We start from the raw sequence: 49,857 nt of genomic DNA, 5'->3' as shown, positions 1-49,857 counted from the left end.
ATCGAAGCGATGAAGATGGAAACGGCCTTGCATGCGGAGAAGGACGGCACGATTGCCGAAGTTCTGGTGCGCGCCGGCGACCAGATCGATGCCAAGGACTTGCTGATCGTCTTTGGAGGCTGAGGGAGCAGTTCGAACAAACAGAAGTGGCGAGCCTTTGCCCGACCGTTTTTTTTTGAGGGCGCGAGGAAGATTCCTTCGGCCTCGGACTTGGTTCGCGACGTTCTTTTCTAGCCGACCCATCTCGCTAAGGGCATGGATCGATCTTCATACGATCAAATCCGACCCATGAAGTGTCGCTTGTTCATGCGGGCATTGACAAGGCTGTTGGCAGCACTTTCGGCTGGACAACTCGATATCGGCTGACCTGACCAATATCGTCGATAACGATCGACAATCTGGACTGCGCCCCTGAGGGTGGAGATATCGGCTTGGTGAATTGACCTGTGGCCCTCGGCATCGTGGATGGACGCCGACGGTTGTGGCATTTGTGACGAGTGCCTGGCGCCATGACGCAGTCGGCGTCCGAGCTGTCGTCTGCGTTTCTGGTTAAGTTCGAGAAGGCGCTTGCGGAGCTTCCCGAGGGCTACGTGCACGGAATTTTCCAGGGCCGCCGATGGAGTGCAACCGTCAGGCGCTCGGCCGATTGGAGGCGAGTGTGGCGGTATGGCGAAGAGCTGGGCGGAGCGGATGTCGTCAGTTTCAACCTCTATGTGCTCTCTGACGCGCGCACCATCCTGAGGCCCTGCGAAATGTCATCGTCGAAGGTTGTCGATTTCGTGCTTGGCTTTGAACGCACCTGAACTGGTGACCTGCTCATCGGCTCCGCGACCTCTCATGACCCGGATGTAGTGATTTCCGACAGGCGTGTCGTTGTAATCGCACCAGTCCTAGAATTGTACCATGCTGCCTCTCCTCAATTCGCGACATGCCGGTTTCAGCGGCTCGGCGCAAGGGTCTCATCGTTCGCCTCTCTGGCGGCGGTGCTTCTCCAACGACAGCTCGGCCGATTGTCCATCGCTGGAAACTCGCGGCTATCAGGACCTAGCTGCTGAGCTATTGCGCATATATTTGTGATCGCTCTAACTCAAGCTGAATACTTTTAAATGCTCAATACGGATATCTTTGCTCATTTTTATATGCTATTTTGTTCGAATCCGCGAGGCCCTCGGCATGACTACGCGCCAGCTCGCCATGCGCATGGGTGCCGCTCCGTCCCGCATACCGGCGATCGAGAAGGCTGAAGTTTCGGGAGCGACAACGATCAGGACGCTACGGGAAGCGGCCGCGGCAATGAATTGCACCTTTGTCTACGCTTTCGTGCCGATCAAGCCGCTTGACGATATCCTTCGCGAGCGCGCGGCCGAAAAGGTCGGTGAGGAGATGACGCGACTCGATCATACGATGCGTCTGGAAAACCAGGCGTTGATCAAGTCGGACCTGGAGGACGAACGTCGCCGGCTTATCGACGCTTTGCTTGCAGACGCTGGGCGACGCCTGTGGGAAGAGGATTGACTCTATGGAGGAGGACCCTCTTTTCCAGGACGACGATGAAGCAAATACGCCGCTAACCGTTGAGGAACGGGAGCAGCTCATTCCCTCCTACATCACCTTGCGGCACGAATTGAACGAGGCCGAGCAAGTTAACATCGGCGAAGGCTTGCGATGGGCGACGTCGCGAAAAAGGGACCTGCTCGACCAGGAATTCCTCAGTGAGTTGCACCGCCGCATGTTTGGGGACGTTTGGCATTGGGCTGGCCAGTACCGGACAACACCTAGAAACATCGGCGTCGATGCCTATCGCATTGCAATGGATGTCAGGCAGGTGGCTGACGACGTGCGCTATTGGGTCGAACACGAGACCTTTCCACCCGACGAGATCGCTGTCCGGTTCAGCCACAGGCTGGTGGCAATCCATCCCTTCCCAAACGGAAACGGCCGATTTTCTCGCCTGGCGGGCGATCTGCTCGGGCGCCAGCTTGGACGACCGCCATTTAGCTGGGGCCGGGCAAATCTGGTCGATGCGGGCAAGACCCGAGCCCGTTATGTTGCTGCACTTCGGGCGGCCGATAACCACGATATCGGACCCTTGCTGGAGTTCGCGCGCTCATGAGTGTTTCGAAAATGGTAGGTGAGCTTCTCAAACTGGAAGCGAGAAAGGACTGACATGAAGACATTCACGCAGTCGCAGTTGCAGTTGCAGGCCATTGCGGATGCGGAGCGCTCCATCCCCCGAGTGAGGGATGGCGACGAAATCATGCATATCAAAAGCGGCCCGCAGCTGGGCTGCGGACCGATCTTCGGACAAGTCCTCAGAGCACGCGAACGTTGCGCGCGCTCCATTGCAATGAGGGCCGGACAAGCCCTTGTTCAAATCGTTGGCCACGCCCCAACGATCAAGCGGAGTGACTTGCCGGGCCTAGGCTTGCCGGATCCCGGCCGTTGGCCGCCGCGATGCTGATCCTCCGAAACGAGGCTCTTAACCGGTCAAGCCACGCGCGAACTGGCTCTGGCCGCGAGGCTGCCGGCGCCTGGTGCGTTCTTTTTTGCTGGCCTCTCGAGGACAGCATTCCGGCGATGTCACGGCCGATGATATCTCGGACCTACAAGGAACAAAAGTTGGCGACGCCGGTCTGTCCCGTCATTCATGACGGATCATACGGGCCTGTGATTTCCGGGTCGTCGTAATATCGAAGCTTCTTGGCCCAGGCCGGCCGCTGCCCCTGTCTCAGCAGGATCATCCTGCCTTCCGGTACGCGCATGATCTCATCCGCGTTGATGAGGTCACTAGGCGAGATGTGTTCGGACGACGAGTTCTTGCCTTCGCTCCATGGCCGGGTGATGTAATTGACATCCGTCTTGCCGACCCTGCGCGCGATCAGCTCGGCCGTCTCGATATCGTTGACGCCGAAAACCTGTAGCACGCCAGGTGGCTGACCGTATTCATCTGGTCCAAAATCTCAGGGCGGCGATCAAGGAGAACTTCGGAAGCTCGCGTCAGGTGCTTTGCGACTGCGCATTTTTTCGATCACTTCGCTTCTCGAGAAAATCGAACTTCTAGGCTTCGAAGTAACTGCTAAAAAGCAGCCTCATAGATCGCCAGCGCGTTAGCTTCGGTAACATCTCGAGGGTTGTTCACGAGCAAACGGGTCTGCTTCATCGCCTCGCGCGCAAGCATAGGTAAGGCATGTCTTGGAATGCCCACCTCCCGCAGTGTCCGTGGAATGTTCAGCTCTCTGCCAAGCTGATCGAGCGCATCGATGAAGGCAGTCGCCCGCGTTTCGAAGGGCAGTTGCGCCAAATCAGGGAAAGCGTAAGCCGCAATTTCAGCGTACGCATTTGCCGCCCGCGGAAGATTGAAACGAAGCACATGCGTTAGTACCAATGCGTTGGAGAGCCCGTGAGGTACGTGAAAATGCCCGCCGATTGGATAGGCTAGCGCATGCACGGCAGCGACCGGCGAGTTAGCAAAGGCTTGTCCTGCAAGCAGCGAACCGAGAAGCATCGCGCCGCGTGCCACAGTATTATGACCATTGAATACAGCTTCGCGAATGTGGGCACCAAGCAATTGCAGTGCCTGTTTGGACAGGCCGCTGGAGATCGGATTGTTCGTGGGGGAAGCAGACGCATAGGATTCGATGGCATGCACCATAGCGTCGATGCCAGTCGCCGCGGTCACCGTCGGCGGCAGGCCAAGTGTCAGTTCGGCGTCGAGAATCGCAATGTCCGGAAGCAGGAGTGGGGAGACAACTCCCTTCTTTTCAGCTCCGTTGGTCGTTATGATCGCGATCGGCGTAACTTCGGAACCGGTGCCGGCTGTGGTCGGCACAAGAACCAGCGGCATGCGCGGTCCCTTCGCAACGTTTACCCCGAATACCTCGTTGAGCGATTGGCCGGTCTTGGCGACCAGTGACGCCACCTTGGCCACGTCCATCGGCGAGCCCCCTCCGATGGCAATCACGCCGGTTGCCCCCCACGCCGTGATGAAGGCCGCGAGATCCTGGACGTTGCATTCTGGTGGGTCGACAGCGATGTCATCGAAAATAGCGACCTCAATTCCAGCTTTCGCGAACGATGCCAGCGCGGGATCGATGAGGCCAAGGCGGCGCAGCCCCCTGTCAGTCACGAGCACGACACGTGGACCAAGCGTCAGTCCGACAATCTCGGCGATGCGCGCATTGGCGCCCGCCTCAAAAACAATTGATTTGGCGGTATTGAAGACAAAGTTTTTCATGATGGTCATTCCATTCGTGTAGACTTGGTCACTGACCGTCAGCGCGAACACACAAATCCCTTGACGTTTCGTGTCTCGAGCATTGGCACGATCTTCTCCAATGCAATCGTTTGGAAATGCGCGCTGCAGCGGTGAGCGCCGAAGGCAGCTTCATCGACGTATTCTTCGAGAATCGCGAAATGATCGGTGTTCTCCGGCGACCGATAAAACGCGTAGGCGATGTTCCCACTCTCGGCTCGGCTGGCCATCGCCAATTCGTGAAGTCTGGCCTCCACAGCATCGCCACAACCGGGTTTGGAGTGATAGTACGCGATTACCTGATAAAAAGTCTTGGGCATGTCCTACCTTTGGCGACCATGAGGTGGCATCTTCGAACGCTTGAAATTCCAGATCGCCTTGTTACTTGAAGAGACGGCGACCGCACCGCGCGATAGAGCGGTCTCGACGTCGGCCTCGTTACAGACGAAGCCGGATGCTACGATCGGCGGCAGCTTCCGCTTCTCATCCATCCCTAGGTAGTCGAGCATCGGCGAGGGCATCAGCTGCACCAAGTTGGGGGCGCTTTGCGCAATCGCTTTAACACTACGAGGCCAGGTGGAGCGGTCTGTCACAAAGACCTTTTGCATGGTGAGAAGGCCGCATTGCGCAGCCTTCTGGATTGTTGGGACGCGGGTCGAAAGCAAAATCGAAATGCCTATGTCGGCAAGGAATTCGATGGCTCCTTTGTCCTGTGACAGGCCCTCGCAACTGTCGATGTTCAGAACGATCAGCTTGTTGCTTTTCTTAAGCGCACTCAGCACCTCCGCAACATGTCGCAAAGCGATGTTGGCGACGATGCCTACCTCCGCCTTGCTGTCCAGAAAAGCCTGAACATTATCGACACCATATAGCGTTGCCATGACTGGCGCCCGCAAAAGCCGCTCGCCAATCGTCCTGTCCAATGTCATTCCGTTAATTCCCGTCTCTTGGCATGTCGAGCGAAAGTCCGAGCTTGCCGGGGTTGAGCAGATTGTCCGGATCGAGTGCCTGCTTCACGGTCTCCAGTAGCGGAAATGCTGATCCCAATGCGTCCTTCATATAGGGCGCTCGCAGCATCCCAACGCCGTGATGATGGCTCAATGCCGCACCATATTTGATGAGTACAGCGTTGGCAGCATCCCATGCAGCTCGATACCACTCGGCTCGTTTTTCCACATCCACGTCGCCGCGCAGCGAAAAGTAGAGGCAGGCACCATCGACATAGGCATGCGACTGGTGCGCCGAACCAGCAAGTGTGCCCGGGACTGCGTTAATGGCGGCAACAACCTCGTCGTAGATTGCGGGAAGATCTCGCCAGCAGCCGGTCATTTCCAGCGTATCTGCAACAAAGCCTCGGCTGCGCTTGAAGCCCTCGGCGCTCTTGCCGGTGAGATAACGCGTATCGAGCCACTTCTCGAAGATAGTATCGCCATCGAGCTTGTCACCGAGTTCGGCGCACACTTTTTCGCTGATCGCCATCACGGCATCGACCATTTCCTTCGCGCCTTCATCGGCAATCAGCAGCACGTTGCTTTCCGGCAAACCGAACTGCACACCGCTTTCCAGCTCGTCATAAAGACGCAACGCTGCCGGATTGGCGCCGCCCTGCATGATACGGCGGCAGGCTTCCAGACCGATGGCAAAGCTCTTGAAGCCAAATGCGATGGCGCGGGCATAGTCCGGCAGGCGATGCAGTTTCAGGCGCGCCCTTACGATGATGCCGAGCGTGCCTTCCGAACCGATGAAGAGCTGCTGCAGATCCGGCCCGACGGCCGCGCGGGCATAGTTTCCGACGGTCACCAGCGAACCGTCGGCCAGCACGACTTCCATGCCGTAGACCATGTCTTCAATCTTGCCGTAGCGAGTGGAAAGCTGGCCCGCGCCGCGGCAGGCGATCCAGCCTCCGACAGTGCTGATACCGAACGAGGACGGCCAATGTCCCATGGTCATGCCGTAGTCGCGCTGGATGGTTTCCTCAAAAATATCGCCGAACATGCCAGCTTCAACTTCAACGATCTGGCTATCGGGATCGAAGCTTACAAGGCGATTGAGTGCGCAGACATCGAGCACGATGCCGCCGCGCAGAGGCAGGGCCGCGCCCGTGACGTTGGAGCGCCCGGCAGAAACCGTGACAGGCACCTTGGCTTCATGCGCAAGGTGCATGACAGCCTGCACCTGCTCAACCGTCGAAACACGGACGAACACGCCATCAACCGTCGCGGGCTTTCCACTCGTTTCCGCGATCATCGTACGGGCCCACCAGTCCCGAGTGTTCACGACGAGATCATCCCGCTCGGTCATAACCTCGTCTGCAATCTCGCGCAGTTTCTTCACGAGAGCAGCTTCGACTGAAACGGCATTCTGAGCCAGATCGGCCTTGGTGCCAATTTCGGTGATGTTACCGGCATAGTGCGGTTGGGTCGGGGCACCGACGACATAATTTCCGCGATTGTAACCGCGCTTGATGGCTTCCTTGCTGATCATGTTCAGTTCGCTCCTGTGAGAATGGACTTTTCTTTTTCGGTCGCGGCAATATAGGCGGCGACCTGTTGGTCGATTTCGGCCTGGGGAAGACCAAGTTCCTCCCCCAGCAAGGCGCCCACCTTCGCGGCCGCGCGGGCCGAGGCATCGCGCGCCATCAGACGGGCACGCATACGGCGCGAAAGCACGTCGTCGATTGTCCGGGCAAGCTCGTGCCGCGCGGCGTAGACGACTTCGCCGCCGGTATAGGGCAAGCCATTCACAACCGGCTTGGCCAGTTCCGGGCGCGCCGCGATCAGATCGCTCACAAAGCGCGCTTCCGTGCCGTAACGCTCGCCCAGATGCGCCTCCATACCGCCAGACGCCACGATTGCTTGCGCGTCATAGCCGGCAGCGCCCAACAGAAATGCCTTCTTCGTGGTACAGCGGCGGCGGTCGCCGAGAACTCTCGCGGCGGCGTCCACCGTCTGTTCGGCCATATGGCGAGAGGTCGTCAGCTTGCCGCCCACGATCGTGACGAGGCCGTCAGGCGCAACATGCACGGAATGGTCGCGTTTGACGTCCATGGTGCTGCCACCTGATGAAGCGGCCACCAGCGGGCGGCACCCGGCAATGCTGCCGACGACATCTTCCGGCGTCAGGTCAATATTGAGCGCGCTGCAGGCGCCTTCGATCAGGAAATCGAGTTCGCGACGCGTGCAATGCACGTCGTCAAGATCTCCCTGGTAATCCTCGTCGGTCGTTCCGAGATAGGAGACATTGCCCCAGCGCGTGATTGTCGCACGGCGGCTGCGACCCGGCACCGGCACCGTTACAGTGCAGTCATTGCGAATCTTCAACCAAGGGATCGCCACGTGAACGCCTTTGGCTGGGCGCACATGCAACGGCTTTTCGCCGTCCTTGCCAAGCCCCATCCAGTCTCGTAGCCACACCCCCGTCGCCATGATGACGGTCTTGGCGTGCACCCTAATTTCCTTGCCCTCAACGGTGTGAACGATTGCACCGTCGACCCGCCCCGAACTGCGGGTAATCTCGGCGACCTTCGAGTGGTTGAGAACCGTAGCTCCATGGAAGCCGGCAGAGCGGGCAAGCGCCAGCGTCAAGCGTGCATCATCAACGCGGGCATCGAAGTACATGAGCCCACCGCGCAGATATTCGTCCTTGAAAGTCGGGCAATGCGCCAGCACTTCGGCGGCGGTCAGCTTCTGGTGCAGAATGCCTTCGCGCCAGCCTCCAGCCAGGTCATATGTCCAGAGTAACCCTTCAAACGCCTTGGCGAAGCGCGCATCGAACACGCCATCCCGTTCAAGAATAGGGAACAGAAAAGGCAAGCGCTGAACCAGATGGCCTGCATTACGCCTGAGGCGCTGGCGTTCAAGCAGAGAATGGCGCACGAGCCCAAGATTACCCTGTTCGATATAGCGCAAGCCGCCATGCACCATCTTGGATGATTTTGACGATGTACCTGATGCAAAATCATCTTTCTCGATCAGCGCGACACGAAAGCCGCGCAGACTTGCATCGAAGGCACAGTAGGCACCGGTCACGCCGCCGCCTACGATCAGAATATCGTAGGTTTCAGCGGCAAGACGGTCTTCCTGTTCCGACCGGTTCAACCTTAGTGGTTCGGTGCGGATCATCCGGGCGCGTTCCTTGTCCGCGCGCCGGGAGCGCAGATTCAGCATTTCAACTCCTGTTGGAGCGCATTCCGAAAAGTGTGATCGTTCCTCGGAAAAATGCGCGTTAAAAAAACTAGCGGTAGTGACCGGATTGAACGCGTGCGACTTCCTCATCCGTAAGGGAATGCCATCGGGCTCGACGGTCCTGTCTTTCCGCTTCGCTGGCCTTGGGGATGAAAAGATTGCCTTCGGGTAGCGTGGCGCGAGCCTCCGCAAGGTCGCTCCAGAGCAATCCCTCGCTGCCAGCCAGAAACGCGGTGCCACGTAGGCTGGCACGATCCTGATCCGCCATGCGCCGCACCGGAACCCCGCTCAGATCAGCCTGTAGCTGCAGCAGCGCATCACTCGAGGAAAGCCCTCCGCCAGCCACTACTTCCCGAACCGGAACGCCTGCTACCTCCGAGCTCGCCTCAGCACAGGAAACAACCGAATGTGCAATGCCCTCCAGAATGGCATGCGCGAGATGCGCCCGGCTGTGGGCCAAAGAAAGCCCGGTCAGCGATGCTCTGCCATCCGGCACGATGTTCGGCTGGCGCAATCCCGTCAGCGTCGGCATAAAGAAGAGACCATCGGAAGACGAAACCGTCGAAGCCAGTTCGCTAACCTCTTTGGCATTCTCGAACCAGCGCATTTCATTGCAAAGCCAGTTGAGCGCCGATCCGGTCGTGGCGGCATAGGTCTCGACCGCGAAATGCGAGAGATTGTCGCTCCGCCAGGCCGTCATGGTGAACGTCGCCTCATAGAGGCCGGGATTTTTGGGCGTCTGCTTTCCGATCACAAGATCGACGAAACTGCCCGTACCGTGCACGCACATGGCCAGACCGGCATCGTGGCAGCCAAGACCGACAAGTCCGCCCAACTGGTCGCCGCACGACGCCTTGATCGGCACGCGAATACCCAGGACTTCCTTTCTCGTGTAGCCGAAATCATCGGCGTCCTGCTTCAGTTCAGGCAACAGTTCCACCGGAAAGCCCTGCGCCTCTATCCAGTCGGTGAAATAGCGATGCTCACCGAGGACATAGGCGCCGGCGGATGTGGCGTTGGTCGGTGTTGTGACGGCTTTCCGTTCTTCAGACAGGTTCCAAAGCAGCCAGCTGTCGACAGTGCCGAAGGCAAGCCTTCTTGCCTTCCATGCCTCACGCACGGCGGGCGTCTTTTGCATATGGCGCGCAGCCCATAGATAGATCGCTCGTCCACCAACCGGGCGCCCTGCGAGCGCCACGAGTTTCGCATCCCAGACAGCTCCAAGCGGCTTCAGCTCGTCGGCATAGCGGGAATCCTGCCAGACCATGGCTGGAACCAGCGCCCGGCCGGACTCGGTATCCCACAAAACACCGGTTGCGCGTTGCGTGGCGATTGCTATTGCTGCAATTTCTAGGCCCGTATCTCGAGCCGCGGCAATCGTTTTGCCGCAGACGTCGATGGTCTTTTGCAAAAGAACATCAGCGTCCTGCTCCACTACGTTGTGACGCGGCGAAGATACGGCAAGCGTAGTGTAGTTGACGGCGGAGACCGAACCGTCGGCCGCGACAAGCGCGGCCCGGGTTCCGGACGTTCCTTCGTCAATGGCCAGAATGACCTGTCTGCGTCCGTTCACATTCCCCTCCCTTGTTACTTGTCGCCTTCGAACTGTGGTGCATCCGGTTCGGCGTCCGGGCTGACCGTGGTGCGGGTCGGATCCCATTGAATGACCGAGCAGATGATGCAGGCAATCAGCGGAACCACCGAAAGGATCAGGAAGGTCGTGCCGAGACCATAGGTCTCACGGAAGATCGGGAAGACCAGCAAGCCGAGGGCCGCCCCCATGGCGCCAAGCGCACCGATAACGCCGTTGGCACCTGCGCGCAGCTCGCTGCGGAACGACAGCGACGACAGGCTCTTGCCATTTGCGCCTGGACCACCGGAGTGGAAAAGGATGAACAGCGAAGGCACGATGATCGCGAGCCAGATCGGCATAGTGTCGTGGAACAGGCCCATGATGACCAGCATGACGAAAACCGCACCAAAGCCGATGGCCGAAGCCTTGCGAAGGCCGAGTACGCGGCCGATGACCGGCGAAGAGAAGCCGCCGATGATGCCGAATACGTTGAACACCAGCGTACCCGTCATGGCATAGAGGAAATCCTTGCCGAAGAGCGCTGCACTGATGAGCGGCAAGTACCAGCCCACGGCAAAATACTGAATCGACTGTCCGATCTGGACGGTCGCGGCAAGAATGGTGCGCGGCAGATAGATGCCACGGAAAATCAGGGCGACATTGGCAATGCCGCGACGGGCCTGATTCAGAACCGGCAAACGGTCTTCGGGCACGGCAGCAATGAAATCACGACGATAGATGCGGGTCATCGCGCGGGCAGCCTCTTCCAGCCGCTCCTTGCGGGCAAGCCAGATCGGGCTTTCAACCATGAACACCAGTTGCAGCATCATGATCGCAAAAGCAAAGACGCCGGTTGCAGCGACGGAATAGCGCCAGATCGAGTCGCCCACGTCCCAGCTGTAAAACAGCATGGCGAGAAGCACATTTGTGCACACGGCGGTGTACCAGATGCCCTGCCAGGTATTGAGGCGACTGCGCAGGCGCGCCGGCGTGAATTCGGCAAGCACAGCCATGGCGATAGCAAAATCGATACCGTAGGCGGCGCCAACAAAGAACCGTCCCAGAAGGATGACTTCATAGGAGTGGGCCGTCATCACCAGTACCGCCCCAATGAGCGCGATCAATTTTGCGAGGATCAGCGGGCGCATGCGGCCCCAGCGGTCGGCCATCCAGCCACCGATCGGATTGAACGCAATCGACACCCACGAGGCGAAGGACGTCATCAGAGCGACCTGCGCCGCATCCAATCCTAGATCGCGTGTCATTGGTCCAAGGCCGGCACTCAGGGCAGAATTGGCAAAGGCATCAAGGAACAGGCCACCGAGGGCGAGCCACCAGATAACACCGGCGCGGCCTCGAATACCGTCATTCGCATCAATGTGGGAAATAATATCTGGAACGCCCCTAAGGGCTATCTTGCTTCCGTGCATTACGGCGTCCTCCCAACGTCGCTATGACATCTGCAAGAGGACACTTTGCCAGGAACCAGACACAGTAAGACCATCTTGCAGATAGTCTTACATCTTTAGTCTGCAAGCGGAATAGAACGCGTCTCGATTGCTTTGTCAAGCGACTACAGATTCAGCCAAACAAATTCATGCGTCGACGGATGCTTTCGCCAGTGTGAACGATATGGCGACGATGTTGCCGCAACAAAATCGCGTAATGTATCAAGGGGAACGCCCTTGTTCGCGCAGAATTAGCTGGGCCGACCTCGACTTATCGCGCGAAGCGCGAATTCGCGAAAGCGAGCGGACCGAGTGGCGAGGTGCCCGGATGGAGCAAAGCAAATTGCGTAAAATCGCATATCCGACCACGGGTCTCCGCATTGGCTGCAGGATTTCGCGATAAGAGCGTTTCCAATCGCGGTCTCGATAAAGGTTCGTCCAATCGAGTGGGGGCCAGAACAAGAACTGTTCCTGCAGGTCTCGCAAAATCGTGCTTAGCAAGTACCGGCTGGGTTCACGGCCAGCTCTGACGACAGACACGCCATCCTTGCGCGTTAGCTAAAGCCGCATGGTCGCATCAAATAGGCTAGTTGGTCTGCAGCAATGCCGGGGTGTATCAATGGCTTAAGAAACGGACTCGACAGGAGTGTCTCGGTATTGATCGCGTGGTGAGGGACGAAGCCGACGGGCGGAATTTCTCCTCTGTACAACATTGCCAACAACGTTGCGGCATACCCCGTGGCAACCGACGTCAATGCGTTCAATCTGCCTGACACCGGAATTGGCGAAAACCGGTGGCAAACAGTGCGTTCGATCGGCCGTTGCCGCTGATATCCACTTGCCGTCACGACCAGCAAGAGCACGTCGTCTTTGACGATCGGCAAACCGTTGTAAAGGAGTGATCTTAACGCGTCGCGACGATTGCGCAGGCCCAGATCATCGAGAAGGAAACGCATGTAATCGAGATGTCCCGGGTATCGGATCGTCTTGAACGTGACGTTCTTCGGACCCGGATCACCGAAGATCGATAGATCGGCAAGACCACCTGATGTCACGAATTCTTCGTAGCGCACTCCATCGATGCTCAGATGCCCGTAGTTCTCGAGCGGCGATAGCATGACTGCCTTGCCGTCGCGAACGGCCGCACTTGGTTGCGTATATTCATCGATGAGGCCATCGACGTTCCATATTTGCCCATAGCCTATGCGGTTTGTGGAAACCTTTGGTATGGCTCCGACCCGAATTGTCAGATCGGTGACTGGCGCAAAGGCCTCAAGAAGGCCGTAGGCGACATTTCCGATAATGCCTGGCGAGACCCCGCACCCCGTGAAGACGGCTCGGTGTTCGGCCAGAGGAGCCAGAATGGATAGCGTCTCCGGCGTCGCGCAAACGAAATCGAGATAGTGCGTGTCCGAACGAGCCGCAGCCGTTGCGATCTGCGGCACAATGCTTTGCGGGACGGCGGCGACAGCCACATCCTGGTCCGAGAGGATTTTCTGCAGCTCTTCGTCATGCGTGTAGGTGCGCAGCTCCGCCGCGATGTTCAGGTCTTCCAACCTATCCAGGGCCTCTTCGGAACGGTCGAGGACCTGTATCGAAAATTCCTCAGGTCCGGCCAAGATCGACGCCAGGGCCGACCCGATATTGCCGGCGCCGACGATGGTCACTTTCATTTTGGGCATGGCACCTTATCCCTTGAACCGCGACACGAACGCTTGCAGCCGTGGATTCTGCGGATTGAGAATGACTTCATCGGACGTGCCGGTCTCGGCAATAACTCCCTGATCGAGAAAGAGAACCCGGTCGGAAACATCAGCCGCGAAGGCCATTTCGTGCGTCACGATCGCCATGGTCATACCCTTGTCGGCAAGATTGCGTATGACCGCGAGAACTTCGCCGACCAATTCCGGGTCGAGCGCACTCGTCACCTCGTCGAGCAGAAGAACTTCCGGCTCCATGGCAAGGGCACGGGCGATGGCAACACGCTGTTTTTGGCCGCCCGAAAGATGGTTGGGATAGGCGGCATGCTTGTCGGCAAGGCCGACCTGGCCGAGAAGGTCCATCGCCAGCTCTCGGGCCTCCCGCGGCGGGCGTTTGCACACGATAATCGGCCCCTCGGTCACATTCTGCAGGACGGTCTTGTGGGGAAACAAGTTGAAGTGCTGGAAAACCATGCCGACATGCCGGCGCAGCTTGCCGATGCCGATCTTTGTGCCCCGGTCGTTGAAACGGTCGCCGACTTGTTGCTGGCGGAAGCGGATCTCGCCGGCAGTCGGCGTCTCCATCATGTTGAGGCACCGGATGAAGGTTGACTTGCCCGACCCGGAAGGGCCGATCAATGCCACGACTTCCCCGCGTGCAAGACTGAGGTCCAGCCCCTTGAGGACCTCAAGAGCTCCGTAGTTTTTTCTGAGGCCGCGGGCCTCGAGGATAGGGTCAGATGTTTGGGAGTTCGCTATCATGTTCGGGCTCTCTTCCTTTAGTCGCTGACCCTGAGGCGTTTTTCGATCCAGTCCGCTGCCTGCGTCAAAGGCAGGAGCATGGCGATGTAGAGTGCGGCCATCACGGTGTAGGATTCGAGCGGACGATAGGTCTGGCCGTTCACGACCGCGGCCATATAGGCGAGATCGGCGACGGAGATGACCGAGACCAGCGAGGTGTTCTTGAACTGAATGACTGACTGGTTGATGAAGGAGGGCAGAACGCGTTTCAGCGCCTGTGGCAGGATGATCCGGCTCATAGACTGCATCGGGCTCATGCCGATCGCGGCGGCTGCCTCTCGCTGCCCCTTGTCGATCGAAACGATGCCGCCGCGGAAGATTTCCGCATAGAACGCACCGACATAGAGCGAGAGCGTCAGCATGGCCGCGACACGATTGTCAACGGAGCCCCCGATCAGCAGCGGGAACGCATAGTAGAACCAGAGCAACTGAACCAAAAGCGGCGTGCACCGGAAGATTTCCTGGTAGGCACGGGCCGTGAGGTTCAGGAGTTTCCAGCCAGACAGCCGTGCCGCGCAGGTTATGAAACCGATGATGACGCCGAAAAAGATCGAACTGAAAGTGTAGACAACGGTGATCCAGAGCCCCCAGAGGAAAAGATCGTAATACTGCCAGACGGAATGAAAGTCCCAGTTATAGCTCATCTCGTTCTCCTGTCTGGCCGCCGCGGATGCGTTGAGTTGCCGCGGTCCAAGTCAGGACACCGGCTATCAAGTGGGCTCGCAAACATAGTGTTCCCCTGGTCTGTGGTGTCGGTTCCTGAGATCGGCAGGGACCGACACGCGATACTCGTCTGTCCATTTCGTAGGGACAATGCAAAGCTGATGGTGAGCCTTACCGCATTTCTTGGAAGGCGGTAGCTGCGGACCCGAAGCGATTGAGAATGCCGGAAAGCTTGTTCCGGTTTGCATCTGAAATGGGAACCATCGGCAATCGCATTTCCGGACCTGCGAGATTGGCGAGCGCAAGAGCAGCTTTGACAGGGCCCGGGTTGGATTCAATGAACATGCCGTCCGTCAGCTCTGCGATCAGTTCGTGAAGCGCCAGCGCCTTGACGGTTTCGCCCGCATGCCAGGCATCGACCATCGCCACCATCTCGCGGGGTGCGATGTTGGCAACGACACTTGTCACCCCCACGGCGCCGAGCGAAAGGAAGGGCAACGTCATGCCGTCGTCACCGGAATGAATGACAAGCCGGTCGCCGCAGGCTGTACGCAGCTGGGTTACCCGAGCCGCCGTGCCGCCGGCCTCCTTGATGGCGACGACATTCTCGTGCCTTTCGACAAGCGTTGCGCAGGTTTCGGGCGCGATTTCCACGCCGCAGCGGCCGGGCACCGAATATAGCATCATCGGCAGTGAGGTTGCTGACGCGGCAGCACCATAATGCGCGATCAGTCCAGCCTGACTCGGCTTGTTGTAGTATGGCGTCACGATCAACACGGCATCTGCGCCTGCGGCCTCTGCACGCTTGATCTTGTCGACCGTCTTGGTCGTGTCGTTGGCGCCGGCGCCGGCCATCACCATGACCTGGCCGGCCGCGATCCGAACAGTGCGAGCGATGACGTCGACGGCTTCGTCATCCGAAAGGGTCGCTGCTTCTCCTGTTGTTCCAACGGGAACGAGGCCGGATACGCCGGCAGCAATCTGTCGTTCAACAAGCGCGTCATACGATGCGTAGTCGACGCCACCGTCCCTAAAGGGGGTAACCAGGGCGGTAAATACGCCTTTGAAGCGATCTGAAAGTGCTGTCATTTCGGTTTCCTCTCTCAAATTGTCAGTCGTTCAAGCTGTCTGCCAAAGTGTATCGGCCACGGGAAACGGCGCTCGAGACCAGCCATTGTGCGGCCGCAATGGCCCCTTCGGCGTAGGCAGCGACCGTGTGCACGCGATAGGAGAACACCGCCTCGGCCGCGCCCATGTCGAAGCGAACTTCGTTGATGCCGACGGTGTCGCCCTCGCGGTTAACCGCGATCGACGGCTCAGGTGCATCGAAGCCCATGACGCGGCTACGCTCGGCTCGCAACTGTGCCGACAGAAGGCGGGATGTTCCCGAGGGATCGGTTTTCTTGCGGGCGTGGTAGGTTTCCAAGACCGTTATCTCTGCGCCCGGCATCCTGGAGGCAAACGCCAATGCCGATCGCTTGAAGGCTTCAAAGCCACATGCGAAGTTGGCGCTGATCATCATCGGGCGATGCATGCTGCATTTGTCCAGCAGTGCATCGTCTTCTCTTGAGAAGCCCGTTGTCCCGATAACCATGGGAATTGCCTTGGTCCCGATGTCTCGCTGCAGCGCCATGCTTGCAGCAGGCGTGGAGAAGTCGATCATGACGTCGCAATGACTTTTCATCGCTGCTTCGGCGGGACGATACTCGATGCTGCCGCCAGCTACAGGGACCCCGACGAGTCGAGATCCCGGTGACACCAGGGCCGCTGCCAATTCGAGCCCGGGACTTTCAAGAACCGCTTCGACGAGCCGTGTTCCCACCCGTCCAGAGGCTCCAACGATTCCGATGCGCATAGCGGCTGTTCCTCAGTCGATGACCACTTTTTGCTCCGACATCTCCCGAAGGGCGATACGAACGCCCTCACGGCCGAGACCGCTGCGTTTGACGCCGCCGAACGGGACGTGCTCCGCGCGGAAATCAGGGCCTTCGTTGACCATGACACCACCAACCATGAGTTCGCGGGAGAACGTCTTGATTAGCGCATGATCGTTGGTGAAAACGCCGGCCTGCAGGCCAAAGGCTCCTGCGTTGACTTCGGCAATTGCAGCGTTTGGATCGGTGAAGCTGCGGATGGCGATAACAGGACCGAACGTCTCGTCGGCGATAACAGCGGAATTCGGTTCGACGTCAGAGATTACGGTTGGCGAGAAGAGCGTGTTTTCGTGATTGCCGCCGGTCAGCAGCTTCGCGCCACCGGCAACGCTGGCCCTGACGCGTTGTGCCACCTCCTGGGCCGCCGGCAGATCGATAACCGTCCCCATGTCTGAGTCGTCGTTCGACGGATCGCCGAACTTGATGGCATCGACGGCGGCGAGGAGGCGTTGCGTGAACACCTGCTCGATGTCTTTATGGAGGTACAGCTTCTTCACGGCTGCGCAACTTTGGCCGGCGATTTCAAAACGATGGCCAACCGCAGTTGCGACAGCCTTGTCCAAATCAGCGTCGGGTAGCACGAACAGCGGGTCGTTGCCCCCGAGCTCCATCAGGCAACGGATGAGACCACTGGCATTCTTGAGCGCGAGACCGGCGCGCGGGCCCCCCGTGAAAGAAAGCAGATCAATCGGAGCATGGACTAGCGACAGGGCGCAGTCCGCGCCGCCATGGATGACCTGGAAAAGGTCGCGTGGCCAGTTTGCCTTTTGCGTGAGTTCGAAGAGGCGGGCAGCGGCCAGCGGAGCCTTTGGCGAAGGTTTGGCGACGACCGCGTTGCCGGCGGCAATGGCCGGCCCGAGCTTGTGGCACATAAGATTGAGCGGGTAGTTGAAAGGCGTAATGGCGCCGATGACCCCAACGGGCTCGTATGTGATTGTGGCAAGACGATCGACACCCCCTTCCACGATCGCGCAATGCAGTGCTTCACCGTCGAGAAATGTTGCCGCATCTCCCGAGAGCTTCAACGTGTTCTGGGCGCGACGCACCTCGTTGCGCGCTTCGCGGATCGTCTTGCCCATTTCCGATGAAATGATCCGGGCCAGGTCCTCTGCGTCCTTGGCAATCTCGGCTGCCAGGGCGTTCAATAGTGCCCGCCGAACCGCAGGCGTGGAGTATCGGAATTCGCGCTGCGCCGTCTTGGCGCGCAAAACAGTGGCGGCGACGTCCGCTCCGGAATGCTCCGCAATCTCGCCGACGATCTGCCCGTCGAAAGGATTACGGACCATGATCGGGCGAGCTGGGGTGGGAGCGATTTTCTGCAGGGACGTCATTTGGAACCTCGTTCGTCGTTCGAATTGTGTTGGGAAATGGCGCGCGTCAAAGCGCCGATGGATACTGGGCGGATGGGCCAGCGCTGGCCCGTCAGATCGTTGGCCGCTGCTGGCGCTTGCGACGGGCTGATGAGGTTCAGCACTTCGGCAACATTTGCGGCGCAGAAGCGCCCTTGGCAGACCCCCATCGAAAATCGGCCGTTGTGTTTCACTTCACGTCCGGAGAGGCCATCGCTCCGTTGTGCAAGCAGCCGGAGATCCCCAATCGTGCGGCCTTCGCAGAGGCACAAGATAGTCTCGTCAGGAAGGGTGGCCAGCGGGGAGGTGGGGTCAACCGGCGCAAACAGCGCTGAGAGCAGGCTCTGAGCGCGACGCTGTTGTGCGATCGCGGCGTCGACGTCCTTGAGTGCGCGCGTTTTACCGGACAATAGGTTCACCACCTGGCGCCCCACGCGCCTGCCATCGGCTTCTGCTGCGATCGAACCGAGCGCTTCCCGGCAGTCGCCAGCCCTCATGATGATTGGTCGGGCGTCCGCCTTCATAGCGACATCGGGAAGGCCGAAGTGGTTTGATCTCACGCCGTCGTGGAGGCCGACACGATCGACTATGATCGTCTGTGATTGACCTCTCCGATCACGCAGCGTCGCCTCCAGGCCCGTGTCGCATCGCCGAACCCCTGTGAGGACACAGCCTCGCAGCCAAGGGGTTCGGTTTGCCGTCATCTCGCACAGATAGGAAAATGCCTCGCTCAGAAGTCTGGGGTAAGCAAACAGACCAAAGGTGACCAGCGGGTGCCGAATGGGATCGCCCGCTTCAACGACGGCGACTGGCGGGTTTCCCAACTTGGCCATTTGCGCGGCGACTGCGATAAGAAGCGGGCCGCCTCCGGCAAGTAGGATTCTGCCGTGCGGCGGTCGTCCTGTTTCCTTCATCATGACTTGCAACCCGCCGGCGGTGGAAACGCCCGAAAGTTCCCAGCCTGGACGAGGCAGTATCTTTTCGATTGCCCCTGTTGCGATCACGACCGCGCGCGCCTTGAGATGCACGACGGCGCCGTGAAGGCGATCCTCGACGAGGACGAGCCCATCACTGTCGATGCCGAGAAAGACACAGGAGTGGCGCAGTCGAATGCCCGATTGTCGATAGGCGGAAAAAAGGGCCTTCCATCGAGCCCGTGCCGTGCGGGGCTGAGGTACGGCTTCAACGCCGTCGATCGGTTGGCGATATATCGCGCCGCCGACATTCGGTCGCTGCTCGATGATCTCGACTGAGAGGCCAGATCCGCTTGCCTCTAGGGCGGCGGAAATCCCGGCAACCCCGCCTCCAACAACGATGATGTCCAGATCAGTCAAGGTCCACCTCCAATCCAACAATCACCATCCCATCCCATGCCGGGGTAAGGCAGGCTTCCGTAGCGACGCCATTGATGCTGACGAGGCAACATTGGCAGGCACCGATGCCGCAAAAATATCGGGTTTCGCGGTCAACGGCGTCGCGGCCGAAGCTCGTGATCCCGGCTGCCTCCAGTGCTGCCGCGACGCTTTCACCTTGGCGAAACGGGATATCCTGCGACATCCAGCGCAACGTTCTGGGACCGTTCATGTCATTCACGCCCATGCGACGGTCTCACTTTTCCCGAACCGTGCAGGGTCGAATGCCGCAAGCGACATATCCGGCGTCTCCCCGCAGACCATCTGCGAAATTGCCTTTCCGGTGATCGGCCCGAGGCAAATGCCGTCGCCCTCGAAGCCGGTCGCGACATAGGCATTTATGAGATGCGGTAATCGCCCGACCAGTGGCAGCCCATCGATCACCGCCGTGCGGACTCCGGCAAAGCTGCGCAGAAGCCTCACATCGGCAAGGCCCGGCACAAGGGCGACGGCATCTCGCAAGATCCGCGATACCGCGTCGATGTCATTGTTGCGGCGGTCCCCATGATCTTCGCGTGTTCCTCCAATCAGGAACTGCCCCGTTTGCAGGGGGTCGATGACAAGCCCCAGTCCCTTCGGGAGTTTGGCTTGTGGGGCATTTTGGCTGCCCTTGCTGAGCAGATATCGCCCTGACATGATCGCCCCGGGCATGGCCGCGTTCAGTGCGCGCGCCCTTTCGGTGATGAGAAGCTGACCCTTGCGTGGGATAAGGGCGTGTTCAATACCGAGCAATCGGGCCGATCCGGTGCCAGCTGCAACGACCACTGCGTCGGCTCTGACGTCGCCTTTCGCCGTGGCGACACCCTCGACACGGCTGCCGTCACTCGCAAGAAGCAGGCTCTCAACAGCGTGGCCGCGGTGAACAACGACACCGGCAGCTGTGAGGAAGCGGTGCACGATTTGATAGCCGATCGCGTGACCCTCATCATGCACCTCGACGATCATCAACGCGTCCGGCGACAGTACGGGAAATCGATTGCGGGCAGCCTGCGGGGCAAGTGTCGCCGTCCGCACGCCAGCACCTACAAGTGCCTTCGAGTGGGCTTCAAGGACATCGCACTCCGCCTTGGAGGTTGCGACGATGAAGGTCGATCGGCTTTTGAAGCAATCTGCAAACAGACCGTCTCGCGCCAGCTGGCGATAGAGCGCGATGCCGCAAAGCGCCGCCTCCATCATCGGACCGGGGCGTTTGCTCGCCACGGAAACCGCACCGTCGGCTGCTCCCGTGGCCTGCGATGCCGGAACATCCGCATCGAACAGGTCGACCCTCACTCCGCGGCGCGCAAGAAAATAGGCCGCCGCCGCACCGACGATTCCGGAACCGGCTATGACGACGGAAGATGGCTGTGCAAATGGCATCGTTGTTGAACCGGCACTGTTTCTAACTCGCCCTATGTTGCGGGCTGCCGGCGGCTGGCGTCGATACAAGAAGACGCCGTTGCTTGTTCACGAAATTTGTATCGGCTACTAACGAAGGGCCCCTTAATCCTCAGGGCGGGGGAATACAGTTATGGCCAAAATCAGCCTCACGCTCATCCAGACGTTCTACCAGGTCGCCAGATACGGGTCATATTCCGGTGCGGCGCGGGAGCTTAACTTGAGCTATCAGTCGGCCTCAAACCATGTTCGACGGTTGGAGCAATTGCTCAACGGAAAGCTCATAGATTCCGAGCAGGGTGCTAAGCGGATCACGCTGACCCCGAGGGGGCGCGCACTGTACAACCTGCTGCATCCCGAGCTGGACATCATGCTGGAGCGGCTGAGCAAGCTGATCGAGAGCCAACGGTCATCGCTGCGTGTGGGAATGCCGCAAGCAATTTTCTTCTACCTTTTTCCAAAGGTGCTTTCGAAATTTCGCGAGAGTTTTCCAGACATGGAGTTCGCCGTCTATGAGCGCGATACGGTCTTGGCGGAGCTTGTCAAGAACGGAAGCCTGGATGTGTGTATTTCGGAGCGGTACTTCGGTGACCCGGTCGTGCCGCAGCGGCTGTTGGGTAGCTATCACCTCAGCCTTGTCTATCCTTGTCAATGGGGAGCGCCACCGGAGCAGAAGGACATCCCGTTATGGGCGAAGGATCGGCCGTTCATCACCTATGAGCCGGGTCAGACTTTGCGCAATCTTGCGGTCGACTTCCTCGGTCGCGATGGAGCCGTCGTCCAGCCCGTGATCTCTACCTCGGGAAGTTCCAGCGTGAAACGCTGCGTCGAGGAGGGTATGGGCTTTTCAATCATCCCGTCCTGGTGCGTCCTGCCGGAAGACAAAACCATCGTCAGCACGAAGCTGGCAAACCTGCCGGAGGTCCGCGTGTACTTCGGTAGTGCAGGCTTTCTGCAAAAGCATCCGGCGGTACAGCAGCTTTTTGAGGAATGTCAGTCAGAGCTGGTCGGCCCCGTCCTGGATCCTCCGCGCAGCGGCGAACTCACTCCTGCAGCGCCGTAAACCGGCAACCTACAAAAAACGGGATAAGCGTGGTCGATTCTCTAGCATTGTCCCCGGCTGACTGCGCGGTAACCTGCTCGCGGTCGCAAGGACCAAAGAAGGCGCATGACTGATAAAATCAAACAGGGGAATATGGAGAACCGAGAATGAATGTTATTGCGAAAATCTGTAGTTGCGCCGCCGTCGCCCTGTCATTGCTGGGAACGACGGCGTCTGCTGGTACGATCGAGGATATAAGGGCGCGTGGTGCTCTTCGTATCCCCGCGATCCTCAATGAAGTTCCCTATTTCAACAAGGATCCGCGCACAGGAGAGTGGCAAGGATTTGTCATTGATATGGCCACCGACATCGCCAGAACGCTTGATGTGAAGCTTGAAGTGGTCGAGTCGAGTTGGTCGAATGCAATCCTCGATGTGCAAAGCGGCAAGGTCGATATGGCTTTTGCGGTCACCGCAACCCCTGTGAGGGCGATGTCCGTGTCGTTCTCCGATCCGACCTACTACAACAGCTTTGTGGTCGTGTCGTCCAAGGATGAAGTCAATAACAAGACCTGGAGCGAACTGAACGATCCGAAATACACCTTCGCCGTCGACCTCGGCTCAGCTCAGGACTTGATCACGCAACAGTATCTGCCGAAGGCAAACATCCTTCGCTTCAAGACGCGTGACGAGGCGATCGTCGCTGTGACGACGGGCAAGGCCGACGGTCTCGTCAACACTATGCTTAATGGCCTGGTGATTTCCAAGAAGGCCCCGGCGGTTGGAGGCGTCAACGTGCCAACCCCGGTTCTGGCCACGCCTTCGGTCATCGCACTTAACTACGGTTCCGACGAGACCTTCAAGTCCTTTGTGTCGGCCTGGGCTGAGTACAACCGCCGCATCGGCAACAATCAGACATGGATCGTCAAGAGCCTTGAGCCTTTTGGCATTGCCCTTGAAGATATGCCAGTCGGTTTCGGCTTCGGCGGCTGACGACGGTGACCCTGCTCAGTTACACCAGTACTGAGCAGGGTTTTGAGTTGGTGGGTCGATTGCGAGCGACGGTGCAAAATTCGTCCACGTCAAGTGCTGACCGCCGATTGTGAAGCTAATGCGAAGAAATCATTACGGTTGCTTCGTTGAATTCGCCGGCACTTTTGGGCAAGTTATCACCAACTTGACCGACGGATCCCCACGCGAAGGACTGACTGTTTGTTGATGACGGCGGGAACTCGACCCGTCTGGGTTGCGCACTACGTTTGACCGGCTAAAATCGGGTGGGCCCATCGCCCGCGAAGCGAAAGTTCTTTTCGACAATGATGAAATCCAGCCTCGATCACTTGCCTGATGCCAAGAGGCGGGAACTCGCGCGTGCGGTCGAAATCCTGCGCGAAGAGTTCGAGGATGCGTTGAGGGAGGGCACGGCGGAGTTCAAGAAAAAGGGGCGGATCCTCAAGGTCATTCTCTTTGGCAGTCATGCGCGCGGCGATTGGGTGGATGAGGAGCACATTGGCAAAGGCTATCGCTCCGATTACGACCTGCTGGTGATCGTCAACAATCGAAAGCTGACGGATTTCACCGCATACTGGAACAACGCTGCTGACCGGCTTCTGAACGACCGCATCCTGAAGGGCATGCAGGTGTCCTTCATCGTGCATTCTCGCCGTGAGGTGAACGAGGAGCTCAGGCGCGGAAAGGACTTCTTCTGCGACATTCGCCAGCAAGGCATTGTGCTTTACGAGCTCGATAGTGAGCCGCTGGTGGAACCGAGGCCGATCAGCCTTGAACAGCAGTTCAAGATCGCACGCGAACATTATGAAAGCCGACTTCCGCATGCCATAGGCTTCCTCAAGGTTGCGCGGTTTTGCATATCCGAAGGCGACGTCGCCCTCGCTGCGTTCCAGCTCCATCAAGCGATCGAGCATGCCTACTCAACTGTGCTTCTCGTGCTGAAAAACTACGGTCCACCGACGCACAACCTGCGGTCCCTGCGCGGTTTTGCCGAAGATCTGGACCGGCGGCTCGCAGACGCCTGGCCACAAGACCGGCAGCGCTATTCGGCCTGGTTCAATACAATCAATGAGGCCTATGTGAAGGCGCGGTACTCCAAGCATTACCAGATAAGCGAAGAGGCGCTTTCTTTCCTGATTGAGCGTACGCAGGTTCTTCACGGGCTGGTAAAAGCGGTCTGCAAAAGTCATCTGATCACGCTGGATGGCGAAATCGCCGAGGAAAAGTCAGGGCGTTGATCCGTTGTCGGCTTTTGGGTCTGGAAGCAGACATGCAGCGTTTGACATGAAGGGCGGCCGCAAGTGGGTAGAGCCGGCCCTGAGTGTCCCCTCGATGGAAGTGTTTTGCCTCGGGTTCGTGGCAAACCACTTCGATGTTATGCCCGCCCGGACCAATGACATGTCTCTCAGCCATAATGGCACCCCCCCCCTCGAGCAACTGCGGCTGTCGCCAAAGGGGAGACAATTTATCGCTTCGCCGTGGCGTCCGTTGCGGATGCATGCGCATGAGCCGAAAGTACGGTCTCGATGATCACGCCCGCCAGGTGCGTGTCGAGCAGCGAATTCCACGCCCCCGGCGCGCCGAATTGGTCGCAATCCACGATCATGTCGCGTGTCTTTCTCGCAACAGCCACAGGCTCTCATGCGATCGGCGCCCGCTAGCCTGTGGTGATCAGGATCAGGAGTACGAAGACCGTCGGCACCAAGGCGAGCGCCGGAATGATGATGGCAGGATAACCGAAGGCAATGATCGCCAGCAGCCAGATCAGCATACAGTTGATGAGGAACAGCACCTTGGCGGTGCCGGAGCCGTGCGCCGCTTCCTTGAGCATCCAGCCGAACACCGGCACGTGATAGACCATCTTCGCAATCATTGTTTTCAAGCCTTTCTTTCGGGGCGGGCGCGAAGCCCGCTGTGATCTGTTGGGATAGCTGGTTTTGCGCGAGTGTCAGTCTCTGCGCACCAGCCCTGCCATCGTCCGCAAGTGCAGTTCTTCGAGGATGCGCACCGTCTTCGGGTGGCTGAAGTCGATCAGGCCGTCGCGCTTGAAACGGTTGAGACAGCGGCTGACGGTCTCGACCGTCAGGCCCAGCCAGTCAGCCAGGTCGGCGCGCGAGAGATAGAGGTTGAAGCTGAACCGGGCGGCGCTTCCGGCGCGACCGCGCCATGCGAACTGGTCGGCAAGATCGATGAGCGCGGTTGCAACCTTCTCGGTTGCTGTCTTGCGGCCAAGCAGGGTTGCGTGTGCCTGCATCCGGTGCAGCGTCGCCTTGAGCTCGGCGGCGACACCTGGCCCGTGGTCGCTGTCTTCGATCTGGCTGCCGGCAAGCGTCTCTATCCGGGCGAAGGTCAGCGTTTCGGCAGTGGCGATATTGCGGCCGTCATGGGTGAAGCCGAAGAGCCGTCCCGGGCCGAGCACGTCGGTGATCTGGCGACGGCCGTCGTCGAGCAATTGCGACAGCGCGACACAGCCGTCGACGACGCGATAGAGATGGCGGTTTCGCCCTCCCTGGAAGAGCAGAGTGGCGTGCTCTCCTACCAGTCGCTGCCGGTTGGGCGAGAGCTTGGTCGTCGAAAAGGCCGCCGTGGGCGGGGGCGGAAGTGTTGTTTCCGCGAAAGTGATCGTATCGGGCATGGTGGCGATCCGTATTGCGATCTCGTCGGCATCGTCGCTGAGCGACGCGTGGAGATCAGACATCAGCGTTCGGTCACGATCGGTCGTGACAGGGGCTCAGGCGTGGGAGCTCGATGCTGGCGGCCCGCGTGGGCTGGCATTGGGCGGGAGCTGTGACCTCGCGGATGCAATCGGCTGTTCCGGCGGCAGTACCGTCTCGGACTTGCGCACGATGGTGCGCGCAGCATCGGCAGGTGCGGGCAAGTGAGCCCAGAAGATGCGACAGGCGCCGCAGAAGTGGCTGTGGGAGAGTTGTTTGCCGTTGCCGTCGTCGTCGGCGGCTGTGGGCAGGCAGAGGTCGGGCAGGGAACCGTCGGGCAGCGCGAACTGTGCCCGCGCCGTCGCGGAAAGCGCCGTTGCCCCTGCGGGCGCCTGGTGCGCGAAGCCGAGAAGCAGCACGGCCATTGCGCAAAACATGCGCGTGACCTGCTGCATTCTGATCCTCGTGCGAGGCTTCATTCGGTTTGCCTATCCCCGTGCCAATCTGATGGCTCAGGGATAGGCGACGTTATTGACAAACCTCAATGTGGCAAACCGCGCAGGGGCAGAATGCCGCATCCCGTCGATCATTCTTCCTCGACGAAAACCTCCTCGCGCTTGGCCTTGACGCTCGGTAGGAACACCACCACCAGCACCATGGCTGCGATCAACAGCAGGATCGCGCTGATCGGCCGCGTGACGAAGGTGGTCGGATCGCCGCGCGACAGGATCATCGCCCGCCGCAGGTTTTCTTCCAGCAACGGACCAAGCACGAAACCGAGCAGCAGCGGAGCCGGTTCGCAGCGCAGCTTCAAGAGCAGGTAGCCGACGAGGCCGAAGAAGGCGACGGCGTAGAGGTCGTAGACGTTGGAGTTGACGCTGTAGACGCCGATCGAGCAGAACGCCATGATGATCGGGAAGAGCACATAGTACGGGATCTTCAACAGCCGCACCCACAGCCCGATCAGCGGCAGGTTCAGCACCACCAGCATCAGGTTGCCGATCCACATCGAGGCGATGATGCCCCAGAAGAGCGCCGGCTGTTCTGCTGCAACGTTGGGCCCGGGTACGATGCCCTGGATGATCATCGCGCCGATCATCAGCGCCATGACCGGGTTTGCCGGGATGCCGAGCGTCAACAACGGGATGAACGAGGTCTGGGCACCGGCGTTGTTGGCGCTTTCCGGGCCGGCGACGCCGGCGATGGCGCCGTGGCCGAATTCTTCCGGTCGGTCGGAGACGCGCTTTTCGACGGTATAGGAGGCGAAGGCCGCGAGGATGGCGCCGCCGCCGGGCAGAATGCCCAGCGCCGAGCCGATCGCGGTGCCGCGCAGAACCGGGCCGACCATACGCTTGAAGTCGTCGCGCGTCGGCATCAGGTCCGTGACCTTGGCCATCAGCACTTCGCGCGTGCGCTCGTTTTCGAGGTTGCGCAGGATTTCGGCGATGCCGAAGACGCCGACCGCCAGGGCGACGAAATTCAGGCCGTCCGAATATTCCCGGATCCCCAGGGTGAAGCGTGGCGTGCCGGTGTAGATGTCGGTGCCGACGAGGCCGAGCAAGAGGCCGAGCGCCACCATCGCCAAGGCCTTGACGATCGATCCGTGCGCCAGCGCGACCGACGACACGAGGCCGACGATCATCAGCGAGAAATATTCTGCCGCGCCGAACTTCAGCGCGATCTCGGTCAGGGGCGGGGCGAACACCGCGACCAGGAAGGTCGAGACCGTGCCCGCGAAGAACGAGCCGAGCGCGGCGATTGCCAGTGCGGCACCGGCGCGGCCCTTGCGGGCCATCTGGTAACCGTCGATCGCGGTGACGGCAGACGAGGATTCTCCCGGCATGTTGATGAGGATCGCCGTGGTCGAGCCGCCGTATTGTGCGCCGTAATAGATGCCGGCGAGCATGATCAGCGAGGAGACCGGCTCCAGCTGAAAGGTGATCGGCAGCAGCATGGCGATGGTCGCCGTTGCCCCGATGCCGGGCAGCACGCCGATCAGCGTGCCGAGCAGAACGCCGATCAGGCAGAAGAGCAGGTTTTCCGGCGAGGCGGCCGTGGTGAAACCGAGTGCAAGATTGCTGAATAGATCCATCATCCCTCTCCTAGAACTGGGTCCAGGGGCCGAAGCGCTGGAAGGGCAAGCCGAGGCCGTAGCTGAAGACCGCGACGGAAAAAGCCGTCAGTGCCAGCGATAGTGCGAGTGCGGTCAGCGGTTTCATGCGGCCGGAGGCAAAGCAGGCGATGAGCGCTGTAAAAAACAACGACGGGACGAAGCCCAGTCCACGAACCGTCAGGCCGAAGAAGATCGGTGCCGGCAGGATGAACAGCATGCCGCGCACGGCGATAGCCCCGATCGGCTCTCCCTGGACCCGGGTCGACTGAACGAGGATCACGATACCGAGAAGCGTCAGGATGACGGCCAGCACCAGCGGAAAATAGCCCGGCCCCATGCGGAATGCGGTGCCGAGTTCGAGGTTGAACGCCTGCCAGGCGAAGAACAGCCCGACGGCCGTCAGGAGGCCGCCACAGAGCGCATTGGTGGTGTCGAAGGAGATTGATTTCATCGTGTCCCCATTTGGTTTTTTTTGGCTGAGCGCCGATCGGGAAGGGTCGAACTCAAGCTCGGACTGCCAGTTGCCAGTGACGTCTTGCGGCTGACGATCGGATGACACCTTGAAGTGTAACCGAAGCCGACGGCCGGCGCGATTACCCTCCGGCGATGCCTTATGCCCTGCCTCAGGCGACAAACCCGCCACGATCCGGGCCGCTTGGGCTTAAGGATCGTGGCGGGCAGCGTCTCAATTTAGTCGGCGTACTGGCCGGCGGCTTCGATGACCGGCTTCCAGCGGGTGATTTCGCTTTCAAGCTTGGCCTTCAGCGCTGCCGGGGTGGCGTCGGCTTCGCTCGACGGTACCGTGCCGAGTTCGCCGAAGCGGGCAACGACGTTCGGATCCTTGAGAGCCACCTGCAGCGACTTCGACAGCCGCTCGTTGACTTCGGCCGGCGTGCCCTTCGGCGTATAAACACCGTGCCAGATGCCGACCTGCAGCCCCGGAAGGCCGCCTTCCGTTGTCGTCGGCAGGTCCGGGAAGACCTTGAGACGTTCAGGCGAAGTGACGGCATAGGCCTTGATCGTGCCGCCCTGGATCTGCTTGGTGGTGTTGGTGGTCTGGTCGCACATGATGTCGACCTGACCGCCGAGCAGATCGGTCATTGCCGGACCGGTGCCTTTGTAGGGAACGGTGGTGAGCGGCGTTTCGATGGCGCTCATGAACATCATGCCGCAGAGGTGCGAGGCAGCGCCGATGCCGGCATTGGCAACGGTGACCGTGTCCTTGTTGGCCTTTGCGTATTCGACGAGGCCCTTGAGATCGGTCGGCTCGAGATCCTTGCGCGCGACGATCGTCATCGGCACTTCGGTGACAAGACCGACATATTCGAACGCGTTCAGCGTGTCATAGGCGAGCTTGCGGTAGAGCGTGGCGCTGGTTGCCATGCCGATATGGTGGAGCAGGACCGTGTAGCCATCCGGATCGGCCTGGGCAACGCGACCGGCGCCCAACGTGCCGCCGGCGCCACCGACGTTTTCGACGATGATCTGCTGGCCGAGATCCTTCGACATGGATTCGGCGACGAGGCGTGCGACGGTATCCGTCGGGCCGCCGGCCGAGAACGGAACGACCATGGTGATCGAGCGTTCGGGATAGGTCTGCGCATTGGCGGAAGCGGCAAACAGGGACAGCGCGGCAACGGCGCCAAGAAGCGCATTCAGGGTTTTCATCTTTTCCTCCCGGATGAAACATCGACCAGCCGGCAAGGCTCCTCCCATGCCGATTCTGGTTGACCCATTTGCAGAGGCAATCTTAGCACAGACAACGGGTTCGCCGTGCGTTGCCGTGCATTTCTGCCGCCGGTTGTCTGGTTTTGGGTGGATTCGGAAACAAGAGGCTCGCTTGGTGGGTGGATTTCCACCCATTGCGGGCGCCGTGGATCACCCGTGGTCGTGGCGACGCTGCCCGCGTACGACCGTTCGGCGGCTATTGCTGTCCCGTACGCTGCCTCAGATACTGCACTTCGTCTGTTGTCAGCGGACGCGTCGCGCCTTTCGCAAGCTTTCCGAGCGCGATGTCGCCGATCGAGACGCGCACGAGCCGCAGCACCTCGAAGCCGAGGACGTCGAGCATGCGGCGGATCTGGCGATTGCGCCCTTCGTGCAGCTCGACCTCGATCCAGCTGTTCTTCTCGCCGCCTCTTAACTGTTCGGCACGCCCGGCGCGCAAATGCTCGCCGCCCTCGTCGATGCCGTCGACCATCGACCGGAGCTTGGCGTCGCCGATCTCGCCCGAGACCTGCACATGATAGACCTTGCCGAGATGGGTTTCCGGGTCGAGCAGGCGCTGGGCGAGCACGGTGTCGTTGGTGAAGAGCAGCAGGCCCTCGCTCGCCTTGTCCAGCCGACCGACCGGCGAGAGGAACTGTGCATCGCTCTCGCTCAGGCAATCAAAGACGGTTGGGCGCCCCTCCGGGTCGTGCCGTGTCGTCACCAGGCCACGCGGTTTGTTGAGCATCAGGTAGATCTTGTCTTCCGCCAGAACGGCCTTGCCGTCGACGGCGATGCGGTCTTTTTCGATATCGACCCATTGGGCGAGATCGGTGGTCTTGCGGCCGCCGATGCTGACCCGGCCCTCAAGCACCAGCTTTTCCGCCTGCGTCCGCGAGCAGTAGCCAAGCTTGGAAAGGGCACGGGCGATGGTGACGCGCTTGCCGATGTCGACGGTCATGCGTCCAGTGCCTTCGCCTTGTCCTGCTGCCGGCCGTTTCTGCCTCACTTCGGGTCGTCTCCATCTATCTCTGGCTGCCGGCGCCTGTCGCGAAGCCTCGGAACCGTCGTTCAGTCGACCTTGATATAGTCGATCTGCCGGGCAAGCCAGCATCCGATCGTCAGGCCGGAAATGACACCCTGTCCGTTGCGGTGGATCCGTACGGTCCAGTCCCCGGGCGCCGGCGCGTCCATTGAGCGCTTGCAGCTGAGCAGCCAGACATCATCGGCAAACGGCCGCATCGCATGCATCGCACCCTTGCCGAGCATGCCATTAAAACCGGCAAAGAAGATGCCGCTGGTCGAGACGATATCGATGTCGGCGTCGAGTTCTGCGGAGTGGTAACGACCGGCTATGTCAGGCTTTGCCTTGCCGGCAACCCTCTCGGCCGTCGTCTGCAGGTTCTCGCGCTCACGCGCCATGTGCAGGCCGGTGCCGTTCGGCGTCAACGAAACCGCTCCGGAGCGGGCGATAGCGTCCGCTGCGATCTGCAGCGATTCTCCTGCCGTCGCGAAGCGCAGTTCAAGCCGCCCCGATCCCAACGGCCGCGTCGACAGCGCCAGGCCGGTCTCCGGTTCGAGATAGGTGCCGAACTGTTCGCTATTCCAGTCGCCGGCTGCCGCCTCGGCATCGCGGTGACCGAGCGCGGCCTTCATCAGTGCCGTCGCCGCGGCATGGGCGTCGGCCTCGTGGTTGAACATCACGACGATCGAGAGGCGCTCACTGGCCGCATGAAGGCGACGGCTGCGAAAGCCGCGCAAGGCGCCGCCGTGGCCGGTGATCGCGACGTCGCCGATCCGTTCGTGGGCAAGGCCGAAGCCGTAAGTTGCTGCCCGCCCGTCCGCATAGGTCTGCGGCGCGGAAAGCCTGCGGTAGAGGCCGGCTTCGTCGTCACGCGTACGATCGATGAAGCGCTCCCAGGCGAGCATGTCGTCAAGCGTCGCCGAAATACCGGCATCCCCCGCCCAATAGATCCGGTTCGCGGCCTCGAAATAGCCTGTGGTCTCATTGCCCTCGTAGCCGACGACGCCGTTCGGCGAGATACTGGTATCGGGGGTGAGGGCGGCCGTGGTCATGCCGGCCGGACCGAAAGTGCTGCGGTCGTAGAGCTCGGACAACGATCGACCCGAAAAATCTTCGATGAGGTCGGCCAGGATACGGTAGTTGCCGTTCGAATAGGAATAGCGCGTGCCGGGCTCGAAATGCGTCGAGCGGGCGCGCGACAGCAGCGGCCGGGCGTGCTCACGGCGGAAGACGCCGTCGGCCATGGCGCCCTGCAGCACCGTCAGGGCCCAGTAGTCGCGCAGGCCAGACTGGTTGTGGCAGAGATGCGCCACGCTCGGACGTTTGCCTTCGATCAGCGGCAGGTACGCATCGAGTGCGCCATCGAGCTTGGCGGGATCGCCGACCGTGTCGAGCAGCACCGCGCAGGTGAACTGTTTGCTGATCGAGCAGATCGGCAGCAGCGTGCCTGCCGTCATCGGCTTGCGCGCCGTAAGATCGGCATAGCCCCAGACGTGCTTGAGGATGACCTCGCCGTCCCTGACGACACCGACGACGCCGCCAGGCCCCCTGTATTGCTGCGGCAAGGCGAGGACGGCTCGTTCGAGGGCGGGAAAATCCAGGGTGTTCATGGTGCGCAATGCCAGTCGGTGGGGCCAGTCGGTAGGCCCAGTCGATGGGGCCAGTCGGTCGGGAAGGAAACCTGCCGCCCGGACGGGCGGATCGGCTTCGTACCTACCGCTCCGTCAACGCAAGTGCAACCGCGCTGCGCCGGCCTCAACGCAATCCGGCTTGCGCGTGATAAAGCCGGCTATAGGTGCCCTTGGCGGCGAGCAGCGTGTCGTGTGGTCCTTGTTCGCTGATGCCGTTCGTGTCGACGACGATGATGCGGTCGGCATCGCGGATCGTCGCCAGGCGGTGGGCGATGACCAGTGTGGTTCGACCTTTGGAAAGTTCGGCAAGCGATTGCTGGATCGCCTTTTCGGTTTCCGTGTCGAGCGCCGACGTCGCCTCGTCGAGGATCAGGATTGACGGGTTCTTCAGGAACATCCGGGCGATTGCCAGGCGCTGCTTCTGACCGCCGGATAGCTTGACGCCGCGCTCCCCGATGACCGTGTCCATGCCGTCGGGCAGAGCCGCGATCATGCCGTCGAGTTTGGCCCGGCGAGCGGCATCGAGGATATCGGCTTCGCTTGCGCCGAGACGTCCATAGGCGATGTTGTCGCGGATCGTGCCGGCGAACAGGAAAACATCCTGCTGCACGATGCCGATCTGCCCGCGAAGCGAGGCGAGCTTGATGTCACGAATGTCGACGCCGTCGACGGTGATGCTGCCTTCGGCGACCTCGTAGAACCGCGGCAGCAGCGAGCAGATCGTCGTCTTGCCGGCGCCCGAGGGGCCGACAAAGGCCACGGTTTCTCCGGCTTTGATCGTCAGGTCGATGTTGGCGATGGTCGGCTTGTCGGGGCTGTAGCCGAATGAGACGTTGCGATAGGTGATGTCGCCGCGCAGGCCGGACACGTCGACGGCGGCCGGACGATCCTCGATGTCAGGCTCGGTCTCCATCAGCTCGATGAAGCGTTTGAAGCCGGCGATGCCCTTGGGATAGGTCTCGATGACCGAATTGATCTTCTCAACCGGGCGGAAGAAGACGCCGACCAAAAGCAGGAAACCGATGAAGCCGCCGTTGCTCAATTGTCCGGTCAGCACGAAGTAGCTGCCGGTGATCATCACGATCAACTGCGTCAGCCGCATGCTCATGTAGCTGAGCGAGGTACTGGCGGCCATGATGCGGTAGGCCTCAAGTTTCGTTTGGCGGTAGTTCTGATTGTCGGTCTCGAACAGGCTGCGCTCGTGCTCTTCGTTGGCGAAGGCCTGGACTACACGGATGCCGCCGACATTTTCCTCGATGCGGGCGTTGAAGTCGCCGACGCGGCCATAAAGATTGCGGAAGTTGCTGGCCATGCGGCCGCCGTAACGGCTGGTGACCCAGGCAGTGATCGGCACGACGGCTGCCGTGATCAGCGCCAGTTGCCAATGCACGGTCATCATCAAAAGCAGCGCGCCGATGAAGGTCATGATCGCGATGAACAGGTCCTCGGGGCCGTGATGGGCGACTTCGCCGATCTCTTCCAGGTCCTTCGTCAGGCGCCCGACGAGATGGCCGGTCTTCTGGTTGTCGAAGAAACTGAAGGAAAGCTTCTGCAGATGATCGAAAGCCATGCGGCGCATATCGGTTTCGATGTTGATGCCGAGCATGTGTCCCCAATAGGTGACCGTCGCCATCAAGCCGGTATTGACGAGATAGACGACGAGAAGGCCGACGGAGGCGAGCAGGATCAGCGTCCATTCCTGGCTCGGCAGCAGCTGGTCGACGAACAGCTTGACCGCGACCGGAAAGCCGAGCTCCAGCAGGCCGGACAACACCGCGCAGGTGAAGTCGAGAATGAAGAGGCCGCGATAGGGCCGGTAGAACGCGAAGAAGCGCTTCAACATGACAACCGCACTCACATGGGCAGCCGCTTGCGAACGGCCGTAAAATCTGAGTTCAAATGTCATGTTTTTACCCGGATGCCAACAGATATGCGACCGAAAAAGCGAATCAATGCTGTCACAAAGCGCACCAACCCGGGCATGTAATCCCCGGATGAGACGGAACGTGGGAAAGGGAAGAAAACGTTAACCATAAGCTCCGTAGAAGAGGGAATCAGCAGGGGAGCGAATGAAGCAATGGCAGGCGATAGATCAGATGAAGCGGCGGTGTTTGGCGGACGTGATGTCGTCCCGTTTCCGATGGCAAGAAGACTGAGCACCATTCGCATCTGTGCTGCCGAACTCGAAGACCTCCATGGTGACGACGCCGTGCAATATTGGCGGCGGGAATGCCGGGCACTTGCCGACGAGTTGCTTGCGCTCGGCTGCTCCGACGCGGAAATGCGTGAGCAGGTCATGGCATTTCAGGCCGAGGTACAGGCCGAACTCTGGCAGCGCCACCAGTCCCGGCTTTCCGCCGGTGCAGTAAGCCAGTAATTCGAACGGACGGTTCGACCTTTCGTATTGATCGCTCGGCCAGCAAGGGAAAGCCCCGGCGCTTGCGCCGGAGCCGTGGTGGTCAGCGCCCGATGGCCCCCTGCAGACGATGCGCCGCCCATGCGGCCGCGCAGCCGAGGCCGGCGACACCAGCCAGTTCGCAAAACGCGAACCATCCCGGTTCCAGATGCGCCGCGAAGAATGTGATCAGGCCAAGAAAATAGGCAGGCACGTTGTTGACGGGGGCGGTTGCACGCAAGGACACCACAATCATCGCGACGACAAAGACGACCGGCCCGAAGGCCAGCGCCCCCATTGCAGGCATCAAAGCCCGGAGCGCGAGGGTCGCAGCCATGCCGATGGCGATGCCGACGGCAAGGCAGATGTAGCTGGTCAATGCCTCACGTGCCATGTGACCGCGGGTAAAGAACGCGACCCACCCCATGAACATCGCCCAGACGGGCCAGCCGACGCTTGCTGAAGTCGTGGCAGCGACAGCGGCCGTTGTTGCCGCTACGAGCGTCAGCAGATTGAATTTCCAGGCGAAGGGCACTCGGTCGGTTGGTTCTGTTTGTGCGGTCATGACATATCCTCGAAATGGGTTTAATGGGCGCTTTCACCGGACAGCCAAGGTCAGGCTTGGGTCTTTTCGATCGACAGCAGGTCGGCGATGCCGATGCGCCGGGCGAAGTCGATGCGCATGCGTTCGGCGACCTCGATCACTTCCGCAGCACCGTCTCCGACGAAATCGATGACCGATCGCGCGGGGCGCGAGCCCTCCGGCAGGCCGACGATGCGCACGACTTCGTCGGCAACGGCCCGTGGATCGGCATGAGCAGGCGTCAACTCGCTCAGGCGCTCGCCGACCTGGTCCAGGAGACCGTCATAGCGGGCGTAGGCCGCGACCGTTTCCTCGTCCGCCGGGCGCCCGGCGGTTGGGAAATGATTGGTCCCGCGGGTAAAGGCGCCCGGCACGACGATCGAGGTCTCGACGCCGAAACGCGTCAGTTCGTAGGACATGGTAACGGCAAGAGAATCCATCGCCGCCTTGGCAGCTGCATAGGGTCCGAGGAAGGGCGGGAAACCGCCTTTGGTGGTGGTGCTGCTGATCCACAGGACAAGCCCGTGTTCACGCTTGCGCATTTCCGGCAGTACGGCACGGTTGACCCGCTGCACGCCGAAGAGGTTGGTGTCGAAGACCTTGACCAGCTCTTCCGGCGTGAACGCCTCGGCCGGACCGATGACGAGATGACCGACGTTGTGCATGACGACGTCGATGCCGCCCTTCTCGGTGATGATCGTCGCAACGGCGGCGTCCGCGGAGGGCTGCGACAATACGTCGAGTTCGAGCGGGCGCAGATCGTATCCGCCGCGCTTGGCGGCGGCGCGCATCTCTGAAGCGCGGTCGCTGTTACGACCGTCGATGCCGCGCATCGAGGCGTAGACGGTATGTCCGGCGCGAGCAAGTGCTTCGGCGGAAAGCCTGCCGATGCCGGAGCCGGCGCCGGTGACAAGAATGACTGAAGACATGGTTCTGCTCCTTCGTTCGAAAAGGGGTACGGGAAGGGATGGGCGCGGATGTCAGGCAACGCCGCCGTTGGCGCGCAGGATCTGACCGTTGACCCAGCCAGCATCGGGACCGACAAGGAAGGCCACGACACTGGCTATGTCGTCCGGCTGACCGAGCCGCTCAAGCGGCGGCATCTTGGCAAACTGGGCGACAAGCTCTTCGCTCTTGCCCGACAGAAACAGATCGGTTGCAATCGGACCTGGCGCCACGGCGTTGACGGTGATGTCGCGGCCGCGAAGCTCCTTGGCAAAGACGTGTGTTAGCGCCTCAACTGCCGCCTTGGTGGCGTTGTAGACCGCATAACCCGGCAGGTTGAGGGCGAGGGTCGTCGAGGAGAAGTTGACGATGCGGCCACCGCTGCGCATGCGTTTTGATGCTTCTCGCAGGGTGTTGAAGGTGCCCTTGGTGTTGATGGCGAAGTGACGGTCGAATTCCTCGTCGCTGGTTTCGGCAAGTGCCGCGGTCTTCAGCACGCCAGCGTTGTTGATCAGTATGTCGATGCCGCCGAAAGCAGCCTCGGTTGCGTCGAACAGGCGCTTCACCGCTTCCGGATCGGCAACATCGGCCCTGGCGGTCAGGGCGCGGCCGCCCTTTTCCTCGATCTTTCGTGCCAACTTCTCGGCGGAGGCGGCGTCACCGGCATAGTTGATGACGACCGTGAGGCAGTCGGCGGCCAGGCGTTCGGCAATCGCCGCACCGATGCCGCGCGAGGCGCCGGTAACGATGGCGACCCTGTTGGTGTGTTCCTGCATGATGTTTCTCCTTCGTTGTGAAGCGCTTGGCTTGTTGGTGAGGAGAAGATGACGTCTTTCGTGACTCGGATAATCATGCATAATCCGGCAACATAATCCGGAGATTGCGAACAAATGGACAGGTTCGATGCCATGCGCGTGTTCTCGCGCGTCGTCGAGAGGCGCAGTTTCACGCAGGCCGCTGATGATCTTGGCCTGCCGCGCTCGACGGTGACCGATGCGGTTAAGCAGTTGGAAGCACGGCTGGGTGTTCGCCTGCTGCAGCGCACGACGCGCCATGTTAGCCCGACATTGGACGGTGCTGCCTATCACCAGCGCTGCATCTCCATTCTCGACGATATCGAAGATGCCGAAGGCGCCTTTGCCGGCGCCAGGCCCAAAGGCCTGCTTCGCATCGACGTGCATGGAACGCTGGCACGCCACTTCGTGCTGCCGAGCCTGCCCGCCTTTCTCGCGACCTACCCTGAGATCGAACTCTACATGAGCGAGGGCGACCGTTTGGTCGATCTCATTCGGGAAGGCATCGATTGTGTGCTGCGGGTCGGCGAGCCGCAGGACAGCGAGATGATCGGGCGGCGCATGACGATGCTCGATGAGATCACCTGTGCGTCACCCGACTATATCGCCCGCCACGGCAGGCCCGAAAGGTTCGATAGCCTGGAAGGGCATCGCATGGTCGGCTTTCGTTCGTCGACTTCAGGCGCTCCGATACCGCTCGAATTCCAGATTGGGGGCAAGGTCGAATATGTCGCACTGCCGGTGACGGTCGCGGTTAACGCCGCCGAAAGCTTCGTTGCTGCCGCAAGGCTGGGGCTCGGGCTCATTCAGGTGCCGCGTTACCATGTCGAGCGAGATCTCCACGAGGGTACGCTGGTCGAGGTGCTTGAAAACTGCCGTCCGACGCCGACGCCGGTTTTCCTGCTCTATCCGCGCAACCGCCAGCTTTCGCCGCGGGTGCGCGTCTTCATCGACTGGCTGGCTGGCGTGTTCGCCGAGGGTCGCGATCGATAATGTGCATCAATCCGTCGGCAGTTCTGGATCCCAGGTGAACAGTTCCTTTGCTCGGGCAATCCCCCGCAGGGCAAAACGTCCGAGCGAAACAGCGTCTGCCTGAAGCTCAGGCGGGCAGGCCTCGACGAAATCCGCCGACATGATCACCTGTCGTTCGACCGAGCGGCACATCGAGGCGATACGGCTGACTTCGTTGACCGCGGGGCCGACGACGGTGAAGTCGAGACGGTTCTGGCTGCCGATATTGCCGTAGAAGACCTCGCCGATGTGCAGGCCGAGATAGACGTCGGTCGTCGGCTTTCCCTCCTCCTGCCGGCGCGCATTCAACGCCACCAGCATGCGCCGCAATTGCCGCTCGGCGGCGGTTGCGTTCGCGCAGGCAGTCGTTGGCTCGTCGGCATTGAAGATGGCAAGTACGCCGTCGCCGATCAGCTTGAGCACGCTGCCGCCGTGATCGTGGATGGCTGAGATGACCATCCCCGAATAATCGTTGAGGAAGGGGATGATGTCTTCCGGGGCGGCTGCGTCGGAGATCCGGGTGTAGTTGCGCAGGTCCGAAAACCACATGACGGTTTCGATGCGCTCGGCCTCGCCGCGCACGATGCTGCCTTCGACCACGCGCCGGCCGGCATCGGCGCCGAGATAGACATCGGCGAGTGTGCTGATGATCCGGACGCAGGACGTGGTCTTTACCGCCAGCGCAAGGGTCGGCAGGAGAATGCGAAGGGCGGCGATTTCTTCTTCGGCAAAGCCGCTTTGCCGGCGTGTGGTCCAGTAGGAATAGAAGCAATCCATCTCGCCGACGCGGCCCTGGTCGGTGAAGTGATGGATCATGTTGATGCAATCGGTGTGGCCTTCCGCCTTCAGGCGGTCGAGCACATGATATTGCACCGAGCGCTCGTCGGCGAGGCGCACGCGCCGCTCCGGCTCGCACGCCGTCAGCATGTGGTAGAAGATCGAGCGATGCCAATTCGCCTGCGCTTCTCCGCCGGTGGTCGAGGAATATTGCACGACCTCCGGCGCCACGTCGCTTTCGCGGTTCCACTGGAAGGCCCGGCCCTCGAATTCCGGATGCAACGTGTCGATCAGCCCCTGGCCACGGGCAATGTCCATGCCCGCGGCAATGCAGCGCTCGCAGAAGCCGGCAAGCATCTCGGGTTCTTGCAGGCCCTTGAGGCCCTCTTCCGACAGCCAGAGGATGATGTCGCGGATCTGTTGGTCGTTCATAACGGGTCCCGCTCTGGAGCTGCCGGTGGCTTGGCGCAGTCTGCGTTATCAATAGCCAAAGTGCCGGCGCGGTTCCAGCACCTGAAGCGATTCAGGCCTCAAGCAGATAGGAAGGTGCAGCCCGCAGCCGCGCGATGTCGCGTAGCGGCGGCGCACCGAAAAGGCGGGCGTATTCGCGCGAAAACTGCGAAGGACTGTCGTAGCCCACATGATGCCCGGCCGTGGCCGCATCGATCGCCTGGCTGAGGATCAATCGTCGAGCCTCCTGCAGCCGGAGCTGCTTTTGATATTGCAGCGGGCTCATCGCCGTCACCGCCTTGAAATGCTGATGAAAGGACGAGAGGCTCATATTGGCTTTTGCTGCCAGATCTTCGATGCGCAGCGGCTTGCGGAAGTCGCGTTTGATGAGGTCGATCGCGCGGTTGACCTGGGTCAGCTTGCTCTCGGAGCGGGCGATCTGGCGCAGTCGGTGACCCTGCTCACCCATCAGCAGACGGTAGAGGATCTCGCGTTCCGCCAGCGGCGCCAGCACGGCGATTTCCTCCGGCCGGTCGAGCAGGCGCAGCAGCCGGACGATCGCGTCGAGCAGCTCGGCGGTGGTGTCGCTGAGGAACAGCCCGGGTCCGGGCACGCCGCCATCGATCGGCGAGTGGCCAGCCTCGAGCACCAATGCACTCAGCATCGTCGGGTCGAGGTCGAGGCGCAGGCAGAGATAGGGTTTTTCCGGTGACGCGTCGATGACCTGGCCGATGACCGGCAGGTCGACGGAAACGGTGAGATACCGGTTTGGATCGTAGGTGTGGACCGTCTCGCCCAGCATCACCTGCTTGGATCCTTGCGCGATGAAGCAGACGGCGGGTTCATGCAACGTATGGATCGGCTCGGTCGGGCTCGACGATCGGATCAGGATGAGGCGCGGTATCGCCGTCGACAGCACGCCGTCGATGCCGCTGTTGCGCTCCATCAGGTGCTGGAATTCATCGAGATCGCCCAAGGCCGTTTTCCTTTATGCGGGATTGGCGTCCGGCAGAGGCTGACCTTTTCCGGGCGCAAGTTCAACGGGATAATTGGTGCGGCAGCGGCGGATGCCACCAGCCGCCGCTGCCCCTTGGCCTAGTCTTCCCGGCGCAGGATCATGCCGGCATGATAGAGCACACCGTCGATGAAATCGCCGTCGGCGGTAAAACCGGTATCGTCGACATAGTCGATATGATTGCCGGTCACCCAGTAACGGCCCTGATAGGCGCTCTGCCGTTTGCCTCGCGCTTCGTCATAGCGGCCATCAGGCAGGAGGTGGTGGCGGATACGGCCGTCTTCGGTAACCCACATGCCGACATATGGATGCGGCGCCTGTTGCATGATTTTCTCCTGTGCGGATGACGGATCTGGCGTCGGGGCGGAAAGGAAGAGACCCAATACCACCCATGTTCGAAAAGCGCGGCTCATCTGCGAGCGCTCCATTTGTTCCTGATCAGTGCGGGCTTGCCGTCGGGCGCACGATGATCTCGCTGACATCGACATCTGAGGGCTGTTCGATGGCATAGGCGATTGCCCGGGCAATTGCGGTGGCCGGGATGGCGATGCGCCGGAAGTCGCGCATTGCGCCGCGGGCAGTCTCGTCAGAGATGCTGTCGGCCAGTTCCGATTCGGTGACGCCGGGCGAGACCACGCTGACGCGGATGCGATCGGTTTCCTGGCGAAGGCCATCGGAAATCGCCCGGACGGCGAACTTCGTGGCGCAATAGACGGCGGCGGTCGGCGAGACGGCGTGACCGCCGATCGACGACAGGTTGACGATCTGGCCGTTGCCCTGCTCGGTCATCACGGGCAGGCTGGCGGCGATGCCATTCAGCACGCCGCGGATGTTGACATCGATCATCCGGTTCCACTCGTCGACCTTGAGGGCCGAAAGTGGCGACAGCGGCATGACGCCGGCATTGTTGACGATGACGTCAAGCCGTCCGAACTCGGAAACGGCATGGGCTACGAAGGCCTGCATATTGGCAAGGTCGGTGACATCCAGCGCCTTGAAGCTGGCGGTGCCGCCGGCGGCGCGGATTTCGCCGGCAAGGGTTTCCAGACGATCGGTGCGGCGGGCGCCAAGAATGACGCGGGCACCGGCGGCGGCCAGATATCGGGCGGCCGCCTCGCCAATGCCGCTGCTGGCGCCGGTGATGGCGACGACTTTTCCTTGAAGCTCGGACATGCTTGGTTCCTTTCGCGATGGGCCGGGGCGTCCCCGGTTCTGAAAGTCACCATGCGCTCTCCGGTCGATGGAGCGGTAGAACAGCACTCCGGCATTCTTGCACGATTCTCCGAATGGCCCGCCGCTACGGTCCTGACCCGTCGTCGGGCGCCCCGGTGCCGCGGGTCTAGACGGCCAACTGGAGCGCCTGCCCGTCATTTTCCGCCGGAACGGCGCAGCAGATCAATGCCTCGCCTTGGCCGACCTCGAAGGACGGTTGCTGGGGATAGGCGACCTCGCCTTCCAGAACCCGCGTGCTGCAACTGCCGCAACTGCCGTTGCGGCAACCATATTCGGGCGAAAGGCCGCGGGCTTCGGCCAGCTCGAGCAGGGTACCTTCGCCCGGTTGCCAACGGGCTTCCTTGCCGGAGTCGGTAAAAATCACGCGGACCGACGTGTTGGCAGGCGGCTTCGACACCGTCGGCAATCCTGCGTCGAGGTTGCGGGTCAGCGACGACAGGCCGAATGTCTCCGCATGGATACGGGCGTCGGCGACGTTCAACGCACGCAGTCCGTCATAGAGCGATTGCATGAAAGCCCGCGGGCCGCAGAGATAGAAGTCGTAGTCGTCGAAGGGCAGGGTGGATTGCAGCAACGGGATGTCGATGCGCCCGGCTGTGTCGTAATCCTCGCCCTTGCGTGCGCCATCCGTTTGGCTGAACACGCGCGTCAGGCGGATTTTGCCTTGGCCGGCATCGACGAGGGAGGCGATCTCCTGGTTGAAGGCGCGTTCATCGAGACTGCGGGCGGATTGGAACAGCCATGTCGGGCGGATACGCCGCTTGCGCAAGCCCTCATAGAGGATGTGGCGCAACATCGCGATCATCGGCGTGATGCCGACGCCGGCGGCAAGCAGCACCGCCGGCCGCCGCTCGCTCGCGTCGATGACGAAACTGCCAGCCGGCGCGCGGGCCTCGATGACATCACCGGAGCTGAGGCGATGCAGGAGGGAGGAGACGGCGCCGTCACGCTTGACGCTGATGCGGTAGGCAGCGTCTGAGGGGGCGGCCGAAAGCGTGTAGCTGCGAACGATCGGCTTGCCTTCCGCCTTGAGCCGGATCGACAGATGCTGGCCGGCATGAAACGATGTCAGACCGGCATCATCGGCCGGCTCCAGGTAGAGCGAGCGGATGGTCGCGCTCTCGTCCCTCGTACGCACGATCCGAAATGGCCGCCATTCTCCGGCGCGGGCGGCGGCGCGCAGACGGTCCTCCGTCTGCTGCCAATCGCCTGTCATCAGCGAATTGGGCGACCAGCCTGCCTGCCCGAAGGACCAGCGAAGCGGCGAACCATCAGGCCGGTAGATCACCTGCCGCGGTCGAAAATGCCAGAGGCGTTCGGCGCCTTGGAACGCGTCGATTTCCGGCGAGGCGAGGATGACTTCGGCCTCGCCCGTCATCTGTAGCATGTCCCCGGTCGCAAAATCGACGAAGAGCAGGCCTGCCCTGGGGTTGAGCATGAAATTGCCCAGTGTGTTGAAGAACAGATTGCCGGCGAAGTCAGGGATCGTCAGCACGCCATCCTCGCTGACGTGGACAAAGCCGGTCTTGCCACCGCGATGCGAGACGTCGACCTGACGCTCGCCATTGTCGCGGTCGACATAGGAGGCAACGAAGAATGTGTCGGCGTTGGCGATGATTTCTTTCGCGCGCGCATCGAGACTGTCGAGGTGAACGGGGGGCGCCTTTGGTGGAGCGTTCGGTTCCCGCGTGAATGAAAAATCCCGCAACTGGATATATTGCGGACAGTTGCCGAAGCTCTGGCCGACGGCGACAACAAAGCGATCGTCCGCTGTCCGTCGGATGGTGCCGTTCAACCGATTCCGGCGCCGCGTTTCCAACTGGATGCCGAGCACGGCAATGGCGGCGCCATCCTCCATGCCCCCGTCGGCCGGGTCGTTTCGGTCGCGTGGCAGCTGGACATTGAGGGCATGTGCGTCCGGCGCCTGCATGAAGCCCGGTTCACCCGCCCGCAGGCTTGCCCAGACATCGCCGGCGGGATCGACGGCTCCAAGCACGATGAAGGGCAACATCGGAAAAAACTGCTGGTGCTGCTCGGGCATGAAGGAACGAACGAAATTGCGGCCCGGCGCGTCCATGCGGTCGACAACGCCGAGGCTGCGTTGAATGGCAAGTTCGCCCTCATGCCAGGGGGACGCGGCGTGGGTCGGCTCGATCTTCTCCAGCATCGGTGGCTTCCTTTCTGATGAGAAAGGCCAGGGCGGAGCAGTCCGCCCTGGCAGGACAATCATGCGGCAAGGCCCGCTGCGGTTTTCTGGAAGCCGACGAAACCGGGCAGGGCTTCGATCCGCCCCAGCCAGTTGCGCACGTTGGCATAGTTGCCGAGGTCGACATTTCCTTCGGGCGCGCTGGAGACATAGCTGTAAAGCGCGACGTCGGCGATGGTCGGCCGGCTGCCCAAAAGGAAATCACGCTCAGTGAGTTCTGCGTCGAGCAGTTCCAGGATGCGATGCGCTCGGGAGATCACCTCTTCGGGGCGAAGGTTTGCGCCGAAGACTGTGACGAGCCGTGCGGCGGCCGGTCCGTAGGCGATCTCGCCGGCGGCGACCGAAAGCCATTTTTGCACTTTCGCCGCACCGACGGCGTCTTCCGGCAGCCAGTCGGTGCGACCGAGCTTCTTGGCGAGATAAACGAGGATGGCGTTGGAATCCGTCACGATGGTGCCGTCGTCGTCGAGCACAGGGACCTGACCGAAGGCGTTGAGCTTGAGGAAATCCGGCGCCTTGTGCGCCCTTGCCATCAGGTCGACATCGACGAGTTCGTGCGGCGCGCCAAGCAGAGCCAGAAAGAGCTGAGCGCGATGCGAGTGGCCCGAAAGCGGGTGGCGGTAGAGTTTCATGGTCATGTTCCCTTTGGTAGCGGCGTCCGTCGATCTGGAGCGTCGGCGGATGCATGATGCGGTCACTCGGCAGCGTCTGGCGATTGCGAAAGCCGGATCATTGCAGCTCGTTCGGCGCTTCCGGGCAGTTCGGAATGAACTGCCTTCTTCAGCAATCTATGCCCTTCCAGATTTTGGCTGTAGAGTGCCTTCGTGATAGATGGTCTCTCGATTATTGGAAGGCAGATGGATCGACTGGATGCAATGACCGTGCTTCTCGGTGTTATCGAGGGCGGGAGCCTGTCTGCCGCGTCGCGGCAGCTGCGCATGCCGCTGGCGACGGTCAGTCGCAAGGTTTCGGAGCTTGAAGCCCACCTCGGTGCGCAATTGCTGACCAGGACGAACCGCAGGATCCAGCTGACCGAGGCAGGGCGATCCTATGTCGAAGCGGCGCGGGAAATTCTTGCTCGGGTCGACGAGGCGGAGCGGGTAGCGGCCGGCGAATACTCGACGGTCAAGGGCGATCTGACGATGACGGCGCCGATCGTTTTCGGACGGCTGCACGTGTTGCCGGTCGTCGTCGATTTTCTGAAAGCCAACCCTGAGGTCAACATGCGCTTGTCGCTTGGCGACCGGCTCGTCAACCTCATCGACGATCACATCGATGTTGCGCTCAGGATCGGCAACCTGCCGGACAGCAACCTGATCGCCACTAAGCTCGGCACGATACGGCGTGTCGTCTATGGGAGCCCGAGCTATGTCGCCAGACATGGCCAGCCTGGCCATCCGCACGAACTTGCCGACCATGATTGCATCACGTTCGAAGGTTTGATGTCGAACCGCAGCTGGAGCTTTGCCGATGAGAGGGGCGAGATGGCCACGCCGATCCACTCACGCCTCGTGGTCAACACCGCGGAGGCTGCCGTCGACGCGGCGGTTGCCGGCCTCGGCCTGACGCGTGTTCTGTCCTATCAGGCGGCACGCGCCGTCGCCGATCGTTTGCTTGTGCCGTTGCTGGAACCCTTCGAACATCCGGCGCTGCCGGTTCAACTGGTCTATCTGCCGCAGGGTCTCGTGCCGATGAAACTCAGGGCATTCGTCGATTTCGCCGCGCTCCGGCTGAGAGCAGTGCTGAAATGACGACGGCCGCACCTTCCTTGCGGATCTTACGCTGATATCACGAGCTGATCTGCGGCGCCTCGCGGATGACGACGCCCCCTTCAGCGGTCACCGCTTGCGGGTCACGGGCCGGCCGAGGCTGATGCATCGCTTGTAGCGGTCGCGGCCGGTGGACGAGCGTGACCAGAACGAAGGACAGGATCATCAGCAGATACCAGGCGCCTAGCTTTTGCAGCGATACCGGTGTCCAGCCGGCGTGCTGCGAGGGATAGATCCAGGCGCGCGACCAGGTTCCGATATTTTCGGCAAACCAGATGAACAGAGCGATGAGCAGAAAACCGATGAGCAGCGGCATGCGGTGGCGGAACCGGAAGACACGGTAGTGCACATTCGTGCGCCAGAACAGGATCGCGATGATTGCAAACAGCAGATAACGCAGGTCGATGACGAAGTGGTGCGTGAAGAAATTGGCATAGATGGCGAGCGCCAGCAGCACCGTCGCAGAGCGGGGCGGATAATGGGTGTAATGCAGGTCGAGAATGCGGGTCACGCGCGCCAGGTAGGAACCGACGGCGGCATACATGAATCCTGAAAAGAGCGGCACGCCGCCGATGCGAAAGAAACTGGGCTCCGGATAGATCCAGGAACCGACGGACGTCTTGAAAATCTCCATGAGCGTACCGACGATATGGAAGATCAGGATAACCTTGGCTTCGGCAATGGTCTCGAGCTTAAAGGCCAGCATCAGAAGCTGAATGCCGAGTGCGGCGAGGAAAAGGAAATCATAGCGGGCAAAGCCGATTGCGTCCGGCCAGAACAGCTTGGTTGCAATCATGAGCGTCAGCATGGCGCCGCCGAAGAGGCATGCGAAAGCCTGCTTGATGCCGAAGACCAGCAGCTCCGTCAGGCCGCCAAGCAAGCCGCGGTCAGGAAGCCGGTCGAGCAACCGGTGGGCGGCCGCATCGATGCGCGCTTCGCGCGAGGTGAACCGTTTTTCGTCCGACAGCCGAGCCACGCGATTCGCCTCCTTGCCAGTGCCGATGGAGCGATGCCGAGGCAATGCGGTCGAATTGTGGATCAGTCGGAGCTGGACGGTTCCGGCTGATCCACACGCTTGTCTAGATCATTTCACTGTTTCACCGAAACAGTGAAATGATCTAACTCGTTGAAATAACGCAATTCCGGACGGAAAACCGTTTCACACTTTTCCTGGAATTGCTCTAGGCGCCGACGCATTGATCGCCGTGGCTTGAGAGCGCCTGCGCTATCGGAACAGGCTTGGCAGCCAGAGGGACAGGCCGGGGATGTAGGTGACGAGCATCAACACGGCGATGCTTGCGCCGAAGAACGGCCAGATGGTGCGCATCGCCTCGCGGATCGAAATGCCGCCGACGGCGCAGCCAACAAAGAGCACGGTGCCGACCGGCGGCGTGTTGAGGCCGATGCCGGCGTTGAGGATCATCACCACGCCGAAATGCACCGGGTCTATCCCGAACGCCTTGACGACAGGAAGAAGCACCGGTGTGCTGATGATCACCAGCGGCGCCATGTCCATGAACGTGCCAAGCAGCAGCAGAATGATGTTGATGAGCAAAAGCACGATAACAGGGTTGTCGGAGATCGCGCTGATCGCCGCGACCATTCCCTGCTGGACCTGCAGGAACGCCATCAGCCAGCCGAAGGAGGCGGCGGTGCCGATCACCAGCAGCACCATCGCGGTGGTGCGCACCGCCTGCAGCACCGCCTCGACGAAGCCGCTCCAATCGAGTTCGCGGTAGACGAGGATCGCAACGAGCAACGCATAGAACACGGCGATGCAAGAGCTTTCCGTTGCCGTGAAGATGCCGGAGCGCACGCCGCCGAAGATGATGCCGATCAGGAGCAGCCCTGGAAGCGAAGCCAGAAAGTAGAAGCCGAGGCGGCGCAGGCCAGGGAAGGGTTCCGACGGATATCCTTTCTTCCGCGCCACCACATAGGCTGTGACCATCAGGGCTGCAGCCAGAAGCAGACCGGGCAGGATACCGGCGGTAAAGAGATCGGCGACCGAGACGTTGCCGCCCGCTGCGATCGAATAGAGGATCATGTTGTGGGAGGGCGGGATCATCAATGCGATTATCGCCGCATTGACCGTGACGTTGACGGCGTAGCTGCGGTCATAGCCGCGCGCCGCCATCTGCGGGATCATCAACCCGCCGACGGCGGATGCGTCGGCGACGGCGGAGCCGGAAATGCCTCCGAACAGCGTCGAGGCGACGATATTGACCTGGCCTAGACCGCCGCGCAGATGCCCGACGATGCCGGCGGCAAAGCGGATCAGGCGGTCGGCGATGCCGCCGCGCACCATCAGGTCGCCGGCGAAGATGAAGAACGGGATCGCCATCATCGCAAAGACGTTGATGCCGGAGTTCATCTGCTGGAAGACGACGATCGGCGGCAGCCCCATGTAGATGACGGTGGCAAGCGACGCGATGCCAAGGCAAAAGGCGATCGGCATGCCGATCATCATCAGGAGCGTGAAGGTGCCGAAGAGAATGCTGTAGGCCACTATGCTGCCTCCTGAATGACGACATCGGCGACGGGCGCTTCGCCCAGCACAACGTCGGCAAGACGCTCCGCCGCAAACAGTGCGATCAGCAGGCCGCCTGCGATCATCGGGAAGAAATCGACGCCGCCCGGCCAGCCGAGCACGGGGATGGTCGCCGCCCAGGTGCCGGCGGCAAGCATGGTCGAATAGAAGCTCATGGCCAGGCCAAAGAGCACGATCAGCGAAAGGCTGACGATATCCATCAGGCGCTGCGTCGCAGGCGATGCCGAATGGCGCACGAAATCGAGCCCGAGATGCACGCTCTCGCGCACGCCGACGGCCGCGCCGAGCAGGATGAACCAGGACATCAGATGCAGCGACAGGGGTTCCGACCAGCTGGGCGTGTCGTTGAGGACATAGCGGGCGAAGACCTGCCAGCCGACGATTGCCGTCATGGTGACGAGGCCGAGGCCTGAGATGTAAAGCGAGAGCCGGCTGAGCCGGGCTAGCACAGGCCTGACAGCCTGCAAGAAACGCCACATTGCCTTTATCCTCCGTTGGCTGCCGGCGAGTGGAGTGTCCAACCGATCGGGCCGGACACTCAGGCGTATCGGATGCCGCTAAAGCGCGTCGCGATCTCCAGGATTCGCTAAGCTCTTGATTTTTCGCATCTCGGCATCGCAAAACCGCTGCACACTTTTACGCAGCTTGCTCTAGTTGATGGCGCGGATCCGCTCGAGCAGGTCCTTCATCTGTGGGTCGGTGACGAAGCGATCGTAGACCGGCTTCATCGCCGCGGAGAATTCGGCCTTGTCGACGGTGATGACGTTGGCGCCGGCTGCACGAACCTTTTCCTCCGACGCCTTTTCCCGCGCCGTCCAGAGCTCACGCATCTTCACCACCGATTCCTTCGCCGATTCCTTCAGGACCTTCTGGTCGTCGGGCGAAAGCTTGTCCCAGCTCATCTTCGAGATCACCAGGATTTCCGGATTGAGGGAATGTTCGGTCAGAGTGTAGTTCTTGGCAACCTCGAAATGCCTGGAGGATTCGTAGGACGGCCAGTTGTTTTCCGCCGCATCGACGACACCGGTCTCAAGCGACGAATAGACCTCGCCGAAGGGCATCGGCGTGGCGTTCGCGCCGAACGCTTCCATCATTGCAATCCACAGGTCCGACTGCTGGACGCGAACCTTCATGCCCTTGAGATCGGCCAGCTTCTCGATCGGCTTCTTGGTGGAATAGAACGAGCGCGCGCCGGAATCGTAGAAGGCAAGTCCGATCAGGCCGTGCGGTTCGAAGGCGGCAAGCACTTCGTCGCCGATCGGCCCGTCGACGGTCTTGTGCATGTGCTCGGTCGAGCGGAACAGGAAGGGAAGCCCGAGCACGACGGTCTGCGGCACCAGGTTGTTGAAGGGTGCTGCATTGACGCGGTTCATGTCGATGACGCCGAAGCGCGTCTGCTCGATCGTGTCCTTTTCGCTACCAAGCGCTGCATTGTTGGTGACGTCGATCTTGATGCGGCCATTGGTGCGCTTGGCGACCAGTTCGCCCATGTATTTCACAGCCTCGACGGTCGGATAACCGTCCGGGTGGATGTCGGCCGAGCGCAGCGTGATTTCCTGCGCCTGCAGGGTGCCGGCGCTGAGGGCAACGCCCAGGGCCAGGCAAAGCGTTTTTGCGATGTTCATTTTGTCCTCCTCCTTCTTGTAGCGCCGAAGCCTCCTCGCTTCGGACGAATGCGGGTGGCTTCAGGCACCTCTGTCCGTGAATGGCTTCAAGCCAAAGAGCCGTTCAGGATTTTCGACGAGCACGCGATGACGGGCGCCGGCGTCCGGCAGCCAGCCCAGAACTGTGTCGGTCAGTTCGGCATCGTCGGGATAGTCGGCGTTGGTCTTTGCAATGTTGTGTGGCCAGTTGCTGCCCCAGACCACGCGTTCGGGCGCATGCGCGACAACCGCGCGCGACAGTGCGGCGACGTCGGCAAAATCGGGGCCGCCGGTCTTTGAGGATTCGTAGACACCGGCGAACTTGAACCAGCAGTTGCCGCCATCGATCAGCCGCTTGACCGCGGCGACTTCGGGTCCATCTGGTGCCGCGCCGGAGAAGAACTTGCCGTGATGGTCGAAAACCCAGCGGGATTTCAGTTTCTGCAGTCTTGGTTCGTGCTGAAGGATGTTGCTGCCGTCGAACTGGATGGCGACCATCCAGCCGCGGGCTGCCGCGCGGTCATCCACAGCTTCGAGTTCGTCAAGGCCGACGGCGCCGCCGGGCAGATCCATGATCCTTGCGCCGATCACGCCAGCATCCGACAGGGTATCCA

Annotated in this window: 50 protein-coding genes (1 of these 50 cut by a window edge); 9 read left to right on the top strand and 41 right to left on the bottom strand. The window is 60.8% G+C overall.

All coding sequences use genetic code 11. The features are described from left to right. Positions 1-509: 509 nt before the first annotated feature. The 3 genes from ASD03_RS10715 to ASD03_RS10705 all read left to right on the top strand — a co-directional run bounded on the left by ASD03_RS10715 (position 510) and on the right by ASD03_RS10705 (position 2,113). Entirely contained in the window at positions 510-803 is a 294-nt protein-coding gene (locus ASD03_RS10715; protein WP_200951689.1) for a hypothetical protein, read from the top strand. A 370-nt stretch (positions 804-1,173) separates the two neighbouring features. Further along, positions 1,174-1,515, top strand: a complete 342-nt coding sequence (locus ASD03_RS10710) for a mobile mystery protein A (protein ID WP_063978367.1) — start codon at positions 1,174-1,176, stop codon at positions 1,513-1,515. 4 nt (positions 1,516-1,519) lie between these two features. After that, positions 1,520-2,113 carry a mobile mystery protein B gene (locus ASD03_RS10705; RefSeq protein ID WP_025429755.1) on the top strand — a complete coding sequence of 198 codons (594 nt, stop codon included), beginning with the start codon at positions 1,520-1,522 and terminating at the stop codon, positions 2,111-2,113. Positions 2,114-2,645: 532 nt separating this feature from the next. Here the strand turns inward: ASD03_RS10705 and ASD03_RS10695 are convergent. The 17 genes from ASD03_RS10695 to ASD03_RS10615 form a co-directional block, all read right to left on the bottom strand. Continuing rightward, positions 2,646-2,924, bottom strand: coding sequence for a type IV secretory system conjugative DNA transfer family protein (locus ASD03_RS10695; RefSeq protein WP_025429757.1), 279 nt, complete (start codon positions 2,922-2,924; stop codon positions 2,646-2,648). Between the two features lie 152 nt (positions 2,925-3,076). Then, positions 3,077-4,234: an iron-containing alcohol dehydrogenase gene (locus ASD03_RS10690; protein ID WP_057213354.1), complete on the bottom strand. Its 1,158-nt coding sequence runs from the start codon at positions 4,232-4,234 to the stop codon at positions 3,077-3,079. A 38-nt stretch (positions 4,235-4,272) separates the two neighbouring features. Further along, entirely contained in the window at positions 4,273-4,572 is a 300-nt protein-coding gene (locus ASD03_RS10685; protein ID WP_057213325.1) for a putative quinol monooxygenase, read from the bottom strand. A gap of 3 nt (positions 4,573-4,575) precedes the next feature. Continuing rightward, the gene (locus tag ASD03_RS10680; protein ID WP_198956874.1) at positions 4,576-5,181 is read right to left on the bottom strand and encodes a glycerol-3-phosphate responsive antiterminator; all 606 of its coding nucleotides are present in this window, start codon (positions 5,179-5,181) and stop codon (positions 4,576-4,578) included. A gap of 4 nt (positions 5,182-5,185) precedes the next feature. Further along, on the bottom strand, positions 5,186-6,736 hold the full coding sequence (locus ASD03_RS10675) for an FAD-binding oxidoreductase (RefSeq protein ID WP_025429761.1): 1,551 nt from the start codon (positions 6,734-6,736) through the stop codon (positions 5,186-5,188). A 2-nt stretch (positions 6,737-6,738) separates the two neighbouring features. Beyond that, positions 6,739-8,418 (bottom strand): glycerol-3-phosphate dehydrogenase/oxidase, encoded by a 1,680-nt coding sequence (locus ASD03_RS10670; protein WP_057213323.1) that lies wholly within the window; start codon positions 8,416-8,418, stop codon positions 6,739-6,741. 67 nt (positions 8,419-8,485) lie between these two features. Then, a complete protein-coding gene (locus ASD03_RS10665) occupies positions 8,486-10,009 on the bottom strand; it encodes an FGGY family carbohydrate kinase (RefSeq protein ID WP_025429763.1) in 1,524 nt (507 codons plus the stop codon). Positions 10,010-10,023: 14 nt separating this feature from the next. After that, positions 10,024-11,439 carry an MFS transporter gene (locus tag ASD03_RS10660; protein WP_057213321.1) on the bottom strand — a complete coding sequence of 472 codons (1,416 nt, stop codon included), beginning with the start codon at positions 11,437-11,439 and terminating at the stop codon, positions 10,024-10,026. A gap of 572 nt (positions 11,440-12,011) precedes the next feature. Further along, positions 12,012-13,130, bottom strand: coding sequence for a saccharopine dehydrogenase C-terminal domain-containing protein (locus tag ASD03_RS10655; protein WP_234907856.1), 1,119 nt, complete (start codon positions 13,128-13,130; stop codon positions 12,012-12,014). Positions 13,131-13,145: 15 nt separating this feature from the next. Further along, complete coding sequence (locus tag ASD03_RS10650; protein ID WP_081788989.1) at positions 13,146-13,919, bottom strand: amino acid ABC transporter ATP-binding protein; 774 nt, start codon at positions 13,917-13,919, stop codon at positions 13,146-13,148. Between the two features lie 17 nt (positions 13,920-13,936). Beyond that, a complete protein-coding gene (locus tag ASD03_RS10645) occupies positions 13,937-14,602 on the bottom strand; it encodes an amino acid ABC transporter permease (RefSeq protein ID WP_025429808.1) in 666 nt (221 codons plus the stop codon). A 190-nt stretch (positions 14,603-14,792) separates the two neighbouring features. Next, the gene (dapA, locus tag ASD03_RS10640; protein WP_057213319.1) at positions 14,793-15,710 is read right to left on the bottom strand and encodes a 4-hydroxy-tetrahydrodipicolinate synthase; all 918 of its coding nucleotides are present in this window, start codon (positions 15,708-15,710) and stop codon (positions 14,793-14,795) included. A 22-nt stretch (positions 15,711-15,732) separates the two neighbouring features. Continuing rightward, positions 15,733-16,476 (bottom strand): dihydrodipicolinate reductase C-terminal domain-containing protein, encoded by a 744-nt coding sequence (locus tag ASD03_RS10635; protein WP_057213316.1) that lies wholly within the window; start codon positions 16,474-16,476, stop codon positions 15,733-15,735. A 12-nt stretch (positions 16,477-16,488) separates the two neighbouring features. Continuing rightward, on the bottom strand, positions 16,489-17,841 hold the full coding sequence (locus ASD03_RS10630) for an aldehyde dehydrogenase family protein (protein ID WP_244494623.1): 1,353 nt from the start codon (positions 17,839-17,841) through the stop codon (positions 16,489-16,491). Between the two features lie 41 nt (positions 17,842-17,882). Further along, a complete protein-coding gene (locus ASD03_RS10625; protein ID WP_057213312.1) occupies positions 17,883-19,238 on the bottom strand; it encodes an FAD-dependent oxidoreductase in 1,356 nt (451 codons plus the stop codon). Continuing rightward, positions 19,231-19,461 carry a 2Fe-2S iron-sulfur cluster-binding protein gene (locus ASD03_RS10620; protein ID WP_244494622.1) on the bottom strand — a complete coding sequence of 77 codons (231 nt, stop codon included), beginning with the start codon at positions 19,459-19,461 and terminating at the stop codon, positions 19,231-19,233. Before ASD03_RS10620 ends, ASD03_RS10625 begins: the two co-directional genes overlap by 8 nt. Positions 19,462-19,493: 32 nt before the next feature. Beyond that, positions 19,494-20,675 (bottom strand): FAD-dependent oxidoreductase, encoded by a 1,182-nt coding sequence (locus ASD03_RS10615; protein ID WP_057213311.1) that lies wholly within the window; start codon positions 20,673-20,675, stop codon positions 19,494-19,496. 151 nt (positions 20,676-20,826) lie between these two features. Here ASD03_RS10615 and ASD03_RS10610 point away from each other — a divergent pair, with 151 nt between their 5' ends. From ASD03_RS10610 to ASD03_RS10600, 3 genes are all read left to right on the top strand, one after another. Next, positions 20,827-21,756: a LysR family transcriptional regulator gene (locus ASD03_RS10610; RefSeq protein ID WP_025429815.1), complete on the top strand. Its 930-nt coding sequence runs from the start codon at positions 20,827-20,829 to the stop codon at positions 21,754-21,756. A gap of 146 nt (positions 21,757-21,902) precedes the next feature. Beyond that, positions 21,903-22,727 carry a transporter substrate-binding domain-containing protein gene (locus ASD03_RS10605; RefSeq protein WP_057213309.1) on the top strand — a complete coding sequence of 275 codons (825 nt, stop codon included), beginning with the start codon at positions 21,903-21,905 and terminating at the stop codon, positions 22,725-22,727. A gap of 323 nt (positions 22,728-23,050) precedes the next feature. Then, positions 23,051-23,983: a nucleotidyltransferase and HEPN domain-containing protein gene (locus ASD03_RS10600; RefSeq protein WP_244494211.1), complete on the top strand. Its 933-nt coding sequence runs from the start codon at positions 23,051-23,053 to the stop codon at positions 23,981-23,983. A 227-nt stretch (positions 23,984-24,210) separates the two neighbouring features. Here the strand turns inward: ASD03_RS10600 and ASD03_RS38795 are convergent, their stop codons facing one another. The 10 genes from ASD03_RS38795 to ASD03_RS10555 all read right to left on the bottom strand — a co-directional run bounded on the left by ASD03_RS38795 (position 24,211) and on the right by ASD03_RS10555 (position 33,717). Then, positions 24,211-24,378, bottom strand: a complete 168-nt coding sequence (locus tag ASD03_RS38795; protein WP_156407930.1) for a hypothetical protein — start codon at positions 24,376-24,378, stop codon at positions 24,211-24,213. A 24-nt stretch (positions 24,379-24,402) separates the two neighbouring features. Further along, complete coding sequence (locus ASD03_RS10595; RefSeq protein ID WP_038578024.1) at positions 24,403-24,618, bottom strand: hypothetical protein; 216 nt, start codon at positions 24,616-24,618, stop codon at positions 24,403-24,405. Positions 24,619-24,693: 75 nt separating this feature from the next. Then, complete coding sequence (locus ASD03_RS10590) at positions 24,694-25,443, bottom strand: helix-turn-helix domain-containing protein (protein WP_057213307.1); 750 nt, start codon at positions 25,441-25,443, stop codon at positions 24,694-24,696. Positions 25,444-25,476: 33 nt separating this feature from the next. After that, entirely contained in the window at positions 25,477-25,854 is a 378-nt protein-coding gene (locus ASD03_RS10585; RefSeq protein ID WP_057213305.1) for a hypothetical protein, read from the bottom strand. A gap of 131 nt (positions 25,855-25,985) precedes the next feature. Beyond that, positions 25,986-27,491 carry a tripartite tricarboxylate transporter permease gene (locus ASD03_RS10580; RefSeq protein ID WP_025429897.1) on the bottom strand — a complete coding sequence of 502 codons (1,506 nt, stop codon included), beginning with the start codon at positions 27,489-27,491 and terminating at the stop codon, positions 25,986-25,988. A 10-nt stretch (positions 27,492-27,501) separates the two neighbouring features. Further along, positions 27,502-27,963 (bottom strand): tripartite tricarboxylate transporter TctB family protein, encoded by a 462-nt coding sequence (locus ASD03_RS10575; protein WP_057213301.1) that lies wholly within the window; start codon positions 27,961-27,963, stop codon positions 27,502-27,504. A 239-nt stretch (positions 27,964-28,202) separates the two neighbouring features. Next, complete coding sequence (locus tag ASD03_RS10570) at positions 28,203-29,180, bottom strand: tripartite tricarboxylate transporter substrate-binding protein (protein WP_025429899.1); 978 nt, start codon at positions 29,178-29,180, stop codon at positions 28,203-28,205. 256 nt (positions 29,181-29,436) lie between these two features. Next, positions 29,437-30,180 carry a pseudouridine synthase gene (locus ASD03_RS10565; protein ID WP_082557292.1) on the bottom strand — a complete coding sequence of 248 codons (744 nt, stop codon included), beginning with the start codon at positions 30,178-30,180 and terminating at the stop codon, positions 29,437-29,439. 110 nt (positions 30,181-30,290) lie between these two features. After that, a complete protein-coding gene (locus ASD03_RS10560; protein ID WP_057213297.1) occupies positions 30,291-31,853 on the bottom strand; it encodes a D-aminopeptidase in 1,563 nt (520 codons plus the stop codon). 145 nt (positions 31,854-31,998) lie between these two features. Continuing rightward, complete coding sequence (locus ASD03_RS10555; RefSeq protein ID WP_057213295.1) at positions 31,999-33,717, bottom strand: ABC transporter ATP-binding protein; 1,719 nt, start codon at positions 33,715-33,717, stop codon at positions 31,999-32,001. Between the two features lie 234 nt (positions 33,718-33,951). Here ASD03_RS10555 and ASD03_RS10550 point away from each other — a divergent pair, with 234 nt between their 5' ends. Next, positions 33,952-34,251, top strand: a complete 300-nt coding sequence (locus ASD03_RS10550) for a DUF6074 family protein (protein ID WP_025429903.1) — start codon at positions 33,952-33,954, stop codon at positions 34,249-34,251. Positions 34,252-34,333: 82 nt separating this feature from the next. Here the strand turns inward: ASD03_RS10550 and ASD03_RS10545 are convergent, their stop codons facing one another. The 3 genes from ASD03_RS10545 to ASD03_RS10535 are packed head-to-tail and all read right to left on the bottom strand — an operon-like array spanning position 34,334 to position 36,573. Beyond that, positions 34,334-34,834 carry a DUF1097 domain-containing protein gene (locus ASD03_RS10545; RefSeq protein ID WP_057213293.1) on the bottom strand — a complete coding sequence of 167 codons (501 nt, stop codon included), beginning with the start codon at positions 34,832-34,834 and terminating at the stop codon, positions 34,334-34,336. Between the two features lie 50 nt (positions 34,835-34,884). After that, complete coding sequence (locus ASD03_RS10540) at positions 34,885-35,781, bottom strand: SDR family oxidoreductase (RefSeq protein ID WP_057213290.1); 897 nt, start codon at positions 35,779-35,781, stop codon at positions 34,885-34,887. Positions 35,782-35,832: 51 nt separating this feature from the next. Beyond that, positions 35,833-36,573, bottom strand: a complete 741-nt coding sequence (locus tag ASD03_RS10535; RefSeq protein ID WP_057213287.1) for an SDR family oxidoreductase — start codon at positions 36,571-36,573, stop codon at positions 35,833-35,835. A gap of 114 nt (positions 36,574-36,687) precedes the next feature. Between ASD03_RS10535 and ASD03_RS10530 the strand changes: the two genes are divergently transcribed. Then, positions 36,688-37,584: a LysR family transcriptional regulator gene (locus ASD03_RS10530; protein WP_057213285.1), complete on the top strand. Its 897-nt coding sequence runs from the start codon at positions 36,688-36,690 to the stop codon at positions 37,582-37,584. A gap of 6 nt (positions 37,585-37,590) precedes the next feature. On the opposite strand, the gene ASD03_RS10525 is transcribed toward ASD03_RS10530, so the two are convergent. The 6 genes from ASD03_RS10525 to ASD03_RS10500 all read right to left on the bottom strand — a co-directional run bounded on the left by ASD03_RS10525 (position 37,591) and on the right by ASD03_RS10500 (position 43,915). After that, positions 37,591-38,811: an adenylate/guanylate cyclase domain-containing protein gene (locus ASD03_RS10525; protein WP_057213282.1), complete on the bottom strand. Its 1,221-nt coding sequence runs from the start codon at positions 38,809-38,811 to the stop codon at positions 37,591-37,593. 91 nt (positions 38,812-38,902) lie between these two features. Then, positions 38,903-39,805, bottom strand: coding sequence for an AraC family transcriptional regulator (locus ASD03_RS10520; protein WP_244494621.1), 903 nt, complete (start codon positions 39,803-39,805; stop codon positions 38,903-38,905). 119 nt (positions 39,806-39,924) lie between these two features. Beyond that, positions 39,925-40,272, bottom strand: a complete 348-nt coding sequence (locus tag ASD03_RS10515) for an Atu4866 domain-containing protein (protein ID WP_107028379.1) — start codon at positions 40,270-40,272, stop codon at positions 39,925-39,927. Between the two features lie 10 nt (positions 40,273-40,282). Further along, a complete protein-coding gene (locus ASD03_RS10510; protein ID WP_057213277.1) occupies positions 40,283-41,017 on the bottom strand; it encodes an SDR family oxidoreductase in 735 nt (244 codons plus the stop codon). Between the two features lie 166 nt (positions 41,018-41,183). Beyond that, a complete protein-coding gene (locus tag ASD03_RS10505; RefSeq protein WP_057213275.1) occupies positions 41,184-43,244 on the bottom strand; it encodes a pyridoxamine 5'-phosphate oxidase family protein in 2,061 nt (686 codons plus the stop codon). A gap of 59 nt (positions 43,245-43,303) precedes the next feature. Beyond that, positions 43,304-43,915, bottom strand: a complete 612-nt coding sequence (locus ASD03_RS10500) for a glutathione S-transferase (RefSeq protein WP_025429913.1) — start codon at positions 43,913-43,915, stop codon at positions 43,304-43,306. Between the two features lie 225 nt (positions 43,916-44,140). Here ASD03_RS10500 and ASD03_RS10495 point away from each other — a divergent pair, with 225 nt between their 5' ends. Then, on the top strand, positions 44,141-45,034 hold the full coding sequence (locus ASD03_RS10495) for a LysR family transcriptional regulator (protein ID WP_025429914.1): 894 nt from the start codon (positions 44,141-44,143) through the stop codon (positions 45,032-45,034). Positions 45,035-45,071: 37 nt separating this feature from the next. On the opposite strand, the gene ASD03_RS10490 is transcribed toward ASD03_RS10495, so the two are convergent. The 5 genes from ASD03_RS10490 to ASD03_RS10470 all read right to left on the bottom strand — a co-directional run. After that, complete coding sequence (locus ASD03_RS10490; protein ID WP_057206174.1) at positions 45,072-46,019, bottom strand: DUF817 domain-containing protein; 948 nt, start codon at positions 46,017-46,019, stop codon at positions 45,072-45,074. A 258-nt stretch (positions 46,020-46,277) separates the two neighbouring features. Then, a complete protein-coding gene (locus ASD03_RS10485) occupies positions 46,278-47,558 on the bottom strand; it encodes a TRAP transporter large permease (protein ID WP_082557291.1) in 1,281 nt (426 codons plus the stop codon). After that, positions 47,558-48,079: a TRAP transporter small permease gene (locus tag ASD03_RS10480; protein ID WP_057206043.1), complete on the bottom strand. Its 522-nt coding sequence runs from the start codon at positions 48,077-48,079 to the stop codon at positions 47,558-47,560. Before ASD03_RS10480 ends, ASD03_RS10485 begins: the two co-directional genes overlap by 1 nt. 171 nt (positions 48,080-48,250) lie before the next feature. Next, a complete protein-coding gene (locus ASD03_RS10475) occupies positions 48,251-49,225 on the bottom strand; it encodes a TRAP transporter substrate-binding protein (RefSeq protein WP_057206047.1) in 975 nt (324 codons plus the stop codon). A gap of 60 nt (positions 49,226-49,285) precedes the next feature. Then, positions 49,286-49,857, bottom strand: partial view of an amidohydrolase family protein gene (locus ASD03_RS10470; RefSeq protein WP_057213273.1) — the 3' portion only. It continues 310 nt past the right edge of the window; 572 of the gene's 882 nt are visible here — the last part of the coding sequence; its start codon lies beyond the right edge, outside the window; its stop codon occupies positions 49,286-49,288.

Source organism: Ensifer sp. Root127, from assembly GCF_001425225.1.
GTDB classification, from domain to species: domain Bacteria; phylum Pseudomonadota; class Alphaproteobacteria; order Rhizobiales; family Rhizobiaceae; genus Ensifer; species Ensifer canadensis.
Note: the sequence above shows the minus strand (reverse complement) of the source record. Positions and strands in the feature narration are given on the sequence as shown.

What these genes read in the sequence shown, in the direction of transcription:
- ASD03_RS10565 (WP_082557292.1), bottom strand. Translation starts at nt 30,180, where the DNA reads ATGACCGTCGACATCGGCAAGCGCGTCACCATCGCCCGTGCCCTTTCC.
- ASD03_RS10585 (WP_057213305.1), bottom strand. Translation starts at nt 25,854, where the DNA reads ATGCAGCAGGTCACGCGCATGTTTTGCGCAATGGCCGTGCTGCTTCTC.
- ASD03_RS10525 (WP_057213282.1), bottom strand. Translation starts at nt 38,811, where the DNA reads ATGAACGACCAACAGATCCGCGACATCATCCTCTGGCTGTCGGAAGAG.
- ASD03_RS10515 (WP_107028379.1), bottom strand. Translation starts at nt 40,272, where the DNA reads ATGGAGCGCTCGCAGATGAGCCGCGCTTTTCGAACATGGGTGGTATTG.
- ASD03_RS10595 (WP_038578024.1), bottom strand. Translation starts at nt 24,618, where the DNA reads ATGATTGCGAAGATGGTCTATCACGTGCCGGTGTTCGGCTGGATGCTC.
- ASD03_RS10545 (WP_057213293.1), bottom strand. Translation starts at nt 34,834, where the DNA reads ATGACCGCACAAACAGAACCAACCGACCGAGTGCCCTTCGCCTGGAAA.
- ASD03_RS10705 (WP_025429755.1), top strand. Translation starts at nt 1,520, where the DNA reads ATGGAGGAGGACCCTCTTTTCCAGGACGACGATGAAGCAAATACGCCG.
- ASD03_RS10605 (WP_057213309.1), top strand. Translation starts at nt 21,903, where the DNA reads ATGAATGTTATTGCGAAAATCTGTAGTTGCGCCGCCGTCGCCCTGTCA.
- ASD03_RS10630 (WP_244494623.1), bottom strand. Translation starts at nt 17,841, where the DNA reads ATGGTCCGTAATCCTTTCGACGGGCAGATCGTCGGCGAGATTGCGGAG.
- ASD03_RS10530 (WP_057213285.1), top strand. Translation starts at nt 36,688, where the DNA reads ATGGACAGGTTCGATGCCATGCGCGTGTTCTCGCGCGTCGTCGAGAGG.
- ASD03_RS10575 (WP_057213301.1), bottom strand. Translation starts at nt 27,963, where the DNA reads ATGAAATCAATCTCCTTCGACACCACCAATGCGCTCTGTGGCGGCCTC.
- ASD03_RS10600 (WP_244494211.1), top strand. Translation starts at nt 23,051, where the DNA reads ATGATGAAATCCAGCCTCGATCACTTGCCTGATGCCAAGAGGCGGGAA.
- ASD03_RS10580 (WP_025429897.1), bottom strand. Translation starts at nt 27,491, where the DNA reads ATGGATCTATTCAGCAATCTTGCACTCGGTTTCACCACGGCCGCCTCG.
- ASD03_RS10480 (WP_057206043.1), bottom strand. Translation starts at nt 48,079, where the DNA reads ATGTGGCGTTTCTTGCAGGCTGTCAGGCCTGTGCTAGCCCGGCTCAGC.
- ASD03_RS10680 (WP_198956874.1), bottom strand. Translation starts at nt 5,181, where the DNA reads ATGACATTGGACAGGACGATTGGCGAGCGGCTTTTGCGGGCGCCAGTC.
- ASD03_RS10650 (WP_081788989.1), bottom strand. Translation starts at nt 13,919, where the DNA reads ATGATAGCGAACTCCCAAACATCTGACCCTATCCTCGAGGCCCGCGGC.
- ASD03_RS10645 (WP_025429808.1), bottom strand. Translation starts at nt 14,602, where the DNA reads ATGAGCTATAACTGGGACTTTCATTCCGTCTGGCAGTATTACGATCTT.
- ASD03_RS10635 (WP_057213316.1), bottom strand. Translation starts at nt 16,476, where the DNA reads ATGCGCATCGGAATCGTTGGAGCCTCTGGACGGGTGGGAACACGGCTC.
- ASD03_RS10510 (WP_057213277.1), bottom strand. Translation starts at nt 41,017, where the DNA reads ATGTCCGAGCTTCAAGGAAAAGTCGTCGCCATCACCGGCGCCAGCAGC.
- ASD03_RS10675 (WP_025429761.1), bottom strand. Translation starts at nt 6,736, where the DNA reads ATGATCAGCAAGGAAGCCATCAAGCGCGGTTACAATCGCGGAAATTAT.
- ASD03_RS10610 (WP_025429815.1), top strand. Translation starts at nt 20,827, where the DNA reads ATGGCCAAAATCAGCCTCACGCTCATCCAGACGTTCTACCAGGTCGCC.
- ASD03_RS10555 (WP_057213295.1), bottom strand. Translation starts at nt 33,717, where the DNA reads ATGTTGAAGCGCTTCTTCGCGTTCTACCGGCCCTATCGCGGCCTCTTC.
- ASD03_RS10660 (WP_057213321.1), bottom strand. Translation starts at nt 11,439, where the DNA reads ATGCACGGAAGCAAGATAGCCCTTAGGGGCGTTCCAGATATTATTTCC.
- ASD03_RS10620 (WP_244494622.1), bottom strand. Translation starts at nt 19,461, where the DNA reads ATGTCGCAGGATATCCCGTTTCGCCAAGGTGAAAGCGTCGCGGCAGCA.
- ASD03_RS10715 (WP_200951689.1), top strand. Translation starts at nt 510, where the DNA reads ATGACGCAGTCGGCGTCCGAGCTGTCGTCTGCGTTTCTGGTTAAGTTC.
- ASD03_RS10685 (WP_057213325.1), bottom strand. Translation starts at nt 4,572, where the DNA reads ATGCCCAAGACTTTTTATCAGGTAATCGCGTACTATCACTCCAAACCC.
- ASD03_RS10560 (WP_057213297.1), bottom strand. Translation starts at nt 31,853, where the DNA reads ATGAACACCCTGGATTTTCCCGCCCTCGAACGAGCCGTCCTCGCCTTG.
- ASD03_RS10550 (WP_025429903.1), top strand. Translation starts at nt 33,952, where the DNA reads ATGGCAGGCGATAGATCAGATGAAGCGGCGGTGTTTGGCGGACGTGAT.
- ASD03_RS10475 (WP_057206047.1), bottom strand. Translation starts at nt 49,225, where the DNA reads ATGAACATCGCAAAAACGCTTTGCCTGGCCCTGGGCGTTGCCCTCAGC.
- ASD03_RS10535 (WP_057213287.1), bottom strand. Translation starts at nt 36,573, where the DNA reads ATGCAGGAACACACCAACAGGGTCGCCATCGTTACCGGCGCCTCGCGC.
- ASD03_RS10500 (WP_025429913.1), bottom strand. Translation starts at nt 43,915, where the DNA reads ATGAAACTCTACCGCCACCCGCTTTCGGGCCACTCGCATCGCGCTCAG.
- ASD03_RS10590 (WP_057213307.1), bottom strand. Translation starts at nt 25,443, where the DNA reads ATGTCTGATCTCCACGCGTCGCTCAGCGACGATGCCGACGAGATCGCA.
- ASD03_RS10670 (WP_057213323.1), bottom strand. Translation starts at nt 8,418, where the DNA reads ATGCTGAATCTGCGCTCCCGGCGCGCGGACAAGGAACGCGCCCGGATG.
- dapA (WP_057213319.1), bottom strand. Translation starts at nt 15,710, where the DNA reads ATGACAGCACTTTCAGATCGCTTCAAAGGCGTATTTACCGCCCTGGTT.
- ASD03_RS10655 (WP_234907856.1), bottom strand. Translation starts at nt 13,130, where the DNA reads ATGAAAGTGACCATCGTCGGCGCCGGCAATATCGGGTCGGCCCTGGCG.
- ASD03_RS10570 (WP_025429899.1), bottom strand. Translation starts at nt 29,180, where the DNA reads ATGAAAACCCTGAATGCGCTTCTTGGCGCCGTTGCCGCGCTGTCCCTG.
- ASD03_RS10495 (WP_025429914.1), top strand. Translation starts at nt 44,141, where the DNA reads ATGGATCGACTGGATGCAATGACCGTGCTTCTCGGTGTTATCGAGGGC.
- ASD03_RS10710 (WP_063978367.1), top strand. Translation starts at nt 1,174, where the DNA reads ATGACTACGCGCCAGCTCGCCATGCGCATGGGTGCCGCTCCGTCCCGC.
- ASD03_RS10505 (WP_057213275.1), bottom strand. Translation starts at nt 43,244, where the DNA reads ATGCTGGAGAAGATCGAGCCGACCCACGCCGCGTCCCCCTGGCATGAG.
- ASD03_RS10615 (WP_057213311.1), bottom strand. Translation starts at nt 20,675, where the DNA reads ATGCCATTTGCACAGCCATCTTCCGTCGTCATAGCCGGTTCCGGAATC.
- ASD03_RS10540 (WP_057213290.1), bottom strand. Translation starts at nt 35,781, where the DNA reads ATGTCTTCAGTCATTCTTGTCACCGGCGCCGGCTCCGGCATCGGCAGG.
- ASD03_RS10690 (WP_057213354.1), bottom strand. Translation starts at nt 4,234, where the DNA reads ATGAAAAACTTTGTCTTCAATACCGCCAAATCAATTGTTTTTGAGGCG.